At 57.3% G+C, this 57,671-nt stretch carries 52 protein-coding genes and 3 pseudogenes; 35 read left to right on the forward strand and 20 right to left on the reverse strand.

Annotated features, from left to right (window positions below):
- Positions 1-604 (forward strand): AMP-binding enzyme (locus VI25_RS06905; protein WP_152981530.1); only part of this gene is annotated, 604 nt, incomplete at its 5' end.
- A gap of 86 nt (positions 605-690) precedes the next feature.
- Here VI25_RS06905 and VI25_RS06910 read toward each other — a convergent pair.
- From VI25_RS06910 to VI25_RS06940, 7 genes are all read right to left on the reverse strand, one after another.
- Positions 691-1,197, reverse strand: a complete 507-nt coding sequence (locus VI25_RS06910; protein ID WP_052694874.1) for a DUF2059 domain-containing protein — start codon at positions 1,195-1,197, stop codon at positions 691-693.
- A 42-nt stretch (positions 1,198-1,239) separates the two neighbouring features.
- Positions 1,240-2,412 carry an acyltransferase family protein gene (locus VI25_RS06915; protein WP_072144765.1) on the reverse strand — a complete coding sequence of 391 codons (1,173 nt, stop codon included), beginning with the start codon at positions 2,410-2,412 and terminating at the stop codon, positions 1,240-1,242.
- 49 nt (positions 2,413-2,461) lie between these two features.
- Positions 2,462-3,640 carry an acyltransferase family protein gene (locus VI25_RS06920; protein WP_045686929.1) on the reverse strand — a complete coding sequence of 393 codons (1,179 nt, stop codon included), beginning with the start codon at positions 3,638-3,640 and terminating at the stop codon, positions 2,462-2,464.
- Between the two features lie 256 nt (positions 3,641-3,896).
- Positions 3,897-5,192, reverse strand: coding sequence for a glycoside hydrolase family 10 protein (locus tag VI25_RS06925; RefSeq protein ID WP_072144766.1), 1,296 nt, complete (start codon positions 5,190-5,192; stop codon positions 3,897-3,899).
- A complete protein-coding gene (locus VI25_RS27665) occupies positions 5,117-5,677 on the reverse strand; it encodes a glycoside hydrolase family 10 protein (RefSeq protein ID WP_055562382.1) in 561 nt (186 codons plus the stop codon). The genes VI25_RS06925 and VI25_RS27665 overlap by 76 nt, the downstream gene beginning before the upstream one ends.
- Positions 5,678-5,854: 177 nt before the next feature.
- Complete coding sequence (locus tag VI25_RS06935; RefSeq protein ID WP_052694877.1) at positions 5,855-6,487, reverse strand: M15 family metallopeptidase; 633 nt, start codon at positions 6,485-6,487, stop codon at positions 5,855-5,857.
- Between the two features lie 395 nt (positions 6,488-6,882).
- Positions 6,883-7,095, reverse strand: coding sequence for a hypothetical protein (locus tag VI25_RS06940; protein WP_143436988.1), 213 nt, complete (start codon positions 7,093-7,095; stop codon positions 6,883-6,885).
- Positions 7,096-7,310: 215 nt separating this feature from the next.
- Here VI25_RS06940 and VI25_RS06945 point away from each other — a divergent pair, with 215 nt between their 5' ends.
- The 7 genes from VI25_RS06945 (at position 7,311) to VI25_RS06970 (ending at position 12,594) form a co-directional block, all read left to right on the forward strand.
- The gene (locus VI25_RS06945; protein WP_045686932.1) at positions 7,311-7,565 is read left to right on the forward strand and encodes a hypothetical protein; all 255 of its coding nucleotides are present in this window, start codon (positions 7,311-7,313) and stop codon (positions 7,563-7,565) included.
- A 20-nt stretch (positions 7,566-7,585) separates the two neighbouring features.
- On the forward strand, positions 7,586-8,152 hold the full coding sequence (locus tag VI25_RS06950) for a hypothetical protein (protein WP_236704934.1): 567 nt from the start codon (positions 7,586-7,588) through the stop codon (positions 8,150-8,152).
- A 125-nt stretch (positions 8,153-8,277) separates the two neighbouring features.
- The gene (locus VI25_RS25050; RefSeq protein ID WP_052694878.1) at positions 8,278-8,664 is read left to right on the forward strand and encodes a hypothetical protein; all 387 of its coding nucleotides are present in this window, start codon (positions 8,278-8,280) and stop codon (positions 8,662-8,664) included.
- On the forward strand, positions 8,564-9,106 hold the full coding sequence (locus VI25_RS06955) for a rhomboid family intramembrane serine protease (RefSeq protein ID WP_161806886.1): 543 nt from the start codon (positions 8,564-8,566) through the stop codon (positions 9,104-9,106). Before VI25_RS25050 ends, VI25_RS06955 begins: the two co-directional genes overlap by 101 nt.
- Before the next feature lie 112 nt (positions 9,107-9,218).
- Positions 9,219-10,184, forward strand: coding sequence for a T9SS type A sorting domain-containing protein (locus VI25_RS06960; RefSeq protein ID WP_045686935.1), 966 nt, complete (start codon positions 9,219-9,221; stop codon positions 10,182-10,184).
- 171 nt (positions 10,185-10,355) lie between these two features.
- Positions 10,356-11,540: an esterase/lipase family protein gene (locus VI25_RS06965; protein ID WP_052694880.1), complete on the forward strand. Its 1,185-nt coding sequence runs from the start codon at positions 10,356-10,358 to the stop codon at positions 11,538-11,540.
- 28 nt (positions 11,541-11,568) lie between these two features.
- Positions 11,569-12,594 (forward strand): ferredoxin--NADP reductase, encoded by a 1,026-nt coding sequence (locus tag VI25_RS06970; protein ID WP_045686936.1) that lies wholly within the window; start codon positions 11,569-11,571, stop codon positions 12,592-12,594.
- Between the two features lie 86 nt (positions 12,595-12,680).
- Here the strand turns inward: VI25_RS06970 and VI25_RS06975 are convergent, their stop codons facing one another.
- Positions 12,681-15,113: a TIM-barrel domain-containing protein gene (locus VI25_RS06975; protein WP_236704935.1), complete on the reverse strand. Its 2,433-nt coding sequence runs from the start codon at positions 15,111-15,113 to the stop codon at positions 12,681-12,683.
- Positions 15,114-15,317: 204 nt separating this feature from the next.
- On the opposite strand from VI25_RS06975, the gene VI25_RS06985 reads away from it, so the two are divergent.
- From VI25_RS06985 to VI25_RS25055, 3 genes are read left to right on the forward strand one after another with little or no spacing between them, the layout of a single operon-like run.
- Positions 15,318-15,890, forward strand: a complete 573-nt coding sequence (locus VI25_RS06985; protein ID WP_045686938.1) for a hypothetical protein — start codon at positions 15,318-15,320, stop codon at positions 15,888-15,890.
- Between the two features lie 17 nt (positions 15,891-15,907).
- On the forward strand, positions 15,908-16,318 hold the full coding sequence (locus VI25_RS06990; RefSeq protein WP_045686939.1) for a glycosyltransferase: 411 nt from the start codon (positions 15,908-15,910) through the stop codon (positions 16,316-16,318).
- 40 nt (positions 16,319-16,358) lie between these two features.
- Positions 16,359-16,835, forward strand: a complete 477-nt coding sequence (locus tag VI25_RS25055) for a DUF1905 domain-containing protein (RefSeq protein ID WP_052694881.1) — start codon at positions 16,359-16,361, stop codon at positions 16,833-16,835.
- 123 nt (positions 16,836-16,958) lie between these two features.
- On the opposite strand, the gene VI25_RS07000 is transcribed toward VI25_RS25055, so the two are convergent.
- Entirely contained in the window at positions 16,959-18,938 is a 1,980-nt protein-coding gene (locus VI25_RS07000) for an alpha-amylase family glycosyl hydrolase (RefSeq protein WP_316934272.1), read from the reverse strand.
- Entirely contained in the window at positions 18,890-19,012 is a 123-nt protein-coding gene (locus VI25_RS28345; RefSeq protein ID WP_316934273.1) for a hypothetical protein, read from the reverse strand. Before VI25_RS28345 ends, VI25_RS07000 begins: the two co-directional genes overlap by 49 nt.
- 338 nt (positions 19,013-19,350) lie before the next feature.
- On the opposite strand from VI25_RS28345, the gene ggt reads away from it, so the two are divergent.
- The gene (ggt, locus tag VI25_RS07005) at positions 19,351-21,150 is read left to right on the forward strand and encodes a gamma-glutamyltransferase (RefSeq protein ID WP_082455430.1); all 1,800 of its coding nucleotides are present in this window, start codon (positions 19,351-19,353) and stop codon (positions 21,148-21,150) included.
- Between the two features lie 74 nt (positions 21,151-21,224).
- Here ggt and VI25_RS07010 read toward each other — a convergent pair whose 3' ends face one another.
- The 4 genes from VI25_RS07010 to VI25_RS07025 form a co-directional block, all read right to left on the reverse strand.
- On the reverse strand, positions 21,225-21,593 hold the full coding sequence (locus tag VI25_RS07010; RefSeq protein ID WP_045686940.1) for a hypothetical protein: 369 nt from the start codon (positions 21,591-21,593) through the stop codon (positions 21,225-21,227).
- A gap of 239 nt (positions 21,594-21,832) precedes the next feature.
- Positions 21,833-22,213: a hypothetical protein gene (locus VI25_RS07015; protein ID WP_045686941.1), complete on the reverse strand. Its 381-nt coding sequence runs from the start codon at positions 22,211-22,213 to the stop codon at positions 21,833-21,835.
- 119 nt (positions 22,214-22,332) lie between these two features.
- Positions 22,333-22,674, reverse strand: coding sequence for a hypothetical protein (locus VI25_RS07020; RefSeq protein ID WP_045686942.1), 342 nt, complete (start codon positions 22,672-22,674; stop codon positions 22,333-22,335).
- Between the two features lie 266 nt (positions 22,675-22,940).
- On the reverse strand, positions 22,941-29,999 hold the full coding sequence (locus tag VI25_RS07025; protein ID WP_055562386.1) for an Ig-like domain-containing protein: 7,059 nt from the start codon (positions 29,997-29,999) through the stop codon (positions 22,941-22,943).
- Between the two features lie 529 nt (positions 30,000-30,528).
- On the opposite strand from VI25_RS07025, the gene VI25_RS25060 reads away from it, so the two are divergent.
- The 5 genes from VI25_RS25060 (at position 30,529) to VI25_RS07045 (ending at position 34,623) form a co-directional block, all read left to right on the forward strand.
- A complete protein-coding gene (locus VI25_RS25060) occupies positions 30,529-30,699 on the forward strand; it encodes a hypothetical protein (protein WP_161806887.1) in 171 nt (56 codons plus the stop codon).
- Complete coding sequence (locus tag VI25_RS23970; protein ID WP_152981531.1) at positions 30,663-31,220, forward strand: hypothetical protein; 558 nt, start codon at positions 30,663-30,665, stop codon at positions 31,218-31,220. The genes VI25_RS25060 and VI25_RS23970 overlap by 37 nt, the downstream gene beginning before the upstream one ends.
- A gap of 28 nt (positions 31,221-31,248) precedes the next feature.
- A complete protein-coding gene (locus VI25_RS07035) occupies positions 31,249-31,551 on the forward strand; it encodes a DUF983 domain-containing protein (RefSeq protein WP_045690491.1) in 303 nt (100 codons plus the stop codon).
- A gap of 61 nt (positions 31,552-31,612) precedes the next feature.
- A complete protein-coding gene (locus VI25_RS07040) occupies positions 31,613-33,064 on the forward strand; it encodes an alpha-amylase family glycosyl hydrolase (RefSeq protein ID WP_072144768.1) in 1,452 nt (483 codons plus the stop codon).
- 209 nt (positions 33,065-33,273) lie between these two features.
- Positions 33,274-34,623, forward strand: coding sequence for an alpha-amylase family glycosyl hydrolase (locus VI25_RS07045; RefSeq protein ID WP_143436990.1), 1,350 nt, complete (start codon positions 33,274-33,276; stop codon positions 34,621-34,623).
- Positions 34,624-34,733: 110 nt separating this feature from the next.
- Here the strand turns inward: VI25_RS07045 and VI25_RS27670 are convergent, their stop codons facing one another.
- Complete coding sequence (locus VI25_RS27670) at positions 34,734-34,859, reverse strand: hypothetical protein (RefSeq protein WP_262489928.1); 126 nt, start codon at positions 34,857-34,859, stop codon at positions 34,734-34,736.
- 471 nt (positions 34,860-35,330) lie between these two features.
- Between VI25_RS27670 and VI25_RS07050 the strand changes: the two are divergent.
- From VI25_RS07050 to VI25_RS07060, 3 genes and pseudogenes are all read left to right on the forward strand, one after another.
- Positions 35,331-36,277, forward strand: a pseudogene (locus VI25_RS07050) (aldo/keto reductase).
- 236 nt (positions 36,278-36,513) lie between these two features.
- On the forward strand, positions 36,514-36,996 hold the full coding sequence (locus VI25_RS07055; RefSeq protein ID WP_045690017.1) for a GNAT family N-acetyltransferase: 483 nt from the start codon (positions 36,514-36,516) through the stop codon (positions 36,994-36,996).
- Positions 36,997-37,072: 76 nt separating this feature from the next.
- Complete coding sequence (locus VI25_RS07060) at positions 37,073-37,825, forward strand: DUF421 domain-containing protein (protein ID WP_052695495.1); 753 nt, start codon at positions 37,073-37,075, stop codon at positions 37,823-37,825.
- 53 nt (positions 37,826-37,878) lie between these two features.
- On the opposite strand, the gene VI25_RS07065 is transcribed toward VI25_RS07060, so the two are convergent.
- Positions 37,879-38,535: an alpha/beta hydrolase family protein gene (locus tag VI25_RS07065; protein WP_236704936.1), complete on the reverse strand. Its 657-nt coding sequence runs from the start codon at positions 38,533-38,535 to the stop codon at positions 37,879-37,881.
- A gap of 297 nt (positions 38,536-38,832) precedes the next feature.
- On the opposite strand from VI25_RS07065, the gene VI25_RS07070 reads away from it, so the two are divergent.
- From VI25_RS07070 to VI25_RS07080, 3 genes are all read left to right on the forward strand, one after another.
- Positions 38,833-39,222 carry a VOC family protein gene (locus tag VI25_RS07070; RefSeq protein WP_045690016.1) on the forward strand — a complete coding sequence of 130 codons (390 nt, stop codon included), beginning with the start codon at positions 38,833-38,835 and terminating at the stop codon, positions 39,220-39,222.
- A 252-nt stretch (positions 39,223-39,474) separates the two neighbouring features.
- Positions 39,475-41,376, forward strand: a complete 1,902-nt coding sequence (gene serA, locus VI25_RS07075; protein WP_045690015.1) for a phosphoglycerate dehydrogenase — start codon at positions 39,475-39,477, stop codon at positions 41,374-41,376.
- Between the two features lie 15 nt (positions 41,377-41,391).
- A complete protein-coding gene (locus VI25_RS07080; RefSeq protein ID WP_045690014.1) occupies positions 41,392-41,817 on the forward strand; it encodes a hypothetical protein in 426 nt (141 codons plus the stop codon).
- 121 nt (positions 41,818-41,938) lie between these two features.
- Here the strand turns inward: VI25_RS07080 and VI25_RS07085 are convergent, their stop codons facing one another.
- Positions 41,939-43,732, reverse strand: coding sequence for an FG-GAP-like repeat-containing protein (locus tag VI25_RS07085; protein WP_045690013.1), 1,794 nt, complete (start codon positions 43,730-43,732; stop codon positions 41,939-41,941).
- Between the two features lie 216 nt (positions 43,733-43,948).
- Positions 43,949-45,316 carry a D-alanyl-D-alanine carboxypeptidase/D-alanyl-D-alanine-endopeptidase gene (locus VI25_RS07090; protein ID WP_052695493.1) on the reverse strand — a complete coding sequence of 456 codons (1,368 nt, stop codon included), beginning with the start codon at positions 45,314-45,316 and terminating at the stop codon, positions 43,949-43,951.
- Between the two features lie 195 nt (positions 45,317-45,511).
- Between VI25_RS07090 and VI25_RS26600 the strand changes: the two genes are divergently transcribed.
- The 5 genes and pseudogenes from VI25_RS26600 (at position 45,512) to VI25_RS07115 (ending at position 51,612) form a co-directional block, all read left to right on the forward strand.
- The gene (locus tag VI25_RS26600) at positions 45,512-45,709 is read left to right on the forward strand and encodes a hypothetical protein (protein WP_052695492.1); all 198 of its coding nucleotides are present in this window, start codon (positions 45,512-45,514) and stop codon (positions 45,707-45,709) included.
- A 56-nt stretch (positions 45,710-45,765) separates the two neighbouring features.
- Entirely contained in the window at positions 45,766-46,947 is a 1,182-nt protein-coding gene (locus VI25_RS07100) for a Gfo/Idh/MocA family protein (RefSeq protein ID WP_052695491.1), read from the forward strand.
- Between the two features lie 154 nt (positions 46,948-47,101).
- Positions 47,102-48,744 (forward strand): annotated as a pseudogene (locus VI25_RS07105) (CTP synthase).
- Between the two features lie 340 nt (positions 48,745-49,084).
- Positions 49,085-50,959, forward strand: coding sequence for a membrane protein insertase YidC (yidC, locus tag VI25_RS07110; RefSeq protein WP_072144769.1), 1,875 nt, complete (start codon positions 49,085-49,087; stop codon positions 50,957-50,959).
- A gap of 125 nt (positions 50,960-51,084) precedes the next feature.
- On the forward strand, positions 51,085-51,612 hold the full coding sequence (locus VI25_RS07115; protein WP_045690011.1) for a DUF6438 domain-containing protein: 528 nt from the start codon (positions 51,085-51,087) through the stop codon (positions 51,610-51,612).
- Between the two features lie 74 nt (positions 51,613-51,686).
- On the opposite strand, the gene VI25_RS27675 is transcribed toward VI25_RS07115, so the two are convergent.
- The gene (locus tag VI25_RS27675) at positions 51,687-52,691 is read right to left on the reverse strand and encodes an ABC transporter substrate-binding protein (protein WP_262489929.1); all 1,005 of its coding nucleotides are present in this window, start codon (positions 52,689-52,691) and stop codon (positions 51,687-51,689) included.
- Positions 52,580-53,359, reverse strand: coding sequence for an ABC transporter substrate-binding protein (locus VI25_RS27680; protein ID WP_262489930.1), 780 nt, complete (start codon positions 53,357-53,359; stop codon positions 52,580-52,582). Before VI25_RS27680 ends, VI25_RS27675 begins: the two co-directional genes overlap by 112 nt.
- A gap of 84 nt (positions 53,360-53,443) precedes the next feature.
- Between VI25_RS27680 and VI25_RS28350 the strand changes: the two genes are divergently transcribed.
- The 7 genes and pseudogenes from VI25_RS28350 (at position 53,444) to dapB (ending at position 57,659) form a co-directional block, all read left to right on the forward strand.
- Complete coding sequence (locus VI25_RS28350; protein WP_316934274.1) at positions 53,444-53,713, forward strand: MBL fold metallo-hydrolase; 270 nt, start codon at positions 53,444-53,446, stop codon at positions 53,711-53,713.
- Complete coding sequence (locus VI25_RS28355; RefSeq protein WP_316934275.1) at positions 53,710-54,123, forward strand: MBL fold metallo-hydrolase; 414 nt, start codon at positions 53,710-53,712, stop codon at positions 54,121-54,123. Before VI25_RS28350 ends, VI25_RS28355 begins: the two co-directional genes overlap by 4 nt.
- An 81-nt stretch (positions 54,124-54,204) precedes the next feature.
- Positions 54,205-55,011, forward strand: a complete 807-nt coding sequence (locus VI25_RS07130; protein WP_045690381.1) for a ParA family protein — start codon at positions 54,205-54,207, stop codon at positions 55,009-55,011.
- A gap of 178 nt (positions 55,012-55,189) precedes the next feature.
- Positions 55,190-55,806, forward strand: a pseudogene (locus VI25_RS26605) (ParB/RepB/Spo0J family partition protein); the annotation flags it as partial.
- 3 nt (positions 55,807-55,809) lie between these two features.
- Entirely contained in the window at positions 55,810-56,145 is a 336-nt protein-coding gene (locus VI25_RS26610) for a hypothetical protein (protein ID WP_236704942.1), read from the forward strand.
- A 10-nt stretch (positions 56,146-56,155) separates the two neighbouring features.
- Entirely contained in the window at positions 56,156-56,821 is a 666-nt protein-coding gene (locus tag VI25_RS07140; RefSeq protein ID WP_152981532.1) for a DUF5683 domain-containing protein, read from the forward strand.
- 118 nt (positions 56,822-56,939) lie between these two features.
- Complete coding sequence (gene dapB / locus VI25_RS07145) at positions 56,940-57,659, forward strand: 4-hydroxy-tetrahydrodipicolinate reductase (RefSeq protein ID WP_045690380.1); 720 nt, start codon at positions 56,940-56,942, stop codon at positions 57,657-57,659.
- Positions 57,660-57,671 lie beyond the last annotated feature (12 nt).

Raw genomic sequence — 57,671 nt, forward strand, 5'->3', positions numbered from 1 at the left:
CCTTAAGTCCCAACAGCTCAGCCTGAGCCCCGACGAACAGTTTGTCATCCAAACCAAGCAAGGCCGCAGCATTTTCGGCATCGACATGAAGATTGTGGACGATGCGGGTAACGCGCTACCGCACGATGGCGTGGCTTTTGGCGACCTGCTGGTGCGCGGCCCCTTCGTAGTACGGGAGTACTTTGGCGCCGACCAGCCCGGCGGCCTTACTAGCAGCGGCTGGTTTCGCACCGGCGACGTGGCTACTATTGACCCGGCCGGCTTCATGCAAATCACCGACCGTTCCAAGGACGTTATTAAATCGGGTGGGGAATGGATTTCGAGCATTGAACTGGAAAATCTGGCCATTGGGCACCCGGCCATTGCAGAGGCCGCCGTTATTGGGGTGCCCCACCCCAAATGGAGCGAGCGGCCTCTGCTAGTAGTAGTACGCAAGCCCAATGCTACCATCAGCAAGGAAGAACTGCTGGCCTACTACGATGGCAAAGTAGCCCGCTGGTGGGTACCCGAAGCCGTGGAGTTCGTAGATCAGCTACCTCACACGGCTACGGGCAAGCTTCTCAAAACCAAGCTCCGCCAAGATTTTGCGGAGTATACGTGGTAAGTTCTGCCCCACGAGAAAGGCCGGCCCACGGAAGCTGAGCTTCCGTGGGCCGGCCTTTCTTATCATCTTCCAGGGTACAGTTGCTGCTACTCCGTTTTGGCGGGCTGCTGCGACTGCATCTTATCAGCAATGGCCTTTTGCAGCTCGGGCAAGTGCTCCTGCACACGCTTCTGGCCGATTTCCATACCTGCCTGCATCAAATGAGGCATTTTCTGGATGGTTTTGCGGCCGGTAGGCGTCTGGTAGAACTTGTTCAGCTCCTTTAGCTCCTTCTCGGTAAACTCCTGGGCGTAGAGCTGCACGAGGTCGTCCTTGATGGACTGCCAACTCATGTACTTGGTCATGAAGGAGCGCATTTCGGGCTCCACGGCCTTCATTTCGGGGCGTTGCTCCATCTGCATGTCGAGCATGCGAGTGGTCATTTCGGTCATGTTCTTTTCGCTGCCAGTCAAGACCAGCAGTTCTTCCGCCGCTTTGCGGTGGCTTGCCGAAACGGGCGTTGCCGTTGCAGCCGGGGCAGCAGTGGTTGATTGCGCACTTGCCATTGGGGCAGCCAGCAACAGGGCTGCGGCCAGAATCCACAGTTTTTTCATACCCTAAGTACGGCAATTTCTGGGGGTCGCGTTGTCATGGCCCTACGCCGTGAAGAACAGACGCCGCCGGTACAACACCCATAGTAGCGCAACCCAAAGCGCCGTGTAGGCAATGGCATAGGCTAGGGAAGCATAGTAGGGGCTGCGGAAGTACGGAGCAAACAGGTTCTGATATAGCCAGTTGCGAAGGTAAAACGTAGTTCCGTCGGCGTGGTGTAGCTTCAGCTTGGTCAGCACACGCTCCAGGGCTTCGGGCAGAAAAAAGACGAGCAGTGCATTGCTGCCGCACACGCGTAGCGGCAGGGTCCAGGCGCCGCGCCACCCTTGCACATCGCAGAGGAAGTACAGAGCGGCTACTAGTAGCACATCAATGCCGCCGGCATAGAGCACGTAGGAACTGGTCCAGAGTGGTTTGTTTATTGGAAACCAGCCGTTCCAAATGCAGCCAGCCACTACCAGCCCGCTACCTGCCACAAACAGCCACACTACTTTGGTAGTCGGCTCTACGGCAGGCTGCCGCAGCCACTGGCCCGTAAGCACACCTAGTAAACCGGTGGCAATGGTTGGCAGCGTGCCTAACAGCCCTTCCGGGTCCCAGCCTTCCTGCTCTACAAACAAATGGCCTTGGTGAAATAGCAGCCGGTCGAGCCAGGCGCCCAGGTTGGTAGCCGGCGCCAAGTTGGCGGGCCCGTAGCCCGGCACGGGCACTACTTGCAGCAGCACATTGTAGAGCACCAGGATAAAAGCGAGAAGCCCCGCTTGCTGGCGCCAGTTGGTTTTTAGGAATACTACGCAACACGCCGCATATACCAGCGCAATGCGTTGCAACACGCCCGGAATACGAAAGGAGGTGAAGTAGAAATACGGAATGAGGCCGATAAGTAACCCCAGCAGGAGTAGTACCCCCGCACGGCGCCCAACGCGCCACAAAGTGGTGCGGTGCAGGGCCCGTACTGGCTGCACGCTGCCCAATCCGTACACCAAGGCCACCCCCATGATAAACACAAAGGAGGGGAATATAAGGTCGGCGGGGCGGCAGCCGTGCCACGGGGCATGCACCAGCGGGGTATAGTAGAAGTGGTAGTCGCCGGGGTTGTTTACTAGGAGCATCAGCAGCACCGTGAGCCCCCGAAACACGTCTAATGACACCAACCGGCAGGCCGGCAACACAGGAGTAGCACCACCGAGCGGTGCGGCAGAAGAAAGGGTACTCAATGGACAGCTTTCAGATGAGCAAGAGGTAGTAGCACGGTAGCCAATACCCTCACACTTTGATGATAATCTGCTTTTTGTACATCACCCACAGCACGCCTAACCAAATCAGCACGCATATTATGGCCCCAGCCAAGGAAGCATTGATCGGGCTGAAGTAGGGTACGAAGAACGTGTGGTACAGCCAGTCGCGCAGGCCTTGGGGCTGGCCATCGGCGCCGCCTACTTTTATCATATTAAGCAGGCGCGGAATAAGGCTGGAAAGAAAGAACACGGTAATGGCATTTACTCCGTACACCAGCGGCGCCTTAATCCACCCGCGCAAACCCTGCACATCGCAGAGCCAGTACAGGGCGGCCAGGGCCGCGGCGGCCAGCCCTCCCGCGTACAGCACGTAGGAACTGGTCCAGAGGCTTTTGTTGATGGGAAACCAGCCGTTCCAAATGAGGCCCAGCAGCACGGCAGCCCCTCCCGCCACAAACAGCCACGCTACTTTGGTGGCGGGCTCCACTGTGCGCTGCCGCAGCCACCGGGCCGTAAGCATACCTAGCAACCCCGTACCCACAGCCGGCAACGTACCCAGGATTCCTTCGGGGTCCCAGGTGCGGCTTTGCTTCCACAAGTGATTTTCCCCTAATACCGTGCGGTCGAGCCAAGCACCCAGGTTGGTGGTGGCCTCCAGGTTGGCAGGGCCGTAGCCCGGCACGGGCACTACTTGCAGCAGCACGTTGTAGAGCACCAGAATAAAAGCGAGAAGCCCCGCTTGCTGGCGCCAGTTGGTTTTTAGAAATACTACCCCGCACACGAGAAACACAACGGCAATGCGGGCCAGCACACCTGGAATGCGCACGGTGCTGAAATCAAACGCGGGAAATAGCGCCGAAAACAACCCTAAGCCGTAGAGCACCGCCGCCCGTCGCAGAATACGCAGCATGGTGCGGCCGTGGGTGGCGGGCTGCTGCCGGGCGCCGTCTAGGGCGTACACCAGGCTCACGCCTACAATAAAGAGAAAGAACGGGAAGATGAGGTCGGTGGGGGTGCAGCCGTGCCAATGGGCGTGCTCCAACGGTGCGTAGATGTGGCCCCAGTCGCCGGGGTTGTTCACCAAAATCATTGCCATGACGGTGATGCCCCGAAATACATCGAGGCTCACAAGGCGGCCCGGCTGGGAAGCCTTTACCAAGGGTACAGTATGGGTAGTGTGCACGGCGGCCTGAGTAACAGTTTGCATAAGGCAACGGCAAAGGGTGGGCAATGGCCAGCCGACGAGCGCAGCTCGGCGGGAATGCGGAAGTTGCCGCTTTGTTCTGAGCATTCAAAACTACCTGCCGTGCGCAAAGGAACTTACGCAGGTGGTGCGCTAGGCTCAGCCACGCCAGGGTGGCTCGCCGACTGTAGTCAGCTAGGCGGCCAGCTCCGTTATTAGCAGAAAAGGTGACCCATGTGGGGTCACCTTTTTACCAGCGGAGAAGAGGCTGTTTGGCGTCTTATCGTCCGCCAAACAACCGACGGAAAAAGCCTCCGCGGCGCTTTGGTTTAGTTTTCACTTTGATTTTGGTGGGCGTACTCACAGTTCCGGCTGTGGGGCGTGGCGCAGGGGGGCGCGGGGTAGCGGGTGCGGGAGGAGTAGCAGGCTTGGGCGCGGGCACCGGAGCCGGAACCGAAACTGGCTCGGGCGTGGTTTGAGCAACCACTACCTCAGCAGTCCGCCCCGTAGTACGAACCGATACCGGCCGGCTTTCATTGTGCAGGCGGTCGAAGGCAGTGAGAAAATAGGCGTAGCCGCGGCCCCGGAGGGCGGTTGTATCCACGTAGGTAAGGCCGCGCCCGGCCTGGGGCCGCACGATGACCAGCAGGTTGCGCGGGTCGTCGGGGGTAGGCGTCTGCTCCTCCGCGAAACGGTAGAGGGCGTAATATGTGGCCGCGTCGCCATCGGAGGCAGTTGGGCTGGGCTGCCAAGCCAGGGTATTGGCGGTGGCCTTAGTGGTCACGGTCAGATTTTGGGCGGGGCGGGGAGGCACGGCATCCAGCCAAGGCATGGCGGGCACCAAAGCCGGATACCGAAACTCGTGCTGCCGCAACGAATCGGTGGTGTTCAGCGGGTTAGAAAGCAATGACTTCGAGCTGAAAAACACGCTGCCGCTTACCTCAGTGGGGAATGTGCGGTTGATGCGAACCTGCCGGGGTAGCTCGCGCGGGTTGCGCCAGGTGGTATCGGCGCGGGTGTTTTCCAGCATGCGGTAGGCGCCGTGCCCAATGTAGAGGTGGCGGCCATTGCTATTGCGGGCCCACCACTCTACCAGCACGGGGTACTGAGCTACCCGGAAGTTGGAGCTCCAGTAAAGCTGGGGCAGCACGTAGTCAACCCAGCCCTGACGCAGCCATTCCAGCGCATCGGCATATAAGCCGTCGTAGCCTTGGAAGGCTTTGGTGGCCGAGCCATTGGGGTCGGTGGTTTGGTTGCGCCACACGCCAAAAGGCGAAATACCAAACTTTACCCACCGCTTAGTATGCCGAATGGTATCATGAAGGGACTGAATCAGCGCGTTCACGTTTTGCCGCCGCCACGCTGCTAGGTCTAGGTGGTCGGGGTTGAAGCGGGCGTAGGCAGCCTCGTCGTGAATCACCTGGTTTGCCTCGGGGTAGGGGTAAAAGTAGTCGTCGAAGTGCACGCCGTCAATGTCGTAGCGGCGCACTACATCCACAATTACCTGCCAATGTACTCGCGCACGGCGGGCAGGCCGGGGTTGTAGAGGAGCTTGCCGCTGTAGCGCAAAAACCACTCGGGGTGGCGGCGGTAAGGGTGGTTGGGGGCCAGGCGCCGCGTCACGGTGTCCATGGTGGCCCGGTAGGGGTTAAACCAGGCATGAAATTCCATACCTCGGTTGTGCGCCTCCTCAATAAGAAAAGGTAGCGGATCGTAGTAGGGAGCTGGGGCCTTGCCCTGGGTGCCCGTCAGCCACTTGCTCCAGGGTTCCAGCTCGCTTTGGTAGAAGGCGTCGGAGGCGGGCCGCACCTGCACAAACACGGCGTTGATACCGTTCCGCTGGTGAGTATCCAGCATGCGGCGGTACTCGCGGCGCTGCTGCTCCGGCGGCAGGCTGCGGCTGCTAGGCCAGTCAATATTTTCCACGGTGGCAATCCAGACGCCGCGCAATTCGCGCTTGGGAGGCGTAGGCTGGGCAAAGGTGGGGCGGGCGGTAGTGAAGAGGGTGAACAGCAAGCACTGAAACACCAAAAAACGGCAAGCGGCAACGAATCGGAACATTACCGCAAAAGTAGGCAGAAGATAAACGCTAACGGGCAGAATGCGGCAGCATATGCCCACCTCAGCCAAGCTCAAGCCTGGCTACGCAGCAAACCAGTTGAAAGGCGGCGCTTTGTCTGGCTAGGCATTTGGCCGGCTCTTTCCGCCCAGAATAGCTTACCATGAGCCCCGTTGCTCTTACTTGCTGGTCAGGTTTTCAAATGAAAGATCCAGCAAATCGTAGGCGTCCCAGCTGCAGTAGTCGAAGTGCCACCACTCACCAGGGTAGTTCACGAAACCATGCCGACACATGCTAGCCAACAGCAAACAGCGGTTGAGGATGATGTGGCCGGGCAACTGGCTGTAGCGGGCATGGGCGGGTGGGCCCAGTTCGTCGAAATCGGTAGGCATGGGAAGATGGCAGCCAGTGGCCAACTCTACCAACCCTACATCCACGGAGCACCCCCGGTTGTGATGAGACCCGCGCGAGGGCGGAGCTGCAAAGTTTTCATCCTGGATGTGCTCAAACAGCCGTACCGTGACACTGTAGGGACGATAGGCGTCGTACACGCACAAGCCAAGGCCGCGCGTCTGTAACTCCTGCTGCACCTCGGCCAATGCTTCGGCCACGGGGCGCCGCGCATACGCCAGGGGTTTGCTATACATGGGCTTACCCAGCACATTGTGGCTGGTAGCGTAGCGAATGTCTAACACAAGGCCAGGAACGTAGCTAGCTAAATCTACCAACTCTTGCTCGGTTTGAGCCTGCACCAACTGCCAGTACTGCTCTGGCGAAGAAAGGACGTAGGGGCCGGAAGAGGAAGCTGACATAAGCAAAAAGAAGACGCCAGAAGCAATGCGGCCCGGGTAGGTGTACGCTTGCTGGTGCGCTTGGTACTACCTGAACTGTAAAAGACAGCGTTTTATTTTATCTGGCACCAAGCAAGTTGACGCTGCTAGCTAGATGCCGCGCTAGTAAGACGCCACAAAAAGCCCTCTTGTTGTGCAGGCCAGCTTATCGGTAATTGGTAAGAACTCCATCAAGCCTCACCTACGCACCGACATTAAGCTAAAATTCTACACGTTGCAGAGCATCAGCCACGTAGGCAGCGCACAGCATACGTACAGGCTGCGCCCTTATTGTTGAGGCAACACGCCTAATGGAAAGCGGCGCCCCAGCCAAGTGAATTGGCTAGGGCGCGCTTAGGGCAGCTATGGAAGGTAGCTTAGCTATCGTGCGTAGGGCTGCCATCGGGGCCGGCATCTTCGCCGCCCTCCAAGCCGTTGGTTTGGTCACTGTCACCGTAGCCACCCCGAATACCGTCGCCATCGGTGAGGGTACTTTGGGTGGTGTTTTGCGAGCCCGGCTGCGGGGCTTCGTTTGACTCGGTGGTCTGGTTTTTCTTTTGCTCGTTAGGGTCAGGGGCGGGAGTAGACATGGAAAAGCTAGTTAGCATGGTAGAAAAGCAGTCGGCCGAGGCCGACCCGTACCCATCTATACGCCCGCTGCCGGTCGTGGTTGGGAACAGTGCGGGCGAGGCCCGTTTTTATATGGATTCCTGCGGATTCCCCCAGTATCTTGCACAGCGGTGCTTCTGGCTTATGGCGGGGGTCATCCTGTTGTTCTATCCATCCTGCTTCGTGCCAATACTCTATGGCTACCCCCGGAACCGACGTCCTGCTACAAAAAACCGATGACGAGCTGCGCTACTTGGTGCAACACCCCGAGCTGTACCATTCATCCCTGGTAGAAACCGCCTTAGGGGAGCTGCGCCGCCGGGGCGTTTCGCTTCCACCCGCCACTCCGCCGGCCCCCACTCACGCCCACTATACCCACCACGACCAAGACGACGAAACTCCCTCCGGGGTGGGCCGCTGGCTGCCAGCGGCGGCTATTGTGCTAGCCTGAGCGGGGCTGGGTACTGGTTGTTGGCTCCGAAGAAACCAGCCGCAACCGCTACAAAGGCAGTAGTGGCCCCCAAGCCTATTGTGCTGGAAAGTGTGCAAGCCACGCCCCTACCTGCCTTCGAAGCCGAAGCAGCCGTTCAGGTTCGCAAGATGCGCCAGTTGCTACCCGCCGCCGACCGGGCCGATACTACTGCGGCGGGCCGCTACTCTCGCATGGCGCGGCGCTACTGGCTGGCTGAAAATGCTGGTGCCCACCTAACGAAGCAAGCCCTAGACAACAAAGCATCGACCGTATTTGCGGGGCAGGTAACGATTGCGTTGGACCGCATCAGTTGGTTTATGAAAGCCAAAGCTTACAACCAAAGCCTCACCCCTACCATGGAAGCTCGCCTGACAACCATGCAACAAGGCTTGGTGATTAGACGGGCCCTGCTGGAAAACCTGAAAAGCCAATACGAGATGATGGGTAAGTTCGAGTTCAACCGCGACTTGAACCGGGCTGAGCTTGAGGCCTCCGATATCAGCAATGAGATGCTGGGGCTACCCACCAAGCGCGCGCCTATTCAGGGCAATATTACGGAGCTATAGCGCCCCTACTGTGCTACCTTTCCAGCGGGATCCGCAATCCTGTCAGGCAGGAAGGCGCTGGCAGGGTTTATGACGCGCAGCTAGGGGGCCGAAGTTGGCCCGATGAGCGATTGCCCTTACTTGCCGTGCCTGATCCTGCCGAGCTATTTGCCCAGAAAACCGACGCCGAGCTGCTGTACTTGATTCAGGAGCCGGGGCGCTACCCCGCGTCGGTGGTGCAAGCGGCCGTGCAGGAGTTACAGCGCCGGGAGCTGATTCCCCAGGACCTGCCTACCTCCTCCCGCCCGCCTAGCCCCGTAGCACCCGGCCCCGACCCGCAGCTGGGACCTGTTGCGGGAGGTGGGCCGGGGTGTTTTTTGGCCGCGCCCAAACTATGCCGCCACCCCCCTGCTGCTCTGGCTAAACCTGCTGGTGTATGGACTGCTGGCAATTACCGGCACCAACCCGCTGGACCCCGCCCCCGCCGATCTGGTACGGTGGGGCGCCAATTTCTCCCCCCTCACCCTGCCTAGCCAACCCTGGCGACTTCTCACGGCGTGTTTTCTGCATGGCGGCCCCGCCCACCTGCTTATGAACATGGCCTCCTTGGTATTTCTGGGGCTGCTGACGGAAGGCCTGACCGGATGGCGGCGGTTGCTACTGGTGTACTTGCTTAGCGGAGTGGGCGGCAGTTTGGCTAGCCTGGGCTGGCATACGGGCGGAGTGCTTTCGGTGGGCGCTTCAGGGGCTATTTTTGGGCTCTACGGGCTGCTTCTGGCCACCCTGCTTGTCCGGCCTACCGCCTTCGGCCAGACTGGGCGCCGCACCGTGCTGGTATTTATGGTGTACCTGCTGGCCTCTAGCTTGGCGGGCGGATTGGAAGCCCACGCTACCGACAATGCGGCCCACGTGGGCGGTCTGCTAACGGGGCTGATACTGGGGGCGGCGCTACCACGGACCACTGTTCCTAGGTAGAGCCGCATTTTTTGGCCGAAGTTGCGCAACCTGTCCGTGCTAATGCGTTCCTTTACAGGTATAATAGAAGTATTCATATTCTCACTACCATTTTCATTTTTACTCACTTCCCATGAAACAACTTGTACTCGGTATGCTGGCTACGGCCGGTTTATTATGGGCTACCTCTGCTTCGGCCCAAACAGCCAGCACCATACCCAATGGCAACCTCGATACTTGGGTAACCCGCAACGGCCTAGAAGTCCCCGAAAATTGGTCTACCATTGATGAAGCCCTCAAAGCCTTTGGGCCACTGTACACGAGCGTTACGGCCTCAAAGAGCACGGATGTACATGCAGGCTCCTTTGCTGCGAGAATGGAAACCAAGAATGACCTCATCCTTAGTGCTTTACTAGGAGGCCCGCTGCCAGGCGGCATTGTGCTGGGTAATCTTTCCGCAGACGACATTGAAAATGTGCAGGACGAAGACCTGAGCGCCGTGGGTGGCAAGCCCTTCACTACCCGCGCCAGCAACATGCAGTTCTTTTATAAGCTGACGGGTGACAATGCCCTGGCCGACTCGGCGTATGCTTTTGTGGTGCTTACGCGCACGGTGGGCAACACCAAACAAACTATTGCGTCTGGGAGCTTGCGCCTACTACCGGCCGCTACCTACACGCTAAGCTCGGTGCCACTGCAATACACGTCGTCGCTGGCGCCCGACTCCGTGCACATCGGCTTTCTGTCGGGAGCAGGCGAAGTTCGTACGGTAGGCACCACCCTACTCGTGGATGATGTCACCATGACGGGTACCGTTGCTGGCACGCGCAATAAAGCAAACGAAGCTGCCCTACAGATCTACCCCAACCCTAGCAGCAGCGGAGAGTTCTCGCTGGCCTCGCTTAGCCAACCAGGCCTATCAACTGCTCCCTTTACGGTAGTAGACGCCACTGGCCGCGTGGTACTGCGCCAAGCAGCGGCCCCCGGTAGTACTTCGCGCGGACGCCTCGTGGATCTGCGCGGGCAACAAGCCGGCGTATACGTACTGCGTCTTGACACCCCCGAAGGTCCCCTCACGCGCAAGCTAGTGGTACAATAGTCACCTGTTGCGCTAGGTAGTGCGTACTGCCCCGGAGCTGCTTAGGTAGCTCCGGGGCTTTTTGTTTCTGGGCGGCCCGTGTGCTGCTCAACTTGCACAGGGCTACCCCGTAAATTTGCAGTATACCCCCGTGCTCCACCTTGTAGCGCTGCTGGCGCTACCTCCATTGCCGTGCCCGATTCCCTCGACCCACCCTTGTCTTCTCCTGATTCTGAACCCTCGCGGTGGCAACGCGCAACGGCGGCTATGGGTCGGGTAGCCCGGGCTCCGCTGCAAGGTGCTGGCTTTCTGTACCGGGCGGGCCAAGAAAACAGCCACTTCACCCTACCCATGCTCAATGGGGCATTCGGCGACCAACTGGCCGCCCGCAACGACTCGCGAGCAATTCAGATGAGCTTTCGCCGCTACAACGCCGATGTGCCGGTAGCTGATTTGCGCCTTATGCCTCTTCCCAACGGGCAGGGGCGCAAAACAGTGGTGTTTCTGCACGGGCTTATGGGCGACGAAATTATCTGGCAAACGGGCCGCGGCCCCGATGACCTGCGGTTCGGCCCCCGGCTACAACGGGAGCTGGGGGTGCAGTGCCTCTACGTGCGCTACAATAGCGGCTTACACATTTCCGAGAATGGCCGCCTGCTACACCAACTGCTCACGGAGTTGGTGGCTACCTTCCCGTCGGCGGTGGGCGAGCTGGCGTTGGTAGGGCACAGCATGGGTGGGCTCGTTATTCGCAGCGCGGGCTATTACGCCGCGCTGGCTTTATCAAACACGGAAGCCGGGCCCAAGCCCGGCGCACCTGTATCGGTTGATCTACACTCGGAGCCAGCACCCACTGGCTTGCCCGCCGACTGGCTTGCCCTGCTGCGCGACGTTTTTCTACTAGGTGTGCCCAACGACGGCTCCTTTCTGGAACAGAACAGTCACTTTACTTCCTTGGTGCTCCGCAAAATCAACCTCTGGCCCACTCGGTTTATCAGCGGCCTGATTGACAAGCGTAGTAATGGCATCAAGGATTTGCGCCACGCCCGCTTGGTAGACGAAGACTGGCAGAATCCGCACGCCGACGACTTGCTGCCTCCGCGAACGGTAGTACCGCCTTTGCCGGGTGTGCACTACCATGTGCTAGCGGGGTCTCTGCTAAAAACGGCCTCCTCGGTGCTACACGATTATTTCGGCGACGGGCTGGTAGGAGCAGGTAGCGCCGTAGGCCGCGTATTTCGGGATGCCGCCCCCCCACCGGATGTGTTCATCACTACGCGCCTGTACCCGAAACTAAGCCACGGCACGCTGCTTAGCAACCCGGAGGTATACCAGTATCTGCACGAAACATTGCACCCCCCGGCGCAGAAAACGTAGTTGATCATTAGGACCTTGTTTACCGGCCGTGCTTATTTCGCTTCGCATTCAGAACATAGTAGAGGAAGCTCCGGAGGTAAAAACCTTTTGGCTAGCGCCCGACCAGCCCGTGCCGTACCAAGCGGGCCAGTATCTTACGCTGCTGTTGCCGCGGCATCCTGGGCAGCGCCGCTCCTACTCTATTTCCTCGGCGCCAGCAGTAGATGCTGGCTTGGCCATCACGGTGCGGCGAGTAGCCAATGGGGTTTTCTCGCGGTGGCTGGTTGATGAGGCCCGGGAAGGCGACGAGTTGCTGACTTCTGGGGCTGGGGGCCTGTTTGTTCTTCCCGAGCCCAGGGAGTTGCCTTACGCGCAGGTATTGCTTTTTGCGGCCGGTAGTGGCATCGCGCCCATTTTCTCCTTGCTGAAAATGGTACTTCATACCCAGCCGCAGGTGCATGTGCTGCTGGTGTACAGCAACCGCACCCCCACCGACACTATTTTCCACCGGGAGCTAGCCGAACTGGCGACTCGTTTTGCCCAGCGGTTTCGCATTGAGTTGCTGTTCAGCAACCACCCCAACTTAGCCCGTGCCCGCCTCTACAAAGATCTGTTGGTGCGCTTGGTGGCCCAGCACGCCACTACTACCCCCAATCAGATGCTGGCCTTTGTGTGCGGCCCTGGCGAGTACATGCGCATGTGTGGCTACGGCCTGCACGCGGCGGGAGTTCCTCGCCAGCGTATCCGGCGCGAAAACTTTGTACTACCTCCTTCGGCAAGCCCAGCCCTCCCTCCCAACACCGATACGCACACTGTTACGGTAGCTCTGCACGGGCAGCAGTACTCCTTCCCGGTGGCCTACCCAGCTACCATTTTGCAGGCGGCACGCGCTCAGGGCCTCGCGTTGCCCTACAGTTGCGAGGCGGGCATCTGCGGCAACTGTGTAGCGCGTTGCCTTTCCGGTCGCGTCTGGCTTTCGTACAATGAAGTACTCACCGACCGGGACCTAGCCCAAGGCCTTACTCTTACGTGCGTGGGCCACCCCGCCGGCGGCGACGTGCAGCTAGCAGTATGACGACTATCGAAAAGCAAAAACCGCCCCCTGAGTCCTGCTCTCAGGACTCAGGGGGCGGTTTTTATGCTACTATGCGCCTGTACTTGCTATCCAATTACAAGCTCTGTAAAATCGGCGCTTACGGTCACGCCGGGTAGGGTGAGTCCGGTTTCGGTGGTTACCTGCACCCCCTCCGCGGGCTGACCATCGGTGCTGAATACGGAAGCGCCAAAAGGCAATCCATGCAGTACCACGCGGTAGCTGGCCCAGGTGGGTTGGTAGGCACCCTCCGTAGCTTGCTGCAGCACCAGGCCGGTGTCAGTGCCCCGCACCTTGAAGCGGCGGGTAGTGCTTTGCCCTTCCTGGTAGCCGTAGCCTTCCCCGCCATCCTCGTACAGCACGCTGGCTTGCTCGCCCTGCTTGTAGTACACGTGCAGGGTAAGTTCTTCTACTGCCTTTTCGCCCACGTACTGCATTACGGGGTACATGGGTACTACGGCTCCGGCTTGCACAAACAAGGGAATCCGGTCGAGGGGGGCGCTGGCCCACACTTCGGCGCCGCCGGTCTTGGGTTCATCGGTCCAGTAGTAGAACCAGTCGCCGCGGGGTAGGTACATCCAGCGGCCATCGGCACCGGGCTGGGTAATGGGGCACACCAGCAGGTGGTCGCCGAGACTAAACTCGGCCATCCGCAGGTAGGTGTCGGTGTCGGTTTGGTCGAGGAAGGCTAGCGGGCGCAGCATAGGCGTGCCTGCTTGTGCATACTGCCAGAATGTGGTGTACATATAGGGCAGCAGGCGGTAGCGCAACTCAATGAAGCCCCGCGCCAACTGCGCAAAGTCCTCACCAAACGACCAGGGCTCCTGGTCGCCATGGTCGCCGGAGCTGTGGGTGCGGAAGAACGGATGGAAGGCGCCCAGCGCAACCCAGCGCACGTACAGTTCCCCATCGGGCTTGTCAATGAAGCCCCCAATGTCAGACCCCACAAAGGAGAAGCCCGAAATGCTCAGGCGCTGGCACTGAATGTTCGCCAGCCAGAGGTGCTCCCAGGAGGCAATGTTGTCGCCGGTCCAGCCGGAGGAATAGCGCTGCCCCCCGGAGTAGGTGCTGCGCGTAATGGTAAAGGGCCGATTGGGGTGGCTGAAGCGCTTCACCCCTTCATTGGTGGCGCGGGCCATCTGCATACCATAGATGTTGTGCGCCTTCTTGTGAGAGGCAGAGTAACCTTCATAGCCGAAGCGCACATCATCCGGGAAGGTGCCTTTCTCAAACACGGCCGGCTCGTTCATGTCGTTCCACACGCCCTTCACACCGTCTTCCTGAATCAGGCCCTTAAACAGGCCGGCCCACCACTCGCGCACCTCAGGACGGGTATAGTCCGGGAAGTTGCACAGGCCTGGCCACACGGAGCCTTTCATCAGTGGACCATCGGCGCGGCGACAGAAGTAGTCGCTTTCAAGCCCCTCCTTGTATACGCTGTAGGTAGGGTCAATCTTGATGCCGGGGTCGATGATGACAATGGTTTTAAAGCCATCCTCGGCCAGTTCCCGCACCATACGCTTGGGCTCGGGGAAGTGGGTAGGGCTCCAGGTAAAGCACCGGTACCCATCCATGTAGTCGATGTCGAGGTAGATGGCGTCGCAGGGAATCTGCCGGTCGCGTAGGCCTTTGGCAATGGCCTTCACGTTGCTCTCGGGGAAGTAGCTCCACTTGCACTGGTGGTAGCCCAGCGTCCAGAGCGGCGGCAGTTCTGGTGGGCTCGTCAGGCGGGTGTACTCCTGGGTTACTTCGAGCAGGCTGGGGCCGTAGATGAAGTAGTAGTTCATTTCTCCGCCCAGCGCCCAGAAGCTGGCTACGTCGGCCCGCTCGGCGGCAAAGTCGAAGAAGGCTTTGAACGTGTTGTCGAAGAAAATACCGTGGGCTGTTTTCTGGTGTAAGCCCAAGAAAAATGGAATGTTTTTGTACAGCGGGTCGGAGCCTTTCTGGTAGCCGTAGGTGTCGGTGCCCCAGTTGGTGAACTGCTTACCGCGCAGGTTCATATTGTCGGGCTTGTCGCCGAGGCCGTAGTAATGAGCCCCGCTTTGCACCTGCTTGCTCATCTTTACGATGTCGTTGCCCGACTCGTACTCGTATTCCCAGTGGAAGCCCTTCTCGTCTTCGCTCAGTACCAGGCCCGAGCGGTTCAGCACGCGGTTGCGCAGCGTATCTTTGTCCACCACGCAAATAAGGCGGTCGGTGGTGATGCGGTAGTGGTCGGGCTTCTCCCGAAATTCCAGGAACTCAGGCTGCTGGCGCGGTGGGGTGCCCGAGGGGAAAGCATAGCTAAAATCGGGACCGAAGCCGGCCTCCGTGGCGTAGCGAAAACGCAGCACCTTATCTGAAATGACTTGTAGCAGTAATTGCACGCCGTTTTCGCACCGAAACAGAAAGTCGGTACCCTGCTGCTCGCCGTGCACTACCCGGCCCGGATATAGTTCCTGCCTGGACCGGGCGGCCAGGTCATTGACCATGTAGTTGTTGTCCTGAATATTTTCGGCCATAATGGGAGTTGTTGAGAGGAAAGCAAGAAAATTCCGGTGGGGCCAGATCTGCTTGTTTTTACTGCGCAAGGTAAAAATGATTCCTGCGACTTATGGCGACTACCGATGTGCTTTCGTAAAAAGCCTACTACAGGACACGGCGGGTAGCTTTTTTATCTACCTTGCCATATCTGGTTACTGCCCCCTTTTTTGCTCTATTCTACTATGACTCCTGCCCCTTCTCCCGTGCTGCTACTTGGCTGGGACGGTGCGCCCCGCGCCGGCGAACAGCCGCTTCCTTCTTTGCAGCCCTTGGTGCAGGCGCTTGCTCCGCAAGTTCCCCTTGCAGTAGTACTGCCCCGCTCGTATTCTTCCTCGCTGCTTACTCCTAATGCCCAGGTAACTACCTTGGCGCAACTGCGAGTAGATGAGCTTGCAACCCTACCAGCGGACCGCTACCCCGCCAACTGGCAGCACCCAATGGCACCCTACGTGGGCAGCACCGCCCCGGCAGGCGAACCAGCCCCTGCTTTTGCCGTTCCGGCAGCCCCCTACATTGGCAGCGAAGAAGCCCCGGTCCCCAGCCTGGCCTTATCCGCGCCCCGTGCAGCGTCCCCAGCCGCTAGCACCAGCCCGGCGGCAGCTACCCCAGATACCGACAAAAGCGCCAATGCCCATGCTCTTTTTCCAGACGCATTAGAAACGGGCGTAGAAGAAGCCCTGGATCTGCTCGCGGCCGAACTACCAGCCCGGCGGCCCCAGCAGAACCCGAGGAAGCTTCTTTCTCTCCGGAGTTAGCTACGCTACCTCAAGCATTGGCCGCCCTGAGTGCTGAGTTGCCCCCTTCGGCCGACCTCAACTATCAGGTTATTCAGTACGCGCGCTTTGCCACGCGCCAAGCCCTTTCCGATAACTTTGGTGTAATTTACGCCACCGATTGGCCAACGTGGCTGGCGGCCATGGAAATCCGCCAGCAAACGGGCCGCCCCCTGGTGCTGCATGTGCACAGCCTGGCCGAGCAGCGCAACACCCCCGCCGACCGGGGCTGGGCCCTGGAACTGGAACGCCTGGCATTACGCCGTGCCGACCTGATTTTGGCTGCTTCGGACGGTACGGCGGAACGCCTCCGGGCTACTTACCCTGCCACCAACAACCGGGTGCAGGTAGTGGCCCCCAACGATACGGATACCATCAACAGCATTTTGCGCCGCCTCGAAAACCGCTAACCGGAGTTGGGGCTGGCTGATATTTTACCTTTTGCACCACATGAGTGACTCCCCCATTCGCCACGAATTTGACGCCGAGCTAGAAATGGATGGCGCCGATAGCGGCGTATTCTTAGTAGTACCTTTTAGCATACCCGAAACGTACGGCATCTCGGGCGCGCTGCCGGTGCAAGGCACCATTGATGGGTTTCCTATCCGGCTGAACCTCGTTCCTATTGGTGATGGTTTACACGCCCTGCCCGTGAAAAAGGAAGTGCGCAATGCCATTGGCAAGAGCTGGAGCAGCACCGTGCACGTCTCCTTAGAGCGCGACACCGAAGAGCGTCAGCTTGAGCTTCCCGCCGAACTCATCGATGCCCTGGAATACGCCGGCCTACAGGAGAAATTCAATGAGCTGTCGTTTAAGCGGCGGGAGGAATTTGCCAACTGGATAGCCCGCGCCAAGAAAAGCGACACCCGCAATGAGCGCGCCCAATCCGTGGTACAACGCCTGAACAGCGGCCAAAAAATCAACTAACTCCCCTTTTCGTAAGGCTCCAGAAGAACACCAAAGGGCCAGGTTTTACAGCAACTGGTTGTTCCCACGAAACAACCAGTTGCTGTAAAACCTGGCCCTTTGGCTTTGTTAGTTGGCGGAGGTCTAGGTGCGTGTGAGCACCAAGGCCGTACGGTTGGTCACGTAAAGGCTCAGCTTATGCACTCCGTCCTCCTCAAATGTTTCGTAGGTGATGCTGGCATCAACCCGGTTGAAGCCACCAAACTCGGCATCATCGGAGTTAAGCACAATGCCGTAGCGGCCCGGCGTGGGCACCGTGAAACGGTAGTTGGGTACGCTACGGTCCACGTGGAAGCTAAACACGAAGATGAGGCCGTCGCGCTCAAAGATGAGCACTTGGTTTTCGCTGTCTACATTCAGCTGCCGGGCTGGGCCTGCCGCCAATAACCGATTTCCTTTGGCAATGGCTAGCATTACCTGGTCGAAGCGTAGCAAGTACCCATACTTCAGATCCTGGTTGTCGGCCAGGCTCCACTGGCGACGCGCAAAATGGTGACTCCAATTGTTGCCTTCGCGGGGGAAGTCTACCCACTCCGGATGGCCGAACTCGTTGCCGATGAAGTTGAGGTAGGCTTCGCCGCCTAGGCTTAGCGTAGCCAGCCGGATAAGCTTGTGCAGGGCAATGCCCCGGTCGGCCACGGGGTTGTGGTCGTCCTTGCGCATGTGCTCGTAGATGGCCTTATCCAGCAGCCAGTGAGCCAGGGTTTTGTCGCCCACCAAGGCTTGGTCGTGGCTTTCAGCATAGGCCACGGTTTTCTCTCCTTCACGCCGGTTGGTGAGGGTGTACCACAAATCGTGGAGGTTCCAGTCTTCGTCGCGGGTGTGCTTGAGCAGTTTGATCCAATAGTCTGGAATGCCCATGGCCAAGCGGTAGTCGAAGCCAATGCCCCCTTCCGCAATAGGCCGGCACAAGCCCGGCATGCCGCTCATGTCCTCGGCAATGAGGATGGCACTGCGCTTCACCTCCTTTACGAGGGTGGCCGCTAGCTGAAGGTACAAGATGGCGTCATCGTCTACCTCGGGTCCGAAGTACTGGTCGTACCCGCCAAACGAGACTCCCTCGCCGTGGTGATGGTACAGCATGCTGGTGATGCCATCGAAGCGGAAACCATCAAAGTGAAACTCTTCCAGCCAGTAGCGCAGGTTGGAAAGCAGAAACTGCTGAACCTCTGGTTTGCTGTAGTCAAAGAGCTTAGAATCCCAGCCTGGGTGGTTACCGCGCGCCCCCGCGTGGAAGTACTGAGCCCCTGAACCGTCGAAATCGGCCAGGCCTTCGGCCTCGTTTTTCACGGCGTGGGAGTGTACTACATCCAGTAGCACGGCAATGCCCCGGCGGTGGGCTTCGTTAATTAGGTGCTTGAGCTCCTCGGGAGTACCAAAGCGCGACGATACCGCAAAGAAGTTGGCTACGTGGTAGCCAAAGGAACCGTAGTAAGGGTGCTCCATCACGGCCATCAGTTGCAGGCAGTTGTACCCGTCGGCCTGAATGCGGGGCAAGATTTGCTCGGCGAATTCCAGGTAGCTTCCCGTGCGACCTTCCTCCAGAGCCATGCCCACGTGCGCTTCATAAATGAAGGGCTCCCGCACCACATTGGAGATGCGGAATTTTTGGTCCGTCCACGTATAGGGGGTGGCGGGGCGCCATACTTGCCCGGCAAAGTCCTTGGTAGCCTCGTCTTGCACGGCGCGGCGCAGGGTGGCAGGTAGGCGGTCCTTGGCGCCCTTGGCCGTTACTACGTGCACCTTGTACAGGGAGTGGTGGGTTAGACGGTCTTGGTAGTCTTTGTCGGCCAAAAACACCTCCCACATCCCATCGTTGCCTCGTTGCAGGGGGGTAGCCTGCCGGTCCCAGCCATTGAAGTCGCCGATGAGATAGAGTGCCTCGGCGGCGGGGGCCCACTCACGAAACCAGTAGCCCCGGCGGCGTGAGTCGTAGTTGAGGCCCAGGCGCTGGTGCAGGAGCGCGTACTTGCTCAAGGAGCCGCACTGCTGCGTAATCTCCGCTAGTCGCTGCTCTAGCCGCTGCTGACGTGCCAGGAGTTCGGCTCGTACGGGGCCAGCCAAGAGTCTTGCTGTACCAGGGGTAGCAGCGCAGTAGTTGGAACCGAAGCGGCAGGAGTAGATATATCGGTAGGCATAGGATGGCAGATCAGGAGTTCCGGTCAAAGCTACGCGGATTACCGAATTTAGTAAGGCTAGTCGTGATTTAGTCCGATTTTAGGCCAAAAGAATGTCCTTTTCCTCGCGTCGCAAGGCAATTTTACTACCCCGTGAGCATCTTCCTATAATTTGAGGGGCACACGGCTGTTGGGAAACTCTGCTTACCCAGCCTGGCTGCTGGCGGTAGTATCTCCTGTCGGGGTGCTTACAGCCGCCGTCTAGTGTTGAGCTTCTGCTAGTGCCCGTACCCTGCAAGGTACTCTCTCATTGCATCTGCCTTCCGACACCTTCCCTGATCTACTGTACCTTTGCTCATATGAAACGCTACCTCTACCCCCTGGCCCTGGCGGCGCTGCTTTCCTGCACTAGCACTCCCCATGCCACCGCACCCGTAGCCGCGCTGGCCACGCCCATTCCCACCGCTACCCCCGTCGTTACGGCTAAGGCGCTGGTGACATCGGCGCACCCGGAGGCCTCGCGCATTGGGGTAGAAATTCTACAAAAGGGCGGCAATGCCTACGACGCGGCCGTGGCCGTCCAGTTTGCCCTAGCCGTAGTGCTGCCCGTAGCCGGCAACATTGGCGGGGGCGGCTTTCTGCTCTACCGTGGCGCCGATGGCCAAGAAGGGGCTCTCGACTTCCGGGAAACGGCCCCCGCCGCCGCTACCCGCGACATGTACCTCGACAAGCAGGGCAACGTAATTCCTGACCTGAGCACTCTAGGCCACCTAGCGGCCGGTGTACCCGGTACCGTGGCGGGTATGTGGGAACTGCACAAAAAGCTGGGTAAGCTGCCGTGGAAAGAGGTGGTGCAGCCAGCCGTTGATTTAGCAGCCAAGGGGGTGGTACTGACGGAGAAAGAAGCTGCCGGGCTGAACCGCACCAAGTTTATCACCACGGCTGTCACTGCGGGTCAGCACATGGAGCACTCGCAAGCGACCCCTAGTGTCAGAATGGAAGCAGCAGTAAATGAGATGGGATTCCTGCCCAACTCCTACGTGCGGGAAGGGCGGCCCTGGCAGCCCGGCGACACCATTCGGCACCGCTACCTAGCTAGTACCCTCAGCCGCATCCGCGACGAAGGCCGGACGGGCTTCTATGCAGGCACTACAGCTGACTTGCTCACCCAAGAAATGCAGCGGGGGCACGGTATCATTACCAAGCAGGATCTGCAAAACTACCAGCCCAAGTGGCGCACTCCGCTGCACGGCCAGTACCGGGGCTACGATGTATTGACGTTTCCGCCGCCCAGCTCGGGCGGAGTAGCCTTGCTGCAAATGCTGCAAATGCTAGAACCCTACGACCTGGGCAGAGCCGGCTGGCACTCGCCCCAAGCTACCCACTGGATTACGGAGGCCCAGCGCCGCGTATATGCCGACCGGGCTACGTACCTGGGCGACCCGGATTTTGGGCACGTGCCCGTGAAGCAACTGCTGGAGAAGCCCTACAACAAGCAGCGAATGGCTACTACCCTGCCCTACCGCGCAACCCCCAGTTCCCAGGTAACTGCTGGCCCTAACTTTCCCAGCTACGAATCGGACCAAACTACACACTACAATATTGTAGACGCTCAGGGCAACGCCGTCAGCTGCACGACTACCCTTAACGGAGCCTACGGCAGCAAAGTAGTGGTGGCAGGCGCTGGTTTCTTGCTCAACAATGAAATGGACGATTTCAGCAGCAAGCCAGGCACTCCTAACTTTTACGGGCTGGTAGGCGGAGCAGCCAATGCCATTGCGCCCGGCAAGCGCATGCTGTCTTCCATGACGCCGGCCATTCTTACCAAGAACAAGAAGCTGGCTCTGGTAGTGGGTACGCCCGGTGGTAGCACCATTATTACCAGTGTGCTGCAAGCCATTTTGAATACCCTCGACTATGGCATGAACGCACAGCAGGCCGTGGCCGCGCCGCGCCTGCATCACCAGTGGCTCCCCGATTTGATTGATGTGGAGGCAGGGGCCCTACTGCCCGCAGCCCAGGACACGCTGCGCGCCCGCGGGTACAAGCTGAACCCACGGGCCCCCTGGGGGCGGGTGGAGGTAATTCGTGTGCTGCCGGGGGGTAGGCTCGAAGGAGGCGCCGACCCGCGCGGCGACGATTCTAGCCAAGGATACTAGCTGCTTGTAGTAGCATGACCCTCCACAAAAAGAGGCCGTGCACCATGCACGGCCTCTTTTTGTGGAACAATTTATTATTGCTGCTCCTGGTTGTCGCGGGTGGTCTGGAGGTCGCGGGCAACGGAGGTGAGGGCTTTGGATAGCTCGTCTAGCGTACCAATGAAACGAGGGTTGGAGTCATCAACAAAGCTGTTGATATGCTCAGCTAGGGTTTGCAGCACGTCGCTGATGGGGTTGGGGTCGGTGCCGTTTAAATAGCCCTTCAACTTCACTAGGTCGGCGGCAATGGTGCCATACGCGGTTTCGCCAGAGGCGCGGAGCATGTGCACCCAGCCGTCAATGTTTTCGGTGGCTTTGGCAATGGTTTGGGTTACGTCTTCGCTGCGAAGAATGCGGAGGGTAGCCTGCAATTGGTCGGCACTGGCAGAATGCGAGATTGACATAGAGGAGGAAGTTGGATGAAACAAGAGGAACTTCCCTATTTACTCTATCCCCAATCCTAGGGTTGGCTACTTGCTTAGTAAGATTCTGCCTGCTGTTCAGCTAGTTCCTGCTACCTATTTCTTGCTTTTTCCACCGCAGCCAGGGCCTGCGAGGCAGCCACTGCGCGTACATAGCAACGGCCTGCCCCACCCCAAACGGGACAGAACAGGCCATTGCTATACTTAGCTAATCGGAAAAATTACAGCGTATCGGCAGCGTTACCTAGGGCTTGCCCCAACTGGCGCAACTTATCTTGGGAAGTGGTATCAGCAGATTCCGCCGCTTGGGTAGTTAGGCCGGAAAGGCGCTGCAATATCTGCTTTACCTCGGGGCCATTGGGCGTACCATGGTCGATGGCGTTGTACAGGTTCTGCAACTCGGCAATCAGGTCGGCAAAACGGTCGCCTTCGGCCGCTTGCAGCAGGTTCATCCAGCGGTACAGGTTGTCGCCGGCGGCGGGCAATAGGTTGGGCAACTGGTCGGCTTGCAGGGCATGCAGGGTAGCCTCCAGGTGAGGCTGGCTACCTGCCAATATAGAGCCGGGAGCTGAATGCTGCCCTGAGGTGGAATCGGAATGCATATAGAAAAGGAACGAGACGCAACCACAAGCAGGGCTTTGAGCGTCGGAAAGCAAAAGGAATCAGAGCATCTTAGTTTACGAACATGCTCGGTTACAACTGGCGGAGTTGCCTAGCAAGGCTAGGACATCTTCAGGTTGCCAGCGGCGGTAATAAGCACTTGCCCCAAATGACGGAGGTGGTCACCCGTGCCGTCGTGCATGTCGTGGGCCATACGTGAGGTTTCCATGCCCAACTGTTGTAGGGAGCCAGCCATAGCCGGACGGTCGTCGCGCTCTACGTAGCCACGCAAGGCACGCAACTCATTCTGCAAGCCAGCTAGAGCCGAGCCACCCAGACCATCAAGGGCGTGAATCCAGTTATCAATAGCGCTGATACCGGCGTCAGCGGGATGCTCACCGGGGTGCTCGAAGGCGCGGTAGATACCCTGAATAGTGGCTTCAATACGATCGGCATGATTCATAGCGCGGAGGGGTTAAGGAGGTGGATGTGTTATGCAAGCTGTACGCCAGGGACAGGACGGACGTTGCACTGCACGCATTCGCAGCTTCTGCCAGCCTCCTCCTGCTACCAGCATAGCTCCCGGAGCAGCGCGGCGGTATTATGAGCGTTGCCCAGCGAAAACTAGCAGCCTTCTCCCCAACTCTTCAGCAGTCGACCGGATTGGGAAACGCACAAAAAAGGCCGCTACCTATCGGCAGCGGCCTTTTGTTCTCTAGCTCACAAAGACTATTCCTTCAGGAAGCGGCGGACCAGGGTAGCGCCACTTGCCGTTTGCACCTTCACAAGGTAAGCGCCCGTTGCTAGTTGGCTTACATCAAGGGTAGCGCTCAGGGAAGCGCCCAGGGTCTGCTGCATTACCAGCACGCCGGTTGTGGTGTACACCGCGAGGGTAGCCTGCGGTGCTTCTGCCGTCAGGCGTACGTGCAGCACGCTGCTGGCCGGGTTGGGGAAGATGACTAGGTCTTCCTCGGCCGGGCCAAAGGTTACCACCCGAATTTGTGAGGAACTGGCTTTGCCGTCCGTATCTACTTGGCGCAGGCGGTAGTAGAGCGTTTTGGCGAGGCGGCTAGCTACGGCATCGGTGTAGGTGTACTGCTGGGTAGCAGTGGTAGTACCGCGGCCGGCTACCTGCCCTGCCTTCTCGAAGTTCACCCCGTCTACTGAGCGTTCTACCTCGAAGTGGTCGTTGTAGAGCTCCTGGGCAGTTTCCCAAGTCAGCAGCGCATTCTTACCCTGACTACGTGCCTCGAAACGCACCAACGACACCGGCAGCGGTGCCCCCCCAATGGTGAAGCGCACGGGCTGGGTAGTGGTACCCCCAAACTCGTCAATGGTAGTTACATTGACTACGTAGTCGCCGCTACGGAGCAGGCTGCGGTTGCTAACGCTAATGCGGCCCGTAGTGGCATTTAGGGTTAAGCCCATGCTGCTGAGCAGGTTGGTACCGGCGGCATCAGTAGTAGCCGAACGGATGCCGGTGTCGGTCATCGTGGTTTGGCTGGTAGCGCTGCTGAAGCTGTATTCTCCACCATTAGCGTCGAAAGCAGCCGTAATGAGGTCACCATTTTGGTATGCATTGCCCGTGCCACCTTTCACCACCCCCGATGCATACGTGGCCGCATTATCTAGGCCCACTGGAATGCTGTAGAGGGCCGGTGCCGATGCGGCGCCCGTATTGTCGGTGGCCGTGAAGGTGAAGAAGGCATTACCCACGAAGCTGCTCACGGGGTCGAAGCGCAGGTTACCAGCGGTAGCAGCCGTGAGTACAAAGCGGCCGTTGGTGAGCGCTACGGGAGAGTAGTTAACTCCATCGGCCGCGTAGAATAGTACCCCTTGGGCTGTGGCGTTGGGCAGGGAGGTGATGGCGTAGGTGCTGATGGTGCCATCTACGTCGGTAGCGCTTAGTGCCGAAATAGGCAGGGCAGTTGCCGAGGTATTGCCATCGGGTGCCGTAAGGCTATTTACTACTGTGTTTGCCACGGGCACCTGGTTGCTCAGCGTTGTCCGGTAGGTTTGGGTATCATCGCCCGTTGATGACTGAGTCGTGTTGGTGGCGGCAGTAGCGGCAACTGTGTACGACGCCCCGGTAGTGGGGGCCCGGAACGTGATGGTGTACCCAACCGAAGCTGCTTGCCCAGGAGACAGAGCACCCACCGCGGGGAAGGTGACCAGACCCGTAGCTGGGTCATAGCTACCGCCACCCGAAATGATTACCGTAGCGGGGTCGAGGTTAGTCGGAATCTGGGCCGTGGCGCTTACCCCCGTCGCCAATGAAGGACCATCGTTGATGACACGCACCAAGTAGGTCACCGCCTGCCCAGGCAGCACCGTATTTTCCAGCGGAGCGGTTTGGAGGCTAGCGCTGCGCACTTCCGCGCGCACGTTGCTTACCGATGTCACAGCCACGGTGGCTAGCGCCGTGTTGTTGGTCGCTATGCCGTCGCTGTTGCCACCCGATACGCTGGCTACCGCCGTGAGGGGGCCAGTGCCAGGTGCGGTTACGACAATGGTGTTGGTCAGTGCCGCAGCTGCGCCGCTGGCTAGTGAAGTCACCGTGGGGAACGTCACAATGCCAGTAGTAGGGTCGTAGGTGCCGGCGTTGGAAATAGTGAGCGTAGCGGGATTGAGCCCCATGGGCAATGCCACCCGCTGCACAACGGCCGGAGCGGTAGTGGTGCTGTTGTTGGTTGTTGTGAGAGTGAATGTGACGCTCTGGCCTGCTGCTACACTCGTAGTGCTGGCACGAACGGCTACCGACAAATCCTCGGCTGTGCTCGTAGCCCGAAGCACGCTGGTGGTATACGTTGCCGTATTGTTGGTGCGGGCTAGGTCATTGGTGCTCGTGGGCATACTAGCCACGGCCGTAACACTGATGGCCGACACGTCGGGAGCCGAAAAGGTGATGGTGTTCGATAAGGAGCCCGCATCCCCTACGGGTACCTCCGTCCGGGTCGGGAACGTCACTACCCCAGTGGTAGCATTGTAAGCCCCCGCTATAATTGCCCCGGCAGCATCACGCACCACTACGGTGGTCAGGTCCGTGGGCAGTTGCACGGTAGTAGTGAGGCTGGCGGCGGGCGCAGTGCCATTATTCACCGTACGAACCGTGTATACTACGGGGGTGCCCTGTATTACTACATCGGGGCCGGCAATGGTGGCTGCTACATCCGAAGCACGCGTAGAGGTAGCCACTACAGTGCTCGTGTTATTGGCAGCTACGTTGTCGGGGGTAGTCGTGGTCAGAAAGGCCGTGGCCGAATAAGAGCCAGCAGGTGCATCAAAGGAAATTACGTTCGTAACCGATTGACCAGGGGCCAGGCTGCTGATAGCGGGGTAGGCCAGCAGCCCCTGGTTGGGCTGGGCATCTACGGTGCCGGTGGTGTTAGGGCCTAGGTTGCTAGTGTACGTGAGGTTGGTAGCGCCCGGAGGCAAGCTCACGAATTGCTGCACGTTGCTAGCTGGTACAGTACTGGTGTTGGTTGTCGTGACGGTATAAGTCACGCGCTGGCCAGCCGTCACAGTCGTTGGGCCCGAAATTGTGGTGGCAACATCCGTAGTCGGCCGAACTGTTACGATGGCAGAAGCTACGTTGTCGGCTACCACCACGTCAGCAGAGGTGGTGCTAGCACTTGCATCGAACAGGAGAGGTCCGGCGGCAGGGGCTGCGAGCCGCACAGTGTTGGTTTGGGCGGCGCCGGCTACTAGGCTAGTAGAAGGCCAGGTTACAATGCCCGTGGTGGGGTTATACGAACCGTTGCCGGAGATGGTGAGGCTGGCTGCGCTGAGGCCAGCGGGCAGCGTGAGTTGCTGCACTACCCCGGTGGCGGCGCCCTCCCCAGCGTTGGTCGCTGTGGCCGTTACGAGCAGAGCAGTGCCCGGCGCCACGTTGGTTACAGCAGTACCGCCGCTGGTGACGCCAACGGCCGAGTACACGTTGGCCGCCATGCCCGACGTTGTGCTAATCGTGGTTGCTACGGCCGAGGTATTGTTATTGGTTACGGCTTCGCCGGTAGCGCTTACGCTAGCAGTGGGCGTAAACGTGCCAGCGGCCGTGGGAGCAGTTAGACTAATGGTGTTGCTCACCGTTTGACCAGCCGCCAGCATCCCCAGGCTTGGGAAAGTTACTACCGTGGTATTGTTGGTTGAGTTATAGGCGTACGTACCGTTATTTGAGAGGAATAAGCCCGTTTGATTACCAGGTAGGGTCACTGCCTGGGCCACGTTGGTGGCGGGCGAAGGCCCGCTGTTTCTGGTAACCACCGTGTAGGTAATGCCCGTGCCAGTACCGGCAGCAGCAGGTCCGCTCAAGGTAGTCGTCAGGTCGAAGCTCGGCGTCACGTTCACCGTGGCGGTGGCGTTGTTGTTGGTTGTGATGGCGTCGGCGGTAGTGGCCGTAACGCTGGCAGCACCAGTGAAAGGACCCGTAGCTGGCACTAAGAAGCTCACACTGTTTGACACGTTGCTTCCGCTGTTCACGCTGGTGGTGGGGAAGGTTACCAAGCCCGTGCTGCTGTTGTAGGAGCCACCGTTGGCAAAGGTTAGCGCCCCGTTGGGGCCAGGACCTGTAAGGCCGGCTGGCAATTGCAGTGTGGGCACTACTCCGGTAGCGGCCGCCGCCCCGTTGTTGGTAGTTTGCACCGTGAAGGTCAACGCCTGGCCTGCGGGGGCAGTGGTAGCATTAGCAGGGGCAGTAATTGCCACGGCCAAATCGGCGGTGGGCTGCTGCACCGTTACGGCAATGTTGGCCTGGTTAGTAGGCGCACCAGCAGCGTCCTGCACGAGGTAAGGCGTAACAGCCGTCCCCACGAAGCCAGCCACTGGCACGAAGGTCACCACCCCGCTCGTATTCACCGAAAAGGTACCATTAGGCGTTGTAATGGATGGTTGAATGCCGGCCTGATTAGGATTGAGGTCAACCGTGGCCGCATTAAAGGAATTCTCAGGATCAATGTCGTTGGCTAGAATGTTGAGGGTAGCGTTCGAGCCCGAAGTGATAGTCACCGCGTCGGCCACGGCCGTAGGAGCCAGGTTGCACGAACCGAAGTACACATCATCCACGGCCAGGTCGTTGCCACCCACAGCCGTGCTCACGTTCCGAATCTCAAAGGTGGCGGTGGTGTTGGTGCCGGAAAACCACACGTCGGAGAACTGCACCCACTGGTCCGGCGATTCGTTCAGAGTAATCGTACCCGACACAGATTCCCCGTTGATAACAAACCCAAGCTCGGGTACCCCACCATTGCTGCTGGGCGCCAAGAGGTTGTTGAAGAAGGCCGAAAAGGTATAGTAACGCCCTGGCTGCACCGTTACGGTCTGGGCATACAGCGTCCGGATAGAGGCCGCGCCGTTTACCATCAGGAAGTTGTCGTTGGTGCCGCCGGTGTGGCCCGTACCCACGAAATTGGGGTGGTACGTGGCGGCATTGGTGCCTACCGCGTAGGTTCCTTCCGGGTAAATGCCCGTAGCATTGTTGCCAATAGTATAGCCCGCCGCCACGTACCGGTAGGTAGTAGTAAAGCCTGTGTTGCCATTGGTAAAGGCAGGGTTCACAAGCAGGTTGTTGCCCGTAGCCGATGTACATGCCGTGCTAGTACTAAACACGCGCAGGTTTACCGTAGCTGCCGCGGAGCACATCGAGGGCGTACTATTGTCGCAGGCTGTGTACGTGAAGCTGTCGGGGCCGGTATAGCCCGTAGTTGGGGTGTAGGAGTAGGTACCGTTAGAGTTCAGGATAACGGTGCCGTGGGCCGGGGCCGTACCCAGCGCAACGGTGAAGATATTCTGTTCCTGATCATAGTCGTTGAGCACCACGTTGCCACTCACGGTTGTATTGAGCGGCACGTCGCGCGAGTCATTGGCTACCACGGGCGGACGGTTCGGGGCGTTGATGGTGTACGTAGCCGCCGTTACTGAGCGCATCCCTTGGTTATCGGTGGCGAAGTAGGTAAACGAGGTGGTACCTGAATAGCCTGCGTTGGGCGTAAATGTTAGATTGCTGGCGTCACTAGCCTGCACCACCTGATTAGCTATTACAGCCGTGCCGTTGAGAGCCAGCGTCCCGTTGGCCGACAAGGCAACAATGGTGAAGTTGGCAACGCTGCCGTCAGGGTCGCTGCCACTTAGAGCCGCCAAGTTGTAGCCAATGGCTGGTAGTGTGTAGTTGATGGCAGTTGCTACGGGCGGCAAGTTGCCCCGGCCGGCGCACAAGGCCGAGTTAGGCACTACTTGCTTAGAAATACCCGGCCCGGCGTACGAGAGCGTAAGTGCGTTATCCGCAGTGTTATCCCCGTAGAAGATCATGATGTTGTGCAAACCAGCCGTGAGGGTAACGCTGCCGCTTTTTTCCAGCAGGCTATGTCCTCCGCCATTATTCACCACGGCAGACGCTGCAGTGGGCGTACTTGCCAGCGCGGCGGCATCCAGCCAGAGGTAGGAAGCATCGTCGGAGTTCAGGAAGAACGTGTATGAGCCCGTAGTAGGAATGTAAATGCTACCCCGGTAACGGGCGCTGAAGGCGTCCGGATTGGCATTGGAACCCGTGCCTGCTCCTGCGGGAGTTACCAGGTTACCAAAACTAGCGTTGGTGGTAAACTCCAGCTGCGCATCAGCGCGACGCAAATTGGGAGTACGGTTTTCGAAATAGGCGAAGTTGTCGGCGAAGTACCCGTTGTAGTATTCTGCGGTCAGGCCGCTACGCGCCGTGCCATCCAGGTAGGAAGACCCGCAGCCGACGGGTCCGGCCACCGCTTGAATAGGAATGGTGAAAGTGGCTCCATTTGATACCAAGCCAGCATCATCGGTAGCCGTGTAGCTGAATACTGAGTTGCCACCGGAATATGTATCAGCCGGATCAAAACGAATGCTGGCCATTTGGGCCGTCGTAATCGTTTGACCAGCAGTTACGGCTCTGTAGCCACCACCTAGGAGGCCAGCATCATAGTACAGGGTCCCCTCATTGCCGGGTGGCAGTTGCGTAATGGTGTACGAAGCAATAGTCCCCCCGTCGGCGGCAACTACAGGTGAGTCGATATCCGTTTGACCCGCTGTACTTGCTAGGGCTGCCGCATTGGTTACGTTGTTGGCCACGGGAGCCGCCCGGCACCAAGTTATCTGATCGATACCGACTAGTTGGACACTGGGAGTAGTTCCCCCAGTAGTATTGCGATACGTGAGCGTAATGCTAGTAACGCTGCCCGGATATGTTGCCGTTACAGTACCAGCAGTGTTATCGCCAACGGAAGTAGTTCCGGTGGCCATCACTCCGGTAATAAGTACTGTACTTCCTGTAGGACGACTCAGCGTAGGTGTCACTGTCGCCCCGTTATTGCTACCAGCAAAGGTTACCTCATCCGTGTATCCCGGAATACCGTTGTCAACGTCCTGTAATCGGATAGTTAGGCCCGATACAGGCCGATTAAAGTTAAAGATGACAGTAGACGAAGGTGCCGTGCTTCCTACTGGTTGGTTATCAGGATAGTCATTCTGCCACGCCAGCATTGTGGTGCCGTTAATCCCTCCCGTTGTAAATAGGGAGGCTGGGTCACTAGAGGCGTAGCCACTGGTACCAATAGTAGTAATAGTGGAGCCAGCAGGAGCAGCCTGCGGAGCACGATTTTTCCAGTTGCCGCTGGCAGCCGTCGTGTTAAAGGTAAATGTGGTAGTTGCAGCCGCGGTGCATTGCGCCTGAGCCTTACTGCTTATTCCTGCCCATAGCCAAAGCCCCACCAAGGAGCCCAGGAACGTAACGGTGTTTTCATGCAGATTTAGATAGATACGAATGGGCATTTACCTTGTGCTATGCCCCAATGTCATCCCAAATCTAGCAAGCACTTTCCTAACAAAATGCAATTCAATTTTAAAGCGCCCAACGATAGCTATACCTATTTTAACGCCTATATCTAGTGTTTTAACCTGTATTTAATTTCATTCCCAATAATGGAAATCATTCCTAAATTGAGAGAATAATTATATATTAAAAATAACGCATGTACGCTCTACTATCTTACACTCCTAGCTCGACAGTAGATTCACTGTATTCCAAGTTGGGAAACTAGCAGGCGGTACAGTCGAGGTTGATTTTTTTTACTCTGTCAGCGTGAATTTTCTCATATTATTTTTCTGTATCCTACGCTGCACCCTTCCCTTTTTGGTTTAGAAGAGGTAGCCAGCATACCTAGTACGGCCGTATTATCGGGCAGCTTACCGAGCACTTCGGGGCCTTTAGCCGGAAGCCTTGCTCCCACGAACAGGGCACCATGGTGTAGTATCTTTGAGGCCTATGGCCCGCTTCTTATTCACTTGGCCTTAGCATTATATGAACCCAAGACTGCGTGAATGGCTGCGGCGCTACCTGCCCGCTGAGCTGCTATCGGTGGTAGCAACGCTGGCGGGCGCTTGGCTGACGCTACACGCTACGGGCAATGACCTGCGAGCTGCGCTAGCGGGCACGTGGCAGGTAACGTGGCGTACTTCGGGCTGCTTTTAGGACAAGACGCAGCCTTAGCTCGGCGCCAGCTTCGTGCCCAACAGCGGCAATACACGGTGCGCACCTTCGGTCGCAACGTGCGGGCCCTGGCAGTAGAGTTTGGCTTAGCGGAAGTGGCCGACAGTTTTCTTATTCGGCCGGCCCTCATGTATTATATCCCCCGGTGGCTGGGCAACTTTGCGGGCGGCATCTTGCTAGCCAAGTTCGTGGCTGATGTCACGTTCTACATCCCTGCAATTATCAGCTACGAGCTTAGCAAACACCGCTTGCGCAATTTTGATCAGCCTGACGCACGAACCTACTCCCTGCGTCGGGCCGCCAAAACAAAGCTGCGTGGTATGTCTATACCCCACGCACTTGCAAAAAGTATGGCCCGCTGGGGTAGCCAATCCGTAGCGCTACCCGTAGTACCACTATACCAACGCCGCCCTCCACCCCATGCAAAAGACAGACTCCACGGCCTTGGCTCTGCTAGCGCAAAAATGTCCGCGCTGCCACCAAGGGCCCTTATTTACCCATAGCGCTTTCAACATCAGCAAGTTTGCGGACATGCCGGAAGCCTGCCCCGTATGCGGTCAGCGCTACGAACCTGAGCCAGGTTTCTACTGGGGTGCTATGTATATCACATTTGCGTTTTCGACGGGTATTATGCTGGTTGTTGGCTTCTTGGTCTACCACCTGCTGCACGACCCCGATACGTGGGTGTACGTAACGTGGGTTGCTGTTATGTCGATTCTACTCACGCCTCTGAGCTTGCGCTACTCGCGTACGCTCATGCTGTACTTATTTGGGGGAGTACATTATGATCCTAACCGCGGCTCCTCTTCGCGCCGCCCCACTCCTTCGGCTTAAGGCACCCTGATGGCAACACCGGCGCTGCCACACAATAAGCAAAAAGCAGTAAGTTGGAAGCATGTCCCGATTCTCCTTTTCTCTGCTGGGCGGCTTGCTACTAGCTGCTACGGCTTGCAACCAAAACCCCATAGCCTCCGACGCTGAGTGTGCCCCCGCTCCACCCGCAGCCTATACTATTAAGCACCCGGCCTGGGCCGATTCAGCTAGTATCTACGAGGTAAACATTCGGCAATACACACCCGAGGGTACGTTCCGGGCCTTTGAGGCACACTTGCCGCGGCTTCAGAAAATGGGCGTGGGCATTTTGTGGCTGATGCCCGTGCAACCCATTGGTAAGCTCAACCGCAAGGGTAGCCTGGGCAGCCAGTACTCCATTCAGGACTACCGGGCCATCAACCCCGAGTTTGGTACGATGGAAGACTTGCGCCACTTAGTGCAGGAAGCCCACAAGCGCGGTATGCACGTGATACTAGACTGGGTGGCCAACCACACTAGTTGGGACAGCAAGCTCCGGCAAGAACACCCCGAGTGGTTTACGAAAACAGCCGCGGGCGGCTTCAAGCCCCCCGTAGCCGACTGGCAGGACGTCATTGACCTGGACTACTCCCGGCCGGAGCTACGCCGCTACATGACCGAAACCATGGCGTTCTGGCTCCGTGAAGCCGACTTGGATGGGTTTCGTTGCGACGTGGCGGGCTTGGTGCCTACTGACTTCTGGAACAAGAATCGGCAAGAGCTGGAGCGCGTAAAGCCCGTGTTCATGCTAGCCGAGTGGGACGAACTCTTCCCTCCTACCTTCATCAGCCGGCGGGAGTTTGATCCGCAGACGCACCTGCTGGAAAAGGCTTTCGACATGACGTACGCCCTGCGCCTGCATGGGCTGCTAGATAGCCTGGGCCAAGGTAAAGCCTCGGTAGCCCTCCTCGACACCTACCGCGCGGCGGAAAGCCGCCGCTACCCAGCCCAGGTGTACCTCATGAATTTCACTACATCGCACGATGTGAATAGCTGGGATGGCACGGAGTACGAACGCCTAGGACGCAACGCATTGCCGCTGGCAGTACTGGCCGCCACGCTGCCCGGTATGCCCATGGTGTACAGCGGGCAGGAAGCAGGCCTGAAAAAGCGCCTACGTTTTTTCGACAAGGATACCATCCCCTGGCAGGACTACCCATTGCAGGACTTCTACACGAAGCTGCTGCAACTGAAAAAGCGTCACCCCGCCCTACGCAACGGGGACCCATGCAGCCACTTTGGGCGGCTGCCTGCCTCTGGTAGCCCCGAGGTATACGCCTTTGTGCGCCGCAAGGAGGATGCCGTGGTACTCACCGCCATCAACCTAGGCAAACAGCCCCACGAAATTACCCTAGCCCAGCTAGGGCCGGGCACCTACCGGGAGCTATTTAGCGAACAAATACTCAAGCTAGGCTCAGGATCTAAAGTGCTACTGCCTGCCCACAGCTACCGCGTGTATGAGCGCCTGCCTGACCCCGATACCAGTTGGTTTTAAGCCGCAGCGGGTAGCTCACTTGTGCAGGCTCAACCACTGGCTTCCCTACTTCTTAACCTAATAGACAACCACTCCCACAGGAGAGTAGCTTGGCAGATGATGGCCTAGTTGCTCTATCGTGCGGCGGTTTTAACGGCCTGTGCAGGTAGCCAAACCAGCGCTTTCTGCGTAGGCAGTCGAGTTTGTAGTCCAGCTAACGCGCAACCACCGTGTCTGATTTCGTTTTGCACCCCGAGGCCCACCTGTTTCAAGTACAGCACCCTACCTGGGCTGCTCACGCCAGCATTTATGAAGTGAATGTGCGCCAATTCACGCCTGAAGGCACGTTTCGGGCCTTTGAGGCGCACCTGCCCCGACTAGCGGCTATGGGCATTACCATTGTGTGGCTGATGCCGATTCATCCCATTGGTAAGCTCAACCGCAAGGGAAGCTTGGGCAGCCAATATGCCGTGCAAGACTACTTTGGTGTGAACCCCGAGTTTGGCACCCTCGACGACCTGCGCCACCTAGTGCAAACGGCCCACAGCCTGGGTCTTTATGTGCTACTAGACTGGGTAGCCAACCACACCAGCTGGGACAACCCGCTGGTAGCCCAGCACCCCGAGTGGTACACCCAGGATGCTGCCGGCAACTTTGTGCCGCCCGTGCCCGATTGGCAGGACGTTATCGATCTGAACTACGATAACGATGAACTGCGTCGCTACATGACCGACGCCTTGCTGTACTGGGTGCGGGAGGCCGACATCGACGGCTACCGTTGCGATGTGGCAGGACTAGTGCCCACCGACTTTTGGGATGCTGCCCGCCGGGAATTAGACCAGGTGAAGCCCGTATTTATGCTGGCAGAATGGGACGAGCTGTACCCTTCCGGCGGCCTCACCTGGGAGGAATTTAACGGCGACACCAAGCTGCTGGAACGCGCCTTCGACATGACGTTTGGCTTGCGCTTACACTACCTGCTCGACCACGTTGCGGAGGGCAAGCAGCCCCTGCACGACATCGATGTCTACCTCGCCGCCGAACGGGCCAAGTATCCGCCCTCTGTGTACTTGATGCACTTTACCAGCAACCACGACGTAAATAGCTGGGACGGCACGGAGTATGAGCGGCTGGGTCCCAATGCCCTCCCGTTTGCCGTGCTCACCTGCCTGCTGCCTGGCATGCCGCTCCTGTACAGCGGGCAGGAAGCTGCCCTCAACAAGCGGTTGGCATTTTTTGATAAGGATACGATAGACTGGCAGAACTATCCCCTGCAAGGCTTTTACACCCGCCTGCTTCATCTCAAGAAGCGCCATTCTGCCTTGCACAATGGCGTACTGGAAAGCCGATTTTACCGCCTGCCCTCTTCCCCCAGCGTGTACGCGTTTGTGCGCCAACATGGCACGGCCGCTGTGCTCGTAGCCATCAATATCAGTACTGAGCCGCAACCTGTACTACTGCCCGAAGCCGCGGCTGGCACCTACCACGATGTCTTCCAGGATGTGCCCTTGATGTTTCGCACCGACGATGCTATAGAAATACCGGCTCACGGCTGGCGAGTATTGGAAAAACAGCCGTAGGCTTCTCAAGTACGCGCTACGGCTTACCGGGCCCGTAAAGGGAGTTGGCTTCTGGCCTTCTCGCCGTGTAGTTTCTCGTTGAGGCCCTGCTTACAGCCACTTCAACTCTTTTAGAACAGTCTCGGTGCGGGCGCGGCGCCGGCCGCCAATCGCTCGTCGGCGCTGCGGCCAGTGGCAGGCTCTGCATGGATGGCCAAATACACGGTGCGTCCATCGGCCCGATCTAGCCAGCCCACACACCAGCCATTATCAGCATCAACAGGGGAGTGAAAGCGCCAGCCAGTTTTACCGTGAAGGCTGTACTACGGGGTCTTTTGCAACAACAGCACCCGCTTTACGGCTCGTTGATGGCGTTTTTGCATTGCTAGCGTTTCGGCATGTAGGCGCCGCAGAAAGGCTCCCAGTGCAAATTGCATGATGCGAGAACTGCCATCCAGCTAGCAGGTATCGAGCGTGGAGGCCGTCACGACCATGCGCCCACAGCCCAGCTTGGCTAGCCACTTCTGCTAGTGGGTCGCGCGGGCGCAGCACCAAGCAATAAGGCCATCAAAACTAGAAGCATAAAAGCAACGCGCACAACCGACAGGGAGAATATAGCCGGAAAGTAACTACAGTGCTCCACCTGCTCAGTAACCTCTGGCCTGCCGCGTCGGTTTATACCCTAGCGGCTTGCGAGCCGGCACTTCTTTTTCATTTGATATTCCTGTATGCAACATCGTGAACTGGGCCGCTCCGGCCTGCGCATTGCGCCACTAGTGCTCGGTGGCAACGTTTTCGGCTGGACTGCCGATGAGGCCGCTTCGTTTAAGATTCTGGATGCTTTTGTAGCCGGCGGCGGCAACGCTATTGATACCGCCAACGTGTACTCGGCCTGGGTGCCGGGCCACCAGGGCGGCGAGTCGGAAACTGTAATTGGCAAATGGCTGCAGCAGCGCGGCCGCCGCGACGACGTACTCATCTTCACCAAAGTGGGCATGCAAATGGGCGACGGCAGCCAAGGCCTAGCCAAAGACTACATCCGCCGCTCGGTAGAGGCCTCCCTGCGCCGCTTACAAACCGACTACATTGACCTGTATCAATCGCACCAAGACGACGAGACCCTGCCAGTTACCGAGCCGCTGGAAGAATACGCCAAGCTAATTGAGGAAGGCAAAGTACGGGCCATCGGGGCGTCCAACTTTTCGGCCGACCGCCTGCGGCAAGCCTTGGATGCCAGCCAGCAGGGCCTACCGCGCTACGAATCATTGCAGCCTCTCTACAACCTTTACGACCGCGCCGACTTTGAGCAGCAGCTTCAGCCTTGGTGCAAGAGCATGGCGTGGGCGTGATTCCCTACTACGGCCTGGCATCCGGCTTCCTCACGGGCAAGTACCGCACCCAGGACGACCTTAAGAAGAGTGCCCGCGGGGGCGGCGTTGGGCAGAAATATCTGAACGAAAAAGGGCTGCAAATTCTTAGCGCGCTTGATGCGGTTTCGGCCCGCTTGCAGGCCACGCCCGCCCAGGTTGCCCTGGCTTGGATTATGGCCCAACCCGGCCTCACGGCTCCTATTGCCAGTGGCACTACCCCTGAGCAAGTAACCGAACTCCTCACGGCTACGGAGTTACACCTTAGCTCTGAAGACCTGAGCGAACTAGGCAGAGCAGGCGCATAGGCTAGCAGTTTCACCACTATTATCAAAGAGAAAGGGCCCCGGCAGTAGATACTTCGGGGCCCTTTCTTGTTGGTAGAGGCTGGTTCAGTAGCACACGGCCATGCAGGGCTGCACCTAGCCCCAGGCGCGCATCCACCCAAGGACGCTTTGGTTTAAAGGCAGATACGAGCAAAGTATACTACCTTGTACTGTCGGGTTCAGGTTGTAGCTTGCCTGGCTTTTACCCTGTTTCTCGCATGACTATCCGCGTAGCTTCTCACCAGGATATTGACGAACTCTACGGTCTCTGGCGCGAGCTGATGGACGAGCACCAGGCGTACCACCCAGTTTTTGGCTACCATCCTGCGGCTGAGTTTCAGCTTAAGCGCATGCTGCGGCACCGGGTAGCCGAAAAAAACACCCGCGTATTTGTGGCACAAGGCCGCTACAGAATACTAGGGTTGCTGGTGGCTTCCTATCAAATGGGCAACCCAGGCATGCACTTTTTCCGCCGGGGCTACATCGCCGAAACGGTGGTACGGCAAGCCTACCGCCGCCACGGGCTGGGGCGTGCATTATTTCAGGCGGCCTTAGCTTGGCTCAGCAGCCAAGGCGCCGATCATCTAGAGTTGCAGGTGGCAGCGGCCAACCCGGCGGCGCTGCATTTCTGGGAGTCATTGGGCTTCACCCCCACCACGGTGCACCTGATGCGGCCCCTCTCTACCCCAGGAACCGAGTAGAGTTCAGCGGTGCATACGAACCACAAAACCAACAGCAAGCTAACCGCAGCTCCTACTGTTGCGTTAGGCTACCTACGTGGCTCTGTTGGGCTTCGAGAATTTCGCCGTTCCTATGCTGTTAGCTGCCGATATAGAACCCTTTGACTGGAATCGAATTTTATTTTCGGCCGATGCGCCTCCCTTATTTCTGCTAGAGGTAGTGCTGCGGTGCATTGTCACCTACCTTCTTATGCTGGGGGCCCTGCGCATCACTGGGCGCCGGGGGGTGCGGCAGCTCTCTATTTTTGAACTGAGCATCATTCTGGGCCTTGGATCTGCCGCGGGAGATGCCATGTTATACCACGATACACCGCTGCTCTATGCGGCCATCGTGTTTGCTGTGGTATCGGTGCTGTACTTGCTATTTAACAAGCTGACGGAGAAGTTTCCCGGCTTCAGCGACTGGCTGGAGGGCAAACCCGTACTGCTAGTGGAAGACGGCAAAATTCAGCTAGAAAACTTCAACAAGCAGAACCTAACGCCTAAAGAGCTGTTCGGGGAGTTACGCCAGTTTCAAGTAGAACATCTGGGTCAGGTACGGCGGGCCTATATTGAGGCTACGGGCAACATGAGTGTGTACTACTATGAGGAGCAAGAACCCATCCGGCCTGGCTTGCCAATCTGGCCTGAACTCTTAGCCTCTGCTCGGCGGCGGATAGAAGAAACGGGGCTGCACGCGTGCACTTGCTGCGGCCACGTGCAGGAAATTGCGCGCGGAAACACCGCTTCTTGTCCTGTGTGTACCAAAGAAGATTGGATACCAGCGTGCGAAACTAGGCGTGCCGTCTAACTCGAATTGTTTGGCCGAGTAACAGATGCCCCGTGCTGACTTAAGTATCTGGGTTAAGAAGCATTCCTAGCCTGCTGGTGCAAATGGTGGTGCAACCACTTCAGGAGGTCTTCATCAACCTGGTCCCGGCACTCATCGAGGCCGTGCTGGCAGCCCGGGTACAGCAAGATTTCCTTGGGCTGGTGGGCAATGCTATAAATGTGCTTGGAGCAGGCGGCCGGCAAAATCTCATCGGCGGTGCCGTGCATTAGTAGCAACGGGCGCGGACTTATGTGAGCGACGTGTTCGGTGCCGTAGGTCTGGCTGCTCATGGCCACTACTGCTGCTACCTGAGAACTTAGTGCTCCGGCCGTAATTACTACGGCCCCACCAAAGGAGTGCCCTACCAGGGCCACATGGCAGTAGCCTTGCTCTAGCAGATAATCAACTCCTAATAAGGTGTCGGCCACGCAGTCTTCCAAGTAGTTGGGCTTGCGGTAGTGTAAGCGCAACGAAGCCACACCTTGCAACGCCAACTGTGCGGCCAAGCGCGGATACATGCCCCAGGCTGGCCCGTCGAGCCCGCCGCCAGCACCTCCCACCCATACTACCGCAGCGGCGCCGGGGGCAGCAGGATGCAGCCGCGCCACAATTTCACCTTGGGTAGTGTGCAGCACCAGGGCTACAGCATCTCCGTCGTGGTTTGCTGTCGTTATGGATTCTAGCTGCACTATGCTTGCCCGCCGTAGCCTTTTCATGCTTGGTTAATTGGTGTTGGCTTTTTCAATGCATGTACTAACGCTCACCTAAAATGGGTACGGCTGAGGTTGTTAGTGCTCCTACCTAAGTACCTTATAGCAACCGCACCTCATGAACAACAAATACTTATTTATCAATTGCTTAAACCAAAAATCTACTACAGATAGAGTAAGTAGCACGACTTATTAAAAGGTGAAAATCGGCGTCATACTTGGTAGCCTTAGAAAATCATTTCCTCCGATATTGCTGCCCATTCCAACTTGTTTCGCATGCTGCCTCTCCTCCACGTTCACCACATTGCCATCATCTGCTCCAACTACGCGGTTTCCAAACGATTTTATACCGATGTGCTGGGCCTGAGCATCATCCGGGAAGTTCACCGCCAGGAACGCGAATCGTGGAAGCTGGATCTGGCCTTGGATGGGCAGTACATTATTGAGTTGTTTTCCTTTCCCGAAACGCCCGCCCGTCTTTCTCGGCCCGAGGCAACGGGCTTACGGCATCTGGCCTTTGCCGTATCCGACATAGAGGCTACCGTGCGCGGTTTAGATGCCCATGGGGTAGCGTCAGAACCGCTCCGAGTTGATGAGTTTACGGGCCGCCGCTTTACGTTCATCCAAGACCCTGATGGTCTGCCGATTGAGTTTTACGAGCAGTAATTCCGGACCTACAGGGTAGTGATATAGTCTGCTAGCTTAGGCACCAGTGTTCTTTCCGTGCATGCTGACTTTTGCTGGTGCCCATCCAAGTACGGTTGCCTAGTGCAGCCTGGGTAGGCATGTATTGGGAGGGGCCAACCCGATGTACGTCAGGTTATAACCGTCTGCCTACGAACACGGCGGAGCTTCAGAACCAGTCACTGCTCATTTTTTGTCGTATGAACCGGCATTCCGCGCTACCTTGCCCTCACTATGCCCCAACTTCCGCCGTCTCTCCCCTACCTTATCATCGACTTCGACAGCACCTTTACGCAAGTAGAAGGCCTTGATGAACTAGCTGATATTGCCCTCACTGGCCACCCCGATCGAGACTACGTAGTAGGCGCCATTCGGGCCCTAACCGACCGGGGCATGAGTGGGGAACTCAACTTTTCGGAGTCTTTGAAGCAGCGGCTGGAGCTGCTACCTGCCCACCAGCGCCACCTGGCCATCCTGGTAGAGCGCCTCAAGGGGAAAGTATCGGAAAGTATTGTGCGCAACCGGGCCTTCTTCGAGCAGTTTCCGGGGCGCGTGTATATTGTTAGTAGCGGCTTCCGGGAGTTCATTGAGCCCGTGGTGGCCGAATACGGTATTGCTTCCGACCATGTGCTGGCTAACACCTTTACCTACGACGCCGACGGCCACATCACTGGCTTCGACCCCGACAATGTATTGAGTCGGGACGGGGGCAAGATTGAACAGTTGCGCCGCCTCGACCTGAACGGGGATGTGTACGTGCTAGGCGACGGCTACACCGACTATCAGATTCGGGAGGCGGGCCTAGCCAACCGTTTTTACGCTTTCACCGAAAACGTGCGCCGCGACGCCGTAGTAGCCCGCGCCGACGAGGTGCTTCCTTCTTTCGACGAATTTCTTTACCAGAACAAGCTCCCGATGACCCTCTCCTACCCCAAAAACCGCATCCGCGTGCTGTTGCTCGAAAACCCCGACCCACGCGCCGCCGAACTTTTCCGCCAGGAAGGCTACCAGGTAGACACCGTGCCCGGTGGCCTCGACGAGGACGAACTGGTGCAGCAGATTGAAGGGGTAAGCATTTTGGGTATCCGCTCTAAAACGCAGGTAACTCAGCGCGTGCTGGATGCCGCCAACCGCCTAATCAGCATTGGGGCCTTCTGTATCGGTACTAACCAAATTGACCTGGCAGGCTGCATGAAGAAAGGTGTGGCAGTATTTAACGCACCTTTTTCTAACACGCGCTCGGTAGTTGAGCTGGCGTTGGGTGAAATTATCATGCTTGCCCGCCGCATTCCCGACAAAAACCCCAAGATGCACCAAGGCGAGTGGGATAAGTCGGCAAAGGGGTCATTTGAAATCCGGGGGAAAAAGTTGGGTATTATCGGCTACGGTAATATTGGCTCGCAGCTTTCAGTGGTGGCCGAAGCCGTAGGCATGCAAGTGCTGTATTACGACGTGGCGGAAAAGCTACAGCTAGGCAACGCCGTAAAAGTGCGTACCCTCCAGGAGCTACTACAGCAGGCCGACATTGTAACTCTGCACGTGGATGGGCGCAAGGAAAACGCTAACCTCATTGGGGCCGAGGAGTTTGCTTTGATGAAGCCCGGCGCGCTATTCCTGAACAATGCCCGCGGCCACGTAGTAGATGTAGCCGCCCTAGCAGCCGTACTCCGCTCGGGTCACTTGGGCGGCGCGGCCGTTGACGTGTTTCCGTACGAACCCAAAACCAACCAGGAAAGCTTCGAGAGCGAACTGCAGGGCCTGCCCAACGTGCTGCTTACGCCTCACGTGGGGGGTAGCACGGCCGAAGCCCAGCGCAACATTGCCGAGTTTGTACCGGAGCGCATCATGCAGTACGTGAACACCGGCAACACGCAGCAGAGCGTCAATTTTCCCAATATTCAGCTGCCGGAGCAGCAGGCCCACCGCCTCATTCACATTCACCACAACGTGCCCGGTGTGCTGGCCCGCATCAACAACGTCCTGGCTCAGCACCACGTCAACATCCTGGGTCAGTACCTGAAAACCAACGAGCACATCGGCTACGTGATTACTGACATCGACAAGCAGTACGAGCAGGAAGTAATTGGGGAGCTGCGCAAAGTGGAGCACACCATCAAGTTCCGGGTACTGTACTAGTACGCAGTTACTGCCATGACCATAGAAAATCAAGCGCAACACACCATTCCCGCCATTCGCCTGTTCAACACGGCAGATGGAAGCTGTACGTTTGAAGTGGGCACGCTGCCTACCGGAAAGCCTTTGCACGTTAGCTATTTCGAAGGTCAGAATGCCATATTCGACTACCAGAAGAAGCTGCATCCTGCGCCACGTACGCAGTACGTAGTCACGTTGCGAGGCAAATTGCGCTTCACGGTCAGCAACGGCGACACATTTATTCTGGAGCCGGGTATCATTCTGCTGGCAGAAGACACGCAGGGACCGGGCCACTACTGGGACCTCATCGAAGGAGACACGTGGGAACGGCTCTATCTGCCCTTCACACCGGGGGCTACTCAGCATTTCACCCCTATGCAGCAAGACAGCTCCCAGGCTCAACGTAGGTCTATTGCCAGGTAGTCGCTTTTAGTGTACGGCCCCAACACCACGGCCCCCAACATTCCCTTCGCGGGGCTGTTGGGGGCGTGGTGTTGGGGCCTAGCTGCAAAGATTAGGTAGGTTGCCGCCTAACTAGCTAGTGCTATTGGCGGCTTACGCGCTGGCTGGTGGTGCCCGCGGCAGTAGTCATTTGCAGCACGTATAGGCCGGCTGGCAATTGGGGAAGAGCTGGCAGCACTTTGGCAGCAGCAGAAAGTTGCAGCGTGGCGCGGTATACAACTTGTCCTCTCAGGTCTAGTAGGGCGATACCCGTGGCTTGCACGCCGGAACCAGCAGGCAGGGCTACGGTAAGCTCGTTGGTGAAGGGGTTGGGATAGGCTGCTGGGGCCGTAGCAGTAACGGCAGAGACTGTAGCAGCAACAGCAACCACGCTGGAATAGGTAGTCGTACCATCGAAGTCTACCTGCCGCAGACGATAGTAGCGCACAGCTGCTCCCAGGGTCGTACCATCTTGGTACTGATAGGCGCGGGTGATAGTGCTAGTACCAGCGGCAGCCACTTCCGTCACTGCCACGAAGGAAGTACCATTTTCAGAGCGCTCTACCACAAATTTTGCGCTGTTTAGCTCCTGGGCCGTAGTCCAGCGGAGCAAGGTGCCGGTGGTAGCTGCCTGGGCGGTGAAGAACGTAAGCTGTACGGGTAGTGGGCTTGCAACGCTTACTACCTGCTCGTACTGATAAATGGTGCCTATATCGTTGCCCACGAGCAAATCCAGATAGCCGTCGCCATCTACGTCAACCAGAGCCGGAGCGGCAAAGCCGCCTACGTCTACTGCCGTTTTATTGACGTCTGTCATTTGCACTGGGGTACTAAACGTGGCAGCATTTGCGGCCGTTTGCTCGGCTTGGTAGATGTACCCATCCTGGCTCCCCACAATCATATCAATCAGCCCATCACCGTCAAGGTCTGTGAAGACAGGCTTAGAGTACCCACCAACGTCGATAGTGGTAGCAGTAGTACCAGCGGTGGTTAAGTTTGTGTAGGTGGTAGAAAAAGCACCATTTGCCGTAGTTTGCTCATACCGTCTAACGGTACCATCAGCGCCACCCACCAGCATGTCGAGCAGGCCATCCCCGTCCAGATCTACTATGGATGGCTTTACGGTGCTACCCGCAGTAATGCCCGGCAACGTACCAATGGTAGTGAAGGTAAGCGCGTTCATGGCCGACTGCTCGTACCGAGTAATGGTACCATCCTCGCCACCCACTAGCAAATCCAACAAGCCGTCGCCATCCATATCAGTTACAACGGGCTTGGCATACTCGCGCGTAGCGCCTGCCACGTCGTTAACCAAAGTAGTACCGCTCGCCAGCTTTAGTTGGCCCAGGTTAGTGAAAGTAGATGAGTTTGCAGAAGCTTGCTCCAAGCGGTAAATGGTGCCAGTTGTCTCACCTACCAACAAGTCAATCAGTCCATCATGGTCAAGGTCCGTACTGGCGGCCGTGGAATACGTACCGGCGTCGAGAGCATTAAAGGAGTTCGTTACTAAGCGTAGAAAGCCGGTGCCAGCAGGGCGAGTAACTGTAAACTTGGAAGCACTCAGGGCCGTACCATTAGCCGTGGTTACGCGCAAATACCCTGTAATAGCCTCGCGTGGTACCTGCACACTTACAGAGGTTGCCGTGTTAGCGGGGCTTGCCAGAATACGCATCTGCTGACCATTCAATAAAACCGACAGCGTATTGCTTAGAGCAGTACCCGTGATAGTTACGGTGGTAGCAGCAATTCCTTGAGGAGCCTGGCCACTTGAGCCAGAGGTAGGCGTAAAGCTTACAATCGTTGGCGATATCACTTGCGCCAGACTAGCCAATGGAGAAAGCAGAACCGTGCTGAGCAGTGCCGTAGTACGAGCAGAGTGGAGTAGAGACAGGGACATAGGATGTGGAAAGGCGTTTTGCGCGTGAGAAGGGAATTGTACCGCGCTCTTCAGGCGAGCAGCTTTGTTGTTCCGTTCTCTTTTTGACAAAACTATTATCCGATTTTCCCACTATGGTCCATATCAAGCCAAAATGAACCCTTTACTAGGTCAAAGGAGCCAGATTCTAGGTGAACTATTCCGGTAGGCTAGGCTTATTCATAGTTTCAAGCCTTTCTAAAGCCGTTCGTGTACTTGGATAAGAATCCGCTCCATTTCCTTCCTGATGGTGCTAGTTTCAGCCACATGGTTGTTATTCATGAAGCTAAAAGCCACTATTCTTCCTGATTTGGTACGCACATAGCCGCACAGGTTGTGGTTGTTGGTTAGGGTGCCCGTTTTACCCCACAGCCACGGACCGCGGGCGTCACGATAGGTAGTGCGCCGGAGCGTACCCTGCCGCCCACCCGCCGCCAATAGGTCGAAAAGGCGTGGCTCGGGCACTTCCTGGTGCAGCTTGAAGAGCAGGGCTACTAGGGTACGGGGCGTAACTAGGTTAAGACGAGAAAGGCCGGAACCATCCACCCAACGCGGGGCGTCGGGCAAGTCCTGAAGGTAGCGGCGACGCATTACCTGGATTACACGGGCCGTATTCAGAGAATCGGGGCGGAGCGCGGACGAGCACATCAGCAGAAGCTGTTCGGCTAGGAAATTGTCGCTCACGCGCAGCATGCGCCGGTACAGCGAATCGACGGCTAAGCCCCGCAGCACACGCACCGAGTCCTGGGGACGCAAGCGAAGAACGGCCGGCACAATAGGGCGCCGCAAGGTATCCTGCAACAATTGCAGCAACAGCGCCGAACTAGTCCGAAAAGGCGTTTCATCTACCCAGTTGTTGGTGAAGGGAAATACCAAGAACCGGTTTTCCAGCTCTTGCCGATGCACGTGGTCGTGCTCAGGGTTTGGCAGCCCCGCAGGAGCAGGTTGGGTTAGCGGTTTAAAAAACTGGGGCACTACACGCGGCGTTGGCTGACCCGCCCTGGCGTAGAAGCGCACTGTGTGTCCATAGATAGGAAACGGCCCGCGCTCCGGCTGAAAATAGTAGTTGTAGTCGTCCCACGTCCAGCCGGGTCCGTAGGCGTTTACGCAGGGAACGGGGGCGTATACTAGCTTTTCGGGGCGGTGCAGCAGAAAGTTGAAGGCCCGCGCCGAGGGTACGTCGCCGTGCAGCAAGGTAGGGTCGCCGGTGCCCCAGAACAGCAGCGTATCGGGGCGGACGATGTAGTGCAGGCTAGGCAAAGAATCAGGGAGCAGGTGTAGCCCGGCGTACAGACTAAACAACTTCATGGTGCTGGCCGGCGTGAAGTACCGGTCTTCATTCAGCCCAAATACTTGCTGCCCGGTAGCCGCATCGGCCAGGCAGACGCCTACCGTGTGCTGCCGCAGAACCGGAGAGCTTTGAATCAGTTGGGCCAACCACTCCGGATTAGGCAATGGGGGCAGAACGGTAGCCCGCGAAGCCGGTACCTGCGCCGATAATGAAAGGGCGAATACACACAAGATGCCCACCACTAAGGAGCGGCACATAGTAAGGAACACGGGCATGCAGGGAAAGCAACAGGTAAATACTCCCGCAACTTGGCCAAAAGCGCGGGGCTTTTCAACCCTGCCTACTGGTATACCCTACCCCACTAACGCTACCTACGTGGTCCGCATCCTGCTATGAATGACAGAAACAGGCAACCTGAGCCGCCTCAGAGAGTATGTTCTAGTGTCTTCTTCATCTGTTTGCTGTTTTCTATGTCCATCACCAACGAACTACTAAACACCGTGTTGCGCCATGCTGGCCAAGAGGTTTCGCGCAAAGAATTTCTATCTATGGCCGGCCGCGGACTAGCCGTAGGCGTGGCTGCTGGTGCACTGGCTAGCTGTCAAGATAAACCGGGCGCTACGGCCGCGGCGGCCGTACCTACCACGGGTACTCCTGCTTCGCAGTAGATGCCTCTACTACCTACACGGCCGCCGACGGGCAGAAAGTACCCTCGTCGGAAGCGGTGTCGCCGCCCGCTAAAGTGCCCGCCGACGTAAACAAACCCATTGAGCTGGAAGCGTGGAAATCAGACGTAGACCCCAAATCGGCCCCAACGCCTACTCCCCTCCCCCCAGACCAACGGGTAGGCTATGCGCTGGTAGGCTTGGGCCACCTTACACTGGAGGAGCTATTGCCCGCGTTTGGCCAGTGTAAAAAGTCGAAGCCAGTGGCGCTGGTAAGCGGCTCGCCCGAAAAGCTTAAGAAAGTAGCCCAGCAGTACGACATCAAGCCCGAAAGCTGCTACAGCTACGCTGACTACGACAAGCTTAAGGACAACCCCGAAGTCAAGGTGATTTACATTGTGTTGCCTAACTCTATGCACGCCGAATACACCATTCGGGGAGCCAAGGCGGGCAAGCACATCTTATGCGAGAAGCCAATGGCCAACTCGGCCAAGGAGTGCGAGCAAATGATTGACGCCTGCAAGAAGGCCAATGTGAAGCTCATGATTGCCTACCGCATACAGTACGAGCCTTACAACCGGGAAGTACGGCAGATGATTCGGGACAACAAGTATGGCAAGGTCAAATACATTCAGGCGCAAAACAGCCAGAGTTCGGCTAACCCCGACCACTGGCGCCACAAAAAGGCCTTGGCGGGCGGGGGCGCCCTGCCCGATATTGGCCTATACTGCCTCAACACCGCCCGCTTCCTTTTAGGTACCGAACCTACCGAAGTATTTGGCTACTCCTACAGCACGCCGGGCAACCCATTATTCAAGGAAATAGAGGAAGTAATGAGTTGGCAAATGCGCTTCCCGGACGGCATCATCGTGGATAACATCACCCATTACAACACCCACGACTCGCGCTTTTACCGCGTGAATGCGGAACGGGGCTGGATTCACATCAACAATGCCTACGCCTACAAGGGCCAGCAGTTGCAAACCTCCTACGCCGAGGGGCCAGCCAAAATGGAGAATCACATTACCTTGAGCTCGAAAAACCAGTTTGCCGCCGAAATGGACCATTTCTCGGAGTGCATACTAGCTAATAAGGACCCTCACACGCCTGGTGAAGAAGGCCTCCAGGACCAACGCATCATGGAAGCCATTTACCAATCGGCTCGGGAAGGGCGCCCCGTGAAGCTGGCGCCCGTGCAAGGCACCGACGTATTTCGTGGACCCGAACCGAAGGAAGCATAAGCTACCTCGTCCGTTGTTTTTTTGGGAGCACCCGGCCGCTTTTTCGCAAGTTGCCGGGTGCTTCTGGTTTAGAGACGGTTTTTGAAAGTCCGCGCGCGTAGCACAAACTTTCCTGGGCGGCGGTGGATTATTCCCGCTAACTTTGTTTCCCGTTATGCCAGACCGAACCCCCACTTCCACGGCTGCAACGGCCAAGTACATTTTCGTAACCGGAGGGGTGACCTCCTCGCTGGGCAAAGGTATTATCTCGGCCTCCCTGGCCAAGCTACTGCAAGCCCGCGGCTTCCGCGTCACCATCCAGAAGTTCGACCCCTACATCAACATTGACCCCGGCACGCTCAACCCGTATGAGCACGGCGAATGTTATGTAACCGACGATGGGGCCGAAACCGACCTCGACCTAGGTCACTACGAGCGTTTCCTGAACGTGCCAACGTCGCAGGCCAACAACGTTACCACCGGCCGCATCTACGACCACGTGATTACGAAGGAGCGCGAAGGCGCCTACCTCGGCAAGACCGTGCAGGTAGTGCCCCACATCACCGACGAGATTAAGCGGCGCATGCTGTTACTTGGTCAAACTGGTGATTTCGACGTGGTTATAACGGAGATTGGGGGCTCAATTGGCGACATTGAAAGCCTTCCCTTTGTAGAGTCGGTGCGTCAGTTGCGCTGGGAATTGCCCGAAAACAGCTCCTTGGTTATTCACCTTACTCTGCTGCCCTACTTGAAGGCGGCGGGCGAGCTGAAAACCAAGCCCACCCAGCACTCGGTGCGTGACTTGCGCAGCGCTGGCCTCCAGCCCGATATTCTGGTATGCCGCTCCGAGCATCCCATTCCGGCCGATATGCGCCGCAAAATCGCGCTGTTCTGCAACGTCAACATCAACTCCGTTATTGAGAGCTTGGACGCGGACAGCATCTACTCGGTGCCGCTGCTCATGCTGAAAGAGCATTTGGATGAGCGCGTTATTAAAAAGCTAAAGCTGGGCGGGGGTGCTCCCCTACCCGACCTGGAGTCGTGGAAAGATTTCCTGGGCCGCCTGAAGAACCCAACCGAGGAGGTAACTATTGCCTTGGTAGGGAAGTACGTGGAGCTGCCTGATGCCTACAAGTCTATCAACGAGGCATTTGTACACGCCGGCGCTCAGAATGAGTGCAAGGTAACTGTGCGCAGCGTTCAGTCAGACCACATCAACGAGGACAACGTAGCGCAACTGCTCCACGGCGTGGATGGAGTGCTGGTAGCGCCGGGGTTTGGGGAGCGTGGCTTCGAAGGCAAAATATTAGCAGTGAAACACGTGCGTGAAAACGGCATTCCTTTCTTTGGAATTTGCTGGGCATGCAGGTGGCTGTGGTTGAGTTTGCTCGCAACGTACTGGGCCTTAAGGAAGCTTCCTCTACGGAGATGCACGCCCAAACGCCTTACCCCGTCATTGCCATGATGGAGGAACAAAAAAATATTACCCAAAAGGGGGGCACCATGCGCCTGGGCGCCTACGATTGTGAACTGCGCAAGGGCTCCAGAGCAGCTAAGGCGTACGGCCGTAACCACATCAGCGAGCGGCACCGCCACCGCTACGAGTTCAACAATGACTACCTGAAGCAGTACGAGCAAGCCGGCATGATTGCCTCAGGCCTCAACCCCGAAACGGGCTTGGTAGAAGTGGTTGAAATTGCCAACCACCCTTGGTTTGTAGCCGGGCAGTTTCACCCAGAGCTGAAAAGCACGGTGCAAAACCCACACCCGCTGTTTGTCCGCTTCGTGCGTGCTGCCATCCAGAACCGGAAAGGCTAAACGTAGAAGCTTGAAAAAACGCGGTAGCTGCATTGGCAGCACCGCCACATCGTCATGCTGGACTGGTTGCAGCTTGCCCGTGCTAAGCATTGGGTCATCATCCTTCACGCGGGATGCAAAGCTCGACTAGACCAGCATGACGATTTTTATAGTGCCTTTACCGCTGCATACGTCCTGCTTTCAGCGTCCTGAGCGACGCGAATTACAGCTTTCGGCCTGACAAAACGCCGCGCCTGCAAAATATTCGCCTGACAAGTCCGACCTTTGCGGTAGCGTCGCCAGGTTTTTGATTGGCGGGGTCACACCTAGTAGTACTCTTTTGCCCCTCATCCTTACCTGAATGGACAGAAATTCAGCAATCGGCCTGTTTTTGATATCGGCCTTGCTCATCATCTACCTTTTCTTCGCGCCCAAGCCCAAACCGGAACCGGCCGCTGAAAAGCCCAAGACAACTGCCGCCACGGCTGCTACTGCTTCCGCCCCGCTCGATTCAGCAGCAGCAACTCAGGCTCTGGGCTCGTTTGGGTCAGCGGCGGTGGGTACGGCCCAAACCACGCAGCTTAAAAACGAGAACATCACCGTCACGTTTTCCTCAAAGGGTGGCCGCGTGGAGGCTGTTCGTCTGAACAACTACAAAACGTTCTCCGGGAAGCCACTAGACCTTTTTACGGCTCAGAGTGCCCAACTCGATACTCGTTTCCGCACGAACGACGGCCGCCAGGTAAAGTTGTCGGACCTCTACTTCCGGGCCGAGCCCCAAGGTACCACTACGCTACGTTACGTAGCAGATGTAGCTGGCGGGCAAATTGAGCAGCTGTACACGCTGGCGGCAGGCAGCTACGAGCTAGCATACAACCTGCGCTTTAACAACCTCTCGGCTTCGGTGACCCAAGAACCACTCACGCTCTCCTTCGTGGACAACGTGCGCCAGACGGAGCAGGACCGCAAGCAGAACCGCAATCATACTCTCATTAACCGCTACCTGGTTTCGGGCGACCACACTGCCCTGGGTGAAGCCTCGGAGAAGCCCGAAGAAGTTAAGGTGGCGGAGCCCTTGAAATGGATAGCTCACAAGCACGACTTCTTCGTGGCTGGTATTGTAGCTGAAAACCAGTTTCAGTCGGGCCAGCTGAACGCCACGGTAGACCTGGAGGATACTACCTACATCAAAACGCTGAGCTCTACGCTAGCTATTCCGGCTGCTGATGTGCAGCAAAGCAAAGCCAACTTCCGCTTTTACTTTGGTCCTAACTCCTTCAACACGCTGAAGGCTGTAGCACCCGATTTCGACCGGAACGTGTACCTAGGCTGGGGCTTATTCCGCTGGGTAAACCGCTTTGTGGTGCTGCCCGTGTTCCACTTCCTGGAGCAATACATTAGTTCCTACGGTATCATCATTGCCCTGCTGGTAGTGCTGATCAAGCTGGTGACGTGGCCCCTGACCTACAAAACGTACGAGTCGCAGGCCAAGATGAGAGTACTGAAGCCGGAAATTGATGCCATCAAGGAGAAGTATCCCGACGACCAGTTGAAGCAGCAGCAGGAGACCATGAAGCTGCACAGCACCATGGGCGTATCGGCGCTGAGTGGGTGCGTACCTACGCTGCTCACAATTCCGATTCTGTTCGCCATGTTCCAGTTCTTTCCCAATGCGATTGAGTTGCGCCAGCAGCCTTTCCTGTGGGCCCACGACCTGAGCACGTACGACGACCTGATCAAGCTCCCCTTCTCGGTGCCGTTCCTGGGTAACCACATCAGCCTTTTCACCCTGCTGATGACCCTCTCGACGCTAGCCATGACTTACCAGAGCAACCAGAACAACCCCGCCGCCATGCAGGGTCCTATGAAGTTCTACAGCTACCTGATGCCGCTGGTGTTCTTCTTCGTTTTGAACAGCTTCTCGGCCGGCCTCACTTGGTACTACTTGATTTCGAACCTGGTAACCTTGGCCCAGCAAGCAATTACGCGCCGCTTCGTAGACGACACCAAGCTGCGGGCTAAGCTGGAAGCTAACAAAATCAAGAACAAGGATAAGAAGCCCTCAGGCTTTGCGGCTCGCCTGCAGGATGCCATGAAGGCTGCCCAAGAAAAGGAAAACCAGTCCCGCCAGGGTGGTCGTCCTACGGCGGCTACGGACGATGACTCGTCGGATGACAGTGGCACGGGAGCCTCGGATGTTTCCCCGAAGCGCCCACGCAAAACGCGTCGTTCGTAGAAGCAGTAGGTCACAAGCTACTGTAACGCTAAACCGCCCCGTCGCTTTGTAAGCGGCGGGGCGGTTTGCATTGGCACCAATTTTGGCTTCACCAGACACACCCTTCCTCTACCTCCTTCCAGTATATGAGCCGCCTATTATCAGCCGTTGTTGTGCTCGTGAGCCTGGGTATTTTACCCGCTTGCACTACTAGCCACCACGTATCTTCTACCAAGCCAGAACAGACTACGCTGGAGCAGCCGAAGACCGAAAAAAACGCATCGGCCGAGCAAATACCCCCCGTTATGGTGTTTGAGCGCACGCCCTGCTACGGTATGTGCCCACACTATACGGCTCGCCTGTACGCCGATGGCCGGGTAGAATACGAAGGTTTCCGCCATGCTCCCGTTGAGGGTAAGCGCACCGCGCAAATTGCGCCCAGCGTGGTGCAAAACTTGCTCCGGCAGGCCGACCTCCTAGGGTTCCAGAAACTGGACAATATGTACTCTAGCGGCGTTACTGACCTACCAACCACGGCGCTTTCCATCCGTTATCCTGATGGAACGACCAAGGCCGTGCGGGCAGAAAGCGGAGCTCCTGTTGAGCTACGAAACTTGTTTGCGACCCTTAACACCGAAATAGAAAAGGCTTTGGGTGTTACGGCTGAACGATAAGTAATACACCTACGTCCCCACGCAGCAGTTCAGTAGTTGAAATGGCCCTTTTGCGTGGGGACACTATAGGTAAGTTAGTTCTTCCGTACCCGCTCTAGCACCAGCTGGTTCATAGGGTTTGGTGTGAGGCCTTGCACATTATTCTGCGTAAGGCGCACTACCTCGTCGTAATAGAGCGGTATAACGGGACTTTCTTCCACAATAATGCGGTCCATCTGCTGATACAGATCGTAACGCTTAGCTACGTCCTGCTCCAGCTTAGCTTGCTCGTAGAGCCGGTCGTAGGCGGCACTTTGGAAATGCGTTTTGTTTGGCCCCGCCGGAGCAAAGTTTTTGCTGTAGAACAGGGCCAAGTAGTTTTCCGCGTCGGGGTAGTCGCCGAGCCAGCTTTTGGTGAAGAAAGCACTGCTGCCATTATCTACCATCTCCTGGTGGGCGGCTGCTTGGTTTACATCAATTTCTACCTGCACGCCCACATCGGCCCAGTTCTTCTGCAAATACTCGCATACCTCCTTGCGCTCAGCTACAGTAGCCAGGCGCAAACGCAAAGGCTTAGCGGCACTGTACCCCGCTTCTTTCAATAGCCGACGGGCTTTCTCCGGCTGGTAGCTATAGCCCGGCACCAATTGCTGGCTGTAAGACGGTAAAGAAGCCGGCACAAACCCTGACAAGCCCGGCACGCCCACATTGTTGAGGAAGTACGCCAGCAAATCTGGCTTGTTGAGAGCATAGTTCAGGGCCTGGCGTACTCGCTTATCCTGCAACGCCCGGCCCGCCGCAGCATTGTCGCCGCGCAGATGGGCGGGGTCTTGCTGCAGGCCGAGGTATTCTGTATTCAAGTAGGGCACTTTCTGCAGGCGAAACTTCCCCCGAAAATCCTCTCGTACGGTACCATCAGGGTACATAATCAGGTCGCGGGAGCCGGCCCGAATACCACTCAGGAAGTCTAGCTTCCCCTGCATAAACGTCAGGAATTCCGTCTTGCGGTCCTGGATAAAACTGATCTGCACTGCGTCCACGTAAGGTAAGCGCTGGCCTTGGGCATCTTTCTTCCAGTACGCAGGGTTGCGATGGTACACAATGGCATTGCCTCATCCCATTCTTTGAAAAGAAAAGGTCCTGTTCCAACGGGATGCTCCCGAAAATCCTTGCCATACTTCTGCACAGCTTCGCGCGGCACTACGTACGCATAGGGCATTGTTAGAATACCCAAGAATGGGATAAACGGCTCTTTAAGGTATACCCGCACGGTGCTGTCGTTCGGCGCTACAAAGCACGTATCGTGTGGCTCGCCCTGGCTGTTTTCCAACACCTTACCCCGAAAAATCCACCCGCCAGGGCTAGCCGTAGCTCCATCTAGCAGGCGCCGAAAGCTGTAAACGAAGTCCTGGGCTACCACGCGCCGCCCCTTCCCTCCCGCAAACACTTCCGAGTCGTGAAAGTACACGTCGGGGCGTAGCGTGAAGGTGTAGGTTTTGCCATCGGTAGAAATAGTGTAGCGCCGGGCAATGGCTGGGCCAGGCTTCAGGCTGTCGTCAAGTTCCACTAGGCCGTTGTACAACTGCGTGGCCGCCCAAATATTTGCTTGCTTATTGGTAAAGGCAGGGTCCAGGGAAGTCAGCGCCTCGGGTTGATTGTAGCGAAACACGCGCCGGGCATCAGTGGTTGGGCCGGCATCGGAACAGGCCGTGAGCAGGGGCAGCAACAGGAAAGCGAAACCGGCAGCACAGCGCGAAAACGGAAACATGGGAACGGCGAAACAGTGTATATTTGCAAAGGTATCCCACATCCGGCGTTTGTTGCACCGGCGCAGTCCTACTGCTTTCTTCCTATGAACCTCACCTACTACGGTCACGCCTCCTTTCTGCTCGAAACCGGCGGCAGCACCCTTCTTTTCGACCCATTTATTCGTCCGAACCCGCTGGCCAAAGATATTGATGTAGACGCCATTCAGGCCGACTATATCCTGCTGAGCCACGGCCACGGCGACCACGTAGCCGACGTGGAGGAAATTGGCAAGCGTACCGGCGCTGAGCTCGTAGGCATGGTAGAAGTCCTGGCTGGTTTGGCCAAAAGGGTCTTAAGACCACATACGCCATGAATCTGGGTGGCACCGTTAAACTGCCCTTTGGTACCATAAAAATGGTAGCAGCTGCGCACTCTAGCTCCTTACCCGATGGTTCCTATGGCGGTCTGGCCGCTGGTTTCGTTATCGAAGCAGAAGGTAAAACTATCTACTTCGCTGGCGACACGGCCCTGACCTACGACATGAAAATTCTGGCGGAGCGTTACACGCTGGACGCGGCTATCCTACCCATTGGCGACCATTTCACCATGGGTATCGACGATGCGCTTGTAGCGGCCGACTGGGCCGGGGCCAGCCGCATCATTGGCATGCATTACGATACCTTCCCGCCCATTTCCATCGACCAGGAAGAAGCACGCAACAAAGCGGCAGCGGCTGGCAAAGAGCTGGTACTGCTGAAAATCGGCGAAACCATTACTATATGAGCTACCAGTTGTCAGGTACTACAGCACAAGCTGATTGGTGCCAACTGACAACAGGCAACTGAAAACTCACAACGAACGAAAATGGGTAAAATCATTGCGGTAGCCAACCAGAAGGGCGGAGTCGGCAAAACCACTTCCTCGATTAACCTAGCGGCCTCCCTGGCCGCGCTGGAATATCGGACCCTGCTCGTGGATGCCGACCCCCAGGCCAACGCTACCTCCGGCGTGGGCTTCGACCCGAAGGATATTCAAACCAGCATTTATGAGTGCATGGTGGATGGCATCAACATTCAGGATATTATCTTGAATACCAACATCCTTCCTCACCTCGACCTCATTCCCTCCCACATCGACCTCGTTGGGGCCGAAGTGGAAATGATCAACTTGCCCAACCGGGAGGAGAAGATGAAGGAGGCCCTGCGCCCCCTCGCCGATCAGTACGACTTTATCATCATCGACTGTTCACCTTCCCTAGGTCTGATAACGGTTAATGCTCTCACGGCTGCTCACTCGGTTATTGTGCCGGTGCAGTGCGAGTACTTTGCCTTGGAAGGCTTAGGCAAGCTGCTGAACACTATCAAAATCATCCAGAGCCGCCTAAACGAGGAACTAGAGATTGAAGGCATCCTACTGACTATGTACGATGTGCGCTTGCGCCTTTCCAACCAAGTAGTTGAGGAAGTGAAGCTGCACTTCCAGCAGCTAGTTTTCGATACCATCATTCCGCGTAACGTAAAGCTGTCGGAGTCGCCGAGCTTTGGCATTCCAGTCATTTTGCACGATGCCGAAAGCAAAGGCAGCATTAGCTACCTGAACTTGGCCCGCGAAATCGTGGAGAAGAATGTGGAAGCTGCTGGCGAGCCAGAGGCTGCAGAAGACGCAGCCTAGTGCTTAGTACAAAGAACTTAAAAACGGCTGGTGGAGTAATTCGCCAGCCGTTTTTTATTGGGACAGGTTGAATTTCAGCGAAAACTGAACTTCCCACAAAATTTCCCGGCCTTCCCCGCCGTTTGTGTATTTTTGAATCCCGCTTTCGTCTGCCATTGGGCGAGGGCTGATTGCAGGTATGTCAGAGAAGAACGAAGAGAAACCTACGCCGGCAGCGGCTCCCGCGGCGGCCAAGCGCAAAATTGGCGGTCTAGGCCGGGGCCTCAATGCCCTGATTGAAGGCAGCTACGAGAAAAAGAGCGAACGGGTGGGCTTGGTGCCGCATCCAGTAAACTCCGTTGGGTTGATTTCGGTCAATCAGATCGAAGCCAACCCTTACCAGCCGCGCACCCACTTCGACCAACAAGCCCTACAGGACTTGGCGGAAAGTATTAAGGTGCAGGGTATTATTCAGCCCGTGACGTTGCGCCAAACGGGCACGAACACCTATCAGTTGATTTCGGGCGAGCGGCGTTTGCAAGCTCCAAGCTGGCCGGTCTCGACTCCATTCCTGCTTACATCCGCAAGGCCGATGACCAGCAAATGCTGGAAATGGCACTCATCGAGAACATTCAGCGTGAGAACCTCAATGCCATTGAAATAGCACTGAGCTATCAGCGCCTCGTGAGCGAATGCAACTTGAAGCAGGAAGAGCTAGGCGACCGGGTTGGCAAAAACCGCTCGACGGTAACGAACTACCTCCGCCTGCTCAAGTTGCCGCCCGATATTCAGATTGGCCTGCGCGACAATGTAATCAGCATGGGTCATGCCCGTGCCCTTGTCAACATTGATGACATTGAGCAGCAGCTTGGATTGTTCCGCCGCATTGTGGATGAGGACCTCTCTGTGCGCCGGGTAGAGCAACTGGTGCGCAACGGCGCTGCCGCCCCTACTGAAACTGAAAAGAAATCTTCACAGCCAGCTACGCCCGTAGTACCTGCCGCTGAACTTCGCCGTACTGAGCGCCACTTGACCGAACGGTTTGGCTCGCGTGTGCTAGTGAAGCCGGGCCCCCAAGGCCGGGGAGAAATCAAAATTGCTTTTGACTCGGTAGAGGACATGCAGCGTATTCTGCACATTCTACAACCTGCTTAACCGCCCGTTTATGTCTGGGGTCCAACGCGTACTAGTTCTTCTGTGCTTGCTGGCGGTACTACCACTGGCCCAGTTAGCCCAGGCGCAAACTGTTGTAACGGCTGGCCCCGACTCCACGCAAGTGCGTCAGACCGCCGTAGCCGACTCCTCACGACGCACAGAAAAGCTGCTTGGCTTTCGGGTTACCCGTCCGCAAAAGGCAGCGTTCTTAGCCCTGGCTATTCCGGGGGCGGGGCAAATCTATAACCACCGCTACTGGAAACTGCCACTCGTGTACGGCGCTTTGGGTGGGGTAGGCTACGGGCTATTTCACTACCAGAGCCGGTACAAGGAATACGTGAAGGGCAAACAGGAATACCGCACTGTTTACGGGCCCGGGCAAGACCCCTACGTGGAGGGCACCCCACTAAGTAAACTTTCTGGCGCAAATGTCTCTCAGGAGATTCGGTCAGAAAATATTGAACGGGGTATCGTGTTCTACCGGCGTTACCGGGATACGTTTATTGCCTACACTGCTTTAGCCTACGGTATAACTATTCTGGATGCTCTCGTAGATGCTCACTTGCGCGATTTTGATATCAGTGAGGATTTGAGTTTGCGCCTCGATCCGGCGGCGCTACCCTCACGTACTGCTGTTCCCGGAGCAGGCCTTGCCGTCAGCCTTTACTGGAGATAACTTGGCACACTGAGTCTCTTGTAGCAGGCAGGACGTCTCTTGCCAACAACAACCCATCGGAGTAGCAGACTCCGAGTTCCTACCTGCTCTTTCTTCAACACCTCCTACTCTTACCTGAATGAAGCTGCTGCTGATTGGCTACGGCAAAATGGGCCGGGCCATCGAGGCCCAGGCCGTGGCGCGTGGTCACCAGATTGCCGGCATCGTGGACCCCTCGCGGCCCGATGTACGCATCTCCGATTTTACTCCTGCTACCGTCGACGCTGCAATTGAGTTTACGCACCCTGATGCGGCCTATCAAAACGTGCAAGCCTGCTTACGCCAGGGTTTGCCAGTAGTATGTGGCTCCACGGGTTGGCTCCACCACTTTGCTGAGGCGCAGGCATTAAGCCAGCAGACAGGCACTCCGCTATTTTACGCCTCTAATTATAGCGTAGGGGTGAACCTGTTTTTCCACTTCAATGAGTATATCGCCGCCAAAATGCATCAGTTCGGCGGCTACGATGTACGAGTACGGGAGATTCATCATACCCAGAAGGTAGACCAGCCCAGCGGCACCGCCATCACCACTGCCGAAGGAATTTTACGTCACTTCCCTAATAAAACCACTTGGCGCAACGAGGCCACGCAAGCACCCGAAGAACTAGCTATTCTTTCTGAGCGCGAGGGTGCTGTGGTTGGCACGCACATCGTCACCTACTCCTCAGCGGCCGATGATATTGAGCTAAAGCACGAAGCACACACCCGCGACGGATTTGTGCAGGGCGCCTTGCTTGCTGCCGAATGGCTCCCCGGCCGCCAGGGGGTATTCGGTATGAAAGACCTCTTGGGACTGTAGCACAGCCCCTTC

It is taken from the genome of Hymenobacter sp. AT01-02 (genome assembly GCF_000961955.2).
Taxonomy (GTDB): domain Bacteria; phylum Bacteroidota; class Bacteroidia; order Cytophagales; family Hymenobacteraceae; genus Hymenobacter; species Hymenobacter mucosus.

Excerpts from the sequence above, each read along its gene's own strand:
- VI25_RS06910 (WP_052694874.1), bottom strand. The coding sequence starts at position 1,197 with ATGAAAAAACTGTGGATTCTGGCCGCAGCCCTGTTGCTGGCTGCCCCA.
- VI25_RS06920 (WP_045686929.1), bottom strand. The coding sequence starts at position 3,640 with ATGCAAACTGTTACTCAGGCCGCCGTGCACACTACCCATACTGTACCC.
- VI25_RS27665 (WP_055562382.1), bottom strand. The coding sequence starts at position 5,677 with ATGTTCCGATTCGTTGCCGCTTGCCGTTTTTTGGTGTTTCAGTGCTTG.
- VI25_RS06935 (WP_052694877.1), bottom strand. The coding sequence starts at position 6,487 with ATGTCAGCTTCCTCTTCCGGCCCCTACGTCCTTTCTTCGCCAGAGCAG.
- VI25_RS06940 (WP_143436988.1), bottom strand. The coding sequence starts at position 7,095 with ATGTCTACTCCCGCCCCTGACCCTAACGAGCAAAAGAAAAACCAGACC.
- VI25_RS06945 (WP_045686932.1), top strand. The coding sequence starts at position 7,311 with ATGGCTACCCCCGGAACCGACGTCCTGCTACAAAAAACCGATGACGAG.
- VI25_RS06960 (WP_045686935.1), top strand. The coding sequence starts at position 9,219 with ATGAAACAACTTGTACTCGGTATGCTGGCTACGGCCGGTTTATTATGG.
- VI25_RS06975 (WP_236704935.1), bottom strand. The coding sequence starts at position 15,113 with ATGGCCGAAAATATTCAGGACAACAACTACATGGTCAATGACCTGGCC.
- VI25_RS06985 (WP_045686938.1), top strand. The coding sequence starts at position 15,318 with ATGACTCCTGCCCCTTCTCCCGTGCTGCTACTTGGCTGGGACGGTGCG.
- VI25_RS25055 (WP_052694881.1), top strand. The coding sequence starts at position 16,359 with ATGAGTGACTCCCCCATTCGCCACGAATTTGACGCCGAGCTAGAAATG.
- VI25_RS28345 (WP_316934273.1), bottom strand. The coding sequence starts at position 19,012 with ATGCCTACCGATATATCTACTCCTGCCGCTTCGGTTCCAACTACTGCG.
- ggt (WP_082455430.1), top strand. The coding sequence starts at position 19,351 with ATGAAACGCTACCTCTACCCCCTGGCCCTGGCGGCGCTGCTTTCCTGC.
- VI25_RS07010 (WP_045686940.1), bottom strand. The coding sequence starts at position 21,593 with ATGTCAATCTCGCATTCTGCCAGTGCCGACCAATTGCAGGCTACCCTC.
- VI25_RS07015 (WP_045686941.1), bottom strand. The coding sequence starts at position 22,213 with ATGCATTCCGATTCCACCTCAGGGCAGCATTCAGCTCCCGGCTCTATA.
- VI25_RS07020 (WP_045686942.1), bottom strand. The coding sequence starts at position 22,674 with ATGAATCATGCCGATCGTATTGAAGCCACTATTCAGGGTATCTACCGC.
- VI25_RS07025 (WP_055562386.1), bottom strand. The coding sequence starts at position 29,999 with ATGCCCATTCGTATCTATCTAAATCTGCATGAAAACACCGTTACGTTC.
- VI25_RS25060 (WP_161806887.1), top strand. The coding sequence starts at position 30,529 with ATGAACCCAAGACTGCGTGAATGGCTGCGGCGCTACCTGCCCGCTGAG.
- VI25_RS07035 (WP_045690491.1), top strand. The coding sequence starts at position 31,249 with ATGCCGGAAGCCTGCCCCGTATGCGGTCAGCGCTACGAACCTGAGCCA.
- VI25_RS07040 (WP_072144768.1), top strand. The coding sequence starts at position 31,613 with ATGTCCCGATTCTCCTTTTCTCTGCTGGGCGGCTTGCTACTAGCTGCT.
- VI25_RS07055 (WP_045690017.1), top strand. The coding sequence starts at position 36,514 with ATGACTATCCGCGTAGCTTCTCACCAGGATATTGACGAACTCTACGGT.
- VI25_RS07070 (WP_045690016.1), top strand. The coding sequence starts at position 38,833 with ATGCTGCCTCTCCTCCACGTTCACCACATTGCCATCATCTGCTCCAAC.
- serA (WP_045690015.1), top strand. The coding sequence starts at position 39,475 with ATGCCCCAACTTCCGCCGTCTCTCCCCTACCTTATCATCGACTTCGAC.
- VI25_RS07080 (WP_045690014.1), top strand. The coding sequence starts at position 41,392 with ATGACCATAGAAAATCAAGCGCAACACACCATTCCCGCCATTCGCCTG.
- VI25_RS07085 (WP_045690013.1), bottom strand. The coding sequence starts at position 43,732 with ATGTCCCTGTCTCTACTCCACTCTGCTCGTACTACGGCACTGCTCAGC.
- VI25_RS07090 (WP_052695493.1), bottom strand. The coding sequence starts at position 45,316 with ATGCCCGTGTTCCTTACTATGTGCCGCTCCTTAGTGGTGGGCATCTTG.
- VI25_RS26600 (WP_052695492.1), top strand. The coding sequence starts at position 45,512 with ATGTCCATCACCAACGAACTACTAAACACCGTGTTGCGCCATGCTGGC.
- yidC (WP_072144769.1), top strand. The coding sequence starts at position 49,085 with ATGGACAGAAATTCAGCAATCGGCCTGTTTTTGATATCGGCCTTGCTC.
- VI25_RS07115 (WP_045690011.1), top strand. The coding sequence starts at position 51,085 with ATGAGCCGCCTATTATCAGCCGTTGTTGTGCTCGTGAGCCTGGGTATT.
- VI25_RS27680 (WP_262489930.1), bottom strand. The coding sequence starts at position 53,359 with ATGTTTCCGTTTTCGCGCTGTGCTGCCGGTTTCGCTTTCCTGTTGCTG.
- VI25_RS28350 (WP_316934274.1), top strand. The coding sequence starts at position 53,444 with ATGAACCTCACCTACTACGGTCACGCCTCCTTTCTGCTCGAAACCGGC.
- VI25_RS28355 (WP_316934275.1), top strand. The coding sequence starts at position 53,710 with ATGAATCTGGGTGGCACCGTTAAACTGCCCTTTGGTACCATAAAAATG.
- VI25_RS07130 (WP_045690381.1), top strand. The coding sequence starts at position 54,205 with ATGGGTAAAATCATTGCGGTAGCCAACCAGAAGGGCGGAGTCGGCAAA.
- VI25_RS26610 (WP_236704942.1), top strand. The coding sequence starts at position 55,810 with ATGGGTCATGCCCGTGCCCTTGTCAACATTGATGACATTGAGCAGCAG.
- VI25_RS07140 (WP_152981532.1), top strand. The coding sequence starts at position 56,156 with ATGTCTGGGGTCCAACGCGTACTAGTTCTTCTGTGCTTGCTGGCGGTA.
- dapB (WP_045690380.1), top strand. The coding sequence starts at position 56,940 with ATGAAGCTGCTGCTGATTGGCTACGGCAAAATGGGCCGGGCCATCGAG.